This is a genomic window from Nocardia sp. NPDC004568 (genome assembly GCF_040609955.1).
Taxonomy (GTDB): Bacteria; Actinomycetota; Actinomycetes; order Mycobacteriales; family Mycobacteriaceae; genus Nocardia.
The window spans coordinates 1-55,325 of the sequence record NZ_JBEXLL010000034.1 but is presented as its reverse complement, the minus strand read 5'-3'; the positions used below and the strand labels follow the sequence as shown (position 1 = coordinate 55,325).

The 55,325-nt window shown below is 68.2% G+C and carries 58 protein-coding genes and 1 tRNA gene (1 of these 59 running past the window's edge); 22 read left to right on the top strand and 37 right to left on the bottom strand.

What is annotated here, in order from left to right:
- Positions 1-1,079: the 5' portion of an MFS transporter gene (locus ABZV91_RS17225; RefSeq protein WP_355242160.1), read on the bottom strand. The gene continues 376 nt to the left of window position 1, outside the view; the window shows 1,079 of its 1,455 coding nt (coding positions 1-1,079); the start codon lies at positions 1,077-1,079; the stop codon falls past the left edge of the window.
- A gap of 95 nt (positions 1,080-1,174) precedes the next feature.
- Between ABZV91_RS17225 and ABZV91_RS17220 the strand changes: the two genes are divergently transcribed.
- On the top strand, positions 1,175-1,744 hold the full coding sequence (locus ABZV91_RS17220) for a TetR/AcrR family transcriptional regulator (protein ID WP_355242157.1): 570 nt from the start codon (positions 1,175-1,177) through the stop codon (positions 1,742-1,744).
- A 175-nt stretch (positions 1,745-1,919) separates the two neighbouring features.
- On the opposite strand, the gene ABZV91_RS17215 is transcribed toward ABZV91_RS17220, so the two are convergent.
- Positions 1,920-2,747 (bottom strand): RNA methyltransferase, encoded by an 828-nt coding sequence (locus ABZV91_RS17215; protein ID WP_355242155.1) that lies wholly within the window; start codon positions 2,745-2,747, stop codon positions 1,920-1,922.
- A 94-nt stretch (positions 2,748-2,841) separates the two neighbouring features.
- Here ABZV91_RS17215 and ABZV91_RS17210 point away from each other — a divergent pair, with 94 nt between their 5' ends.
- Together ABZV91_RS17210 and ABZV91_RS17205 are read left to right on the top strand one after the other, a co-directional pair.
- On the top strand, positions 2,842-3,231 hold the full coding sequence (locus tag ABZV91_RS17210) for a hypothetical protein (protein WP_355242153.1): 390 nt from the start codon (positions 2,842-2,844) through the stop codon (positions 3,229-3,231).
- Entirely contained in the window at positions 3,228-3,599 is a 372-nt protein-coding gene (locus ABZV91_RS17205) for a helix-turn-helix domain-containing protein (RefSeq protein ID WP_355242150.1), read from the top strand. Before ABZV91_RS17210 ends, ABZV91_RS17205 begins: the two co-directional genes overlap by 4 nt.
- Here the strand turns inward: ABZV91_RS17205 and ABZV91_RS17200 are convergent.
- The 7 genes from ABZV91_RS17200 to infC all read right to left on the bottom strand — a co-directional run bounded on the left by ABZV91_RS17200 (position 3,596) and on the right by infC (position 6,969).
- Positions 3,596-3,793: a hypothetical protein gene (locus ABZV91_RS17200; protein ID WP_355242148.1), complete on the bottom strand. Its 198-nt coding sequence runs from the start codon at positions 3,791-3,793 to the stop codon at positions 3,596-3,598. The two genes, ABZV91_RS17205 and ABZV91_RS17200, sit on opposite strands and share 4 nt — an antisense overlap.
- A gap of 100 nt (positions 3,794-3,893) precedes the next feature.
- The gene (locus ABZV91_RS17195) at positions 3,894-4,520 is read right to left on the bottom strand and encodes a dihydrofolate reductase family protein (protein WP_355242145.1); all 627 of its coding nucleotides are present in this window, start codon (positions 4,518-4,520) and stop codon (positions 3,894-3,896) included.
- A complete protein-coding gene (locus ABZV91_RS17190) occupies positions 4,517-4,990 on the bottom strand; it encodes an SRPBCC domain-containing protein (protein WP_355242143.1) in 474 nt (157 codons plus the stop codon). The genes ABZV91_RS17195 and ABZV91_RS17190 overlap by 4 nt, the downstream gene beginning before the upstream one ends.
- Positions 4,980-5,324 (bottom strand): metalloregulator ArsR/SmtB family transcription factor, encoded by a 345-nt coding sequence (locus ABZV91_RS17185; RefSeq protein WP_355242140.1) that lies wholly within the window; start codon positions 5,322-5,324, stop codon positions 4,980-4,982. The genes ABZV91_RS17190 and ABZV91_RS17185 overlap by 11 nt, the downstream gene beginning before the upstream one ends.
- 171 nt (positions 5,325-5,495) lie before the next feature.
- Positions 5,496-5,876, bottom strand: coding sequence for a 50S ribosomal protein L20 (rplT, locus tag ABZV91_RS17180; RefSeq protein ID WP_355242138.1), 381 nt, complete (start codon positions 5,874-5,876; stop codon positions 5,496-5,498).
- Between the two features lie 113 nt (positions 5,877-5,989).
- The gene (gene rpmI, locus ABZV91_RS17175) at positions 5,990-6,184 is read right to left on the bottom strand and encodes a 50S ribosomal protein L35 (protein WP_030523709.1); all 195 of its coding nucleotides are present in this window, start codon (positions 6,182-6,184) and stop codon (positions 5,990-5,992) included.
- A gap of 143 nt (positions 6,185-6,327) precedes the next feature.
- Positions 6,328-6,969, bottom strand: coding sequence for a translation initiation factor IF-3 (gene infC, locus ABZV91_RS17170; protein ID WP_063061346.1), 642 nt, complete (start codon positions 6,967-6,969; stop codon positions 6,328-6,330).
- A gap of 336 nt (positions 6,970-7,305) precedes the next feature.
- Here infC and ABZV91_RS17165 point away from each other — a divergent pair, with 336 nt between their 5' ends.
- The gene (locus ABZV91_RS17165) at positions 7,306-7,830 is read left to right on the top strand and encodes a DinB family protein (RefSeq protein ID WP_355242135.1); all 525 of its coding nucleotides are present in this window, start codon (positions 7,306-7,308) and stop codon (positions 7,828-7,830) included.
- Between the two features lie 30 nt (positions 7,831-7,860).
- The gene (locus ABZV91_RS17160; RefSeq protein WP_355242132.1) at positions 7,861-8,202 is read left to right on the top strand and encodes a DUF1844 domain-containing protein; all 342 of its coding nucleotides are present in this window, start codon (positions 7,861-7,863) and stop codon (positions 8,200-8,202) included.
- Positions 8,203-8,498: 296 nt separating this feature from the next.
- Here ABZV91_RS17160 and uvrA read toward each other — a convergent pair whose 3' ends face one another.
- Both uvrA and ABZV91_RS17150 read right to left on the bottom strand, forming a co-directional pair.
- Positions 8,499-11,507: an excinuclease ABC subunit UvrA gene (gene uvrA / locus ABZV91_RS17155; RefSeq protein WP_355242129.1), complete on the bottom strand. Its 3,009-nt coding sequence runs from the start codon at positions 11,505-11,507 to the stop codon at positions 8,499-8,501.
- 380 nt (positions 11,508-11,887) lie between these two features.
- Entirely contained in the window at positions 11,888-13,060 is a 1,173-nt protein-coding gene (locus tag ABZV91_RS17150) for a beta-ketoacyl synthase N-terminal-like domain-containing protein (protein WP_355242127.1), read from the bottom strand.
- A 153-nt stretch (positions 13,061-13,213) separates the two neighbouring features.
- Here ABZV91_RS17150 and ABZV91_RS17145 point away from each other — a divergent pair, with 153 nt between their 5' ends.
- Together ABZV91_RS17145 and ABZV91_RS17140 are read left to right on the top strand one after the other, a co-directional pair.
- Entirely contained in the window at positions 13,214-14,545 is a 1,332-nt protein-coding gene (locus ABZV91_RS17145) for a diguanylate cyclase (protein ID WP_355242125.1), read from the top strand.
- A gap of 174 nt (positions 14,546-14,719) precedes the next feature.
- Positions 14,720-17,002, top strand: coding sequence for an ATP-binding domain-containing protein (locus ABZV91_RS17140; protein WP_355242195.1), 2,283 nt, complete (start codon positions 14,720-14,722; stop codon positions 17,000-17,002).
- A gap of 79 nt (positions 17,003-17,081) precedes the next feature.
- On the opposite strand, the gene ABZV91_RS17135 is transcribed toward ABZV91_RS17140, so the two are convergent.
- From ABZV91_RS17135 to ABZV91_RS17125, 3 genes are all read right to left on the bottom strand, one after another.
- A complete protein-coding gene (locus tag ABZV91_RS17135) occupies positions 17,082-17,534 on the bottom strand; it encodes a universal stress protein (protein ID WP_063061281.1) in 453 nt (150 codons plus the stop codon).
- Between the two features lie 324 nt (positions 17,535-17,858).
- Positions 17,859-18,272 carry a DoxX family protein gene (locus ABZV91_RS17130; protein ID WP_355242122.1) on the bottom strand — a complete coding sequence of 138 codons (414 nt, stop codon included), beginning with the start codon at positions 18,270-18,272 and terminating at the stop codon, positions 17,859-17,861.
- A gap of 57 nt (positions 18,273-18,329) precedes the next feature.
- The gene (locus tag ABZV91_RS17125; RefSeq protein WP_355242119.1) at positions 18,330-19,208 is read right to left on the bottom strand and encodes a DUF6597 domain-containing transcriptional factor; all 879 of its coding nucleotides are present in this window, start codon (positions 19,206-19,208) and stop codon (positions 18,330-18,332) included.
- Between the two features lie 407 nt (positions 19,209-19,615).
- Here ABZV91_RS17125 and ABZV91_RS17120 point away from each other — a divergent pair, with 407 nt between their 5' ends.
- Positions 19,616-20,086, top strand: a complete 471-nt coding sequence (locus ABZV91_RS17120; RefSeq protein WP_355242117.1) for a VOC family protein — start codon at positions 19,616-19,618, stop codon at positions 20,084-20,086.
- Between the two features lie 29 nt (positions 20,087-20,115).
- On the opposite strand, the gene uvrB is transcribed toward ABZV91_RS17120, so the two are convergent.
- Positions 20,116-22,308 carry an excinuclease ABC subunit UvrB gene (uvrB, locus tag ABZV91_RS17115; RefSeq protein ID WP_355242114.1) on the bottom strand — a complete coding sequence of 731 codons (2,193 nt, stop codon included), beginning with the start codon at positions 22,306-22,308 and terminating at the stop codon, positions 20,116-20,118.
- 116 nt (positions 22,309-22,424) lie between these two features.
- Here uvrB and ABZV91_RS17110 point away from each other — a divergent pair, with 116 nt between their 5' ends.
- Positions 22,425-22,949, top strand: a complete 525-nt coding sequence (locus ABZV91_RS17110; protein WP_355242111.1) for a DUF402 domain-containing protein — start codon at positions 22,425-22,427, stop codon at positions 22,947-22,949.
- An 82-nt stretch (positions 22,950-23,031) separates the two neighbouring features.
- Here the strand turns inward: ABZV91_RS17110 and coaE are convergent, their stop codons facing one another.
- On the bottom strand, positions 23,032-24,228 hold the full coding sequence (coaE, locus tag ABZV91_RS17105; protein ID WP_355242108.1) for a dephospho-CoA kinase: 1,197 nt from the start codon (positions 24,226-24,228) through the stop codon (positions 23,032-23,034).
- 182 nt (positions 24,229-24,410) lie between these two features.
- Here coaE and ABZV91_RS17100 point away from each other — a divergent pair, with 182 nt between their 5' ends.
- Entirely contained in the window at positions 24,411-24,623 is a 213-nt protein-coding gene (locus ABZV91_RS17100; RefSeq protein WP_355242105.1) for a hypothetical protein, read from the top strand.
- A gap of 58 nt (positions 24,624-24,681) precedes the next feature.
- Here the strand turns inward: ABZV91_RS17100 and ABZV91_RS17095 are convergent, their stop codons facing one another.
- Positions 24,682-25,383 (bottom strand): TetR/AcrR family transcriptional regulator, encoded by a 702-nt coding sequence (locus ABZV91_RS17095; RefSeq protein WP_355242102.1) that lies wholly within the window; start codon positions 25,381-25,383, stop codon positions 24,682-24,684.
- A 103-nt stretch (positions 25,384-25,486) separates the two neighbouring features.
- Here ABZV91_RS17095 and ABZV91_RS17090 point away from each other — a divergent pair, with 103 nt between their 5' ends.
- A complete protein-coding gene (locus tag ABZV91_RS17090) occupies positions 25,487-26,164 on the top strand; it encodes an NAD(P)H-binding protein (RefSeq protein WP_355242100.1) in 678 nt (225 codons plus the stop codon).
- A 69-nt stretch (positions 26,165-26,233) separates the two neighbouring features.
- On the opposite strand, the gene rpsA is transcribed toward ABZV91_RS17090, so the two are convergent.
- Positions 26,234-27,700 (bottom strand): 30S ribosomal protein S1, encoded by a 1,467-nt coding sequence (gene rpsA, locus ABZV91_RS17085; RefSeq protein WP_355242192.1) that lies wholly within the window; start codon positions 27,698-27,700, stop codon positions 26,234-26,236.
- Positions 27,701-27,867: 167 nt separating this feature from the next.
- Between rpsA and ABZV91_RS17080 the strand changes: the two genes are divergently transcribed.
- The 3 genes from ABZV91_RS17080 (at position 27,868) to ABZV91_RS17070 (ending at position 30,163) form a co-directional block, all read left to right on the top strand.
- Positions 27,868-28,734 (top strand): class I SAM-dependent methyltransferase, encoded by an 867-nt coding sequence (locus ABZV91_RS17080; protein WP_355242097.1) that lies wholly within the window; start codon positions 27,868-27,870, stop codon positions 28,732-28,734.
- Positions 28,735-28,853: 119 nt separating this feature from the next.
- A complete protein-coding gene (locus ABZV91_RS17075) occupies positions 28,854-29,201 on the top strand; it encodes a hypothetical protein (RefSeq protein WP_355242094.1) in 348 nt (115 codons plus the stop codon).
- The gene (locus ABZV91_RS17070; RefSeq protein WP_355242091.1) at positions 29,198-30,163 is read left to right on the top strand and encodes a hypothetical protein; all 966 of its coding nucleotides are present in this window, start codon (positions 29,198-29,200) and stop codon (positions 30,161-30,163) included. The genes ABZV91_RS17075 and ABZV91_RS17070 overlap by 4 nt, the downstream gene beginning before the upstream one ends.
- Before the next feature lie 113 nt (positions 30,164-30,276).
- Here ABZV91_RS17070 and ABZV91_RS17065 read toward each other — a convergent pair whose 3' ends face one another.
- Both ABZV91_RS17065 and ABZV91_RS17060 read right to left on the bottom strand, forming a co-directional pair.
- Positions 30,277-30,450, bottom strand: coding sequence for a hypothetical protein (locus ABZV91_RS17065; protein ID WP_355242089.1), 174 nt, complete (start codon positions 30,448-30,450; stop codon positions 30,277-30,279).
- Positions 30,450-31,334 carry an SPFH domain-containing protein gene (locus ABZV91_RS17060; RefSeq protein ID WP_355242086.1) on the bottom strand — a complete coding sequence of 295 codons (885 nt, stop codon included), beginning with the start codon at positions 31,332-31,334 and terminating at the stop codon, positions 30,450-30,452. The genes ABZV91_RS17065 and ABZV91_RS17060 overlap by 1 nt, the downstream gene beginning before the upstream one ends.
- 130 nt (positions 31,335-31,464) lie before the next feature.
- Here ABZV91_RS17060 and ABZV91_RS17055 point away from each other — a divergent pair, with 130 nt between their 5' ends.
- Positions 31,465-32,553 carry an isocitrate/isopropylmalate family dehydrogenase gene (locus ABZV91_RS17055; RefSeq protein WP_355242083.1) on the top strand — a complete coding sequence of 363 codons (1,089 nt, stop codon included), beginning with the start codon at positions 31,465-31,467 and terminating at the stop codon, positions 32,551-32,553.
- Positions 32,554-32,585: 32 nt separating this feature from the next.
- Here ABZV91_RS17055 and ABZV91_RS17050 read toward each other — a convergent pair whose 3' ends face one another.
- From ABZV91_RS17050 to ABZV91_RS17040, 3 genes are read right to left on the bottom strand one after another with little or no spacing between them, the layout of a single operon-like run.
- Positions 32,586-33,356 carry an amino acid ABC transporter ATP-binding protein gene (locus ABZV91_RS17050; RefSeq protein WP_355242080.1) on the bottom strand — a complete coding sequence of 257 codons (771 nt, stop codon included), beginning with the start codon at positions 33,354-33,356 and terminating at the stop codon, positions 32,586-32,588.
- Complete coding sequence (locus ABZV91_RS17045; protein WP_355242077.1) at positions 33,353-34,285, bottom strand: amino acid ABC transporter permease; 933 nt, start codon at positions 34,283-34,285, stop codon at positions 33,353-33,355. The genes ABZV91_RS17050 and ABZV91_RS17045 overlap by 4 nt, the downstream gene beginning before the upstream one ends.
- Positions 34,285-35,163: an ABC transporter substrate-binding protein gene (locus ABZV91_RS17040; RefSeq protein ID WP_355242189.1), complete on the bottom strand. Its 879-nt coding sequence runs from the start codon at positions 35,161-35,163 to the stop codon at positions 34,285-34,287. Before ABZV91_RS17040 ends, ABZV91_RS17045 begins: the two co-directional genes overlap by 1 nt.
- Before the next feature lie 204 nt (positions 35,164-35,367).
- On the opposite strand from ABZV91_RS17040, the gene ABZV91_RS17035 reads away from it, so the two are divergent.
- Positions 35,368-35,901 (top strand): 2'-5' RNA ligase family protein, encoded by a 534-nt coding sequence (locus ABZV91_RS17035; RefSeq protein WP_355242074.1) that lies wholly within the window; start codon positions 35,368-35,370, stop codon positions 35,899-35,901.
- A gap of 124 nt (positions 35,902-36,025) precedes the next feature.
- Complete coding sequence (gene trxA, locus ABZV91_RS17030) at positions 36,026-36,409, top strand: thioredoxin (protein ID WP_063036407.1); 384 nt, start codon at positions 36,026-36,028, stop codon at positions 36,407-36,409.
- An 87-nt stretch (positions 36,410-36,496) separates the two neighbouring features.
- Here the strand turns inward: trxA and ABZV91_RS17025 are convergent, their stop codons facing one another.
- On the bottom strand, positions 36,497-36,937 hold the full coding sequence (locus ABZV91_RS17025) for a 2-keto-3-deoxygluconate kinase (protein ID WP_355242070.1): 441 nt from the start codon (positions 36,935-36,937) through the stop codon (positions 36,497-36,499).
- A 255-nt stretch (positions 36,938-37,192) separates the two neighbouring features.
- Between ABZV91_RS17025 and ABZV91_RS17020 the strand changes: the two genes are divergently transcribed.
- A complete protein-coding gene (locus tag ABZV91_RS17020) occupies positions 37,193-37,315 on the top strand; it encodes a hypothetical protein (protein WP_355242067.1) in 123 nt (40 codons plus the stop codon).
- 437 nt (positions 37,316-37,752) lie between these two features.
- Here the strand turns inward: ABZV91_RS17020 and ABZV91_RS17015 are convergent, their stop codons facing one another.
- Positions 37,753-38,364 (bottom strand): MspA family porin, encoded by a 612-nt coding sequence (locus tag ABZV91_RS17015; protein ID WP_355242064.1) that lies wholly within the window; start codon positions 38,362-38,364, stop codon positions 37,753-37,755.
- Here ABZV91_RS17015 and ABZV91_RS17010 point away from each other — a divergent pair.
- Positions 38,363-38,695, top strand: coding sequence for a hypothetical protein (locus ABZV91_RS17010; protein ID WP_355242061.1), 333 nt, complete (start codon positions 38,363-38,365; stop codon positions 38,693-38,695). The genes ABZV91_RS17015 and ABZV91_RS17010 overlap by 2 nt on opposite strands.
- A gap of 306 nt (positions 38,696-39,001) precedes the next feature.
- Here ABZV91_RS17010 and polA read toward each other — a convergent pair whose 3' ends face one another.
- From polA to ABZV91_RS16975, 7 genes are all read right to left on the bottom strand, one after another.
- Positions 39,002-41,743 carry a DNA polymerase I gene (polA, locus tag ABZV91_RS17005; RefSeq protein WP_355242058.1) on the bottom strand — a complete coding sequence of 914 codons (2,742 nt, stop codon included), beginning with the start codon at positions 41,741-41,743 and terminating at the stop codon, positions 39,002-39,004.
- 168 nt (positions 41,744-41,911) lie between these two features.
- Positions 41,912-42,607 (bottom strand): ABC transporter ATP-binding protein, encoded by a 696-nt coding sequence (locus ABZV91_RS17000; RefSeq protein WP_355242187.1) that lies wholly within the window; start codon positions 42,605-42,607, stop codon positions 41,912-41,914.
- A gap of 62 nt (positions 42,608-42,669) precedes the next feature.
- Positions 42,670-43,716 (bottom strand): ABC transporter ATP-binding protein, encoded by a 1,047-nt coding sequence (locus ABZV91_RS16995; RefSeq protein WP_355242056.1) that lies wholly within the window; start codon positions 43,714-43,716, stop codon positions 42,670-42,672.
- Entirely contained in the window at positions 43,713-45,107 is a 1,395-nt protein-coding gene (locus ABZV91_RS16990; protein ID WP_355242053.1) for a branched-chain amino acid ABC transporter permease, read from the bottom strand. The genes ABZV91_RS16995 and ABZV91_RS16990 overlap by 4 nt, the downstream gene beginning before the upstream one ends.
- On the bottom strand, positions 45,104-46,141 hold the full coding sequence (locus ABZV91_RS16985; protein ID WP_039823921.1) for a branched-chain amino acid ABC transporter permease: 1,038 nt from the start codon (positions 46,139-46,141) through the stop codon (positions 45,104-45,106). Before ABZV91_RS16985 ends, ABZV91_RS16990 begins: the two co-directional genes overlap by 4 nt.
- A gap of 94 nt (positions 46,142-46,235) precedes the next feature.
- A complete protein-coding gene (locus ABZV91_RS16980; RefSeq protein ID WP_355242050.1) occupies positions 46,236-47,426 on the bottom strand; it encodes a branched-chain amino acid ABC transporter substrate-binding protein in 1,191 nt (396 codons plus the stop codon).
- 243 nt (positions 47,427-47,669) lie between these two features.
- Positions 47,670-48,266 (bottom strand): ANTAR domain-containing response regulator, encoded by a 597-nt coding sequence (locus ABZV91_RS16975; RefSeq protein WP_030523743.1) that lies wholly within the window; start codon positions 48,264-48,266, stop codon positions 47,670-47,672.
- Between the two features lie 221 nt (positions 48,267-48,487).
- On the opposite strand from ABZV91_RS16975, the gene ABZV91_RS16970 reads away from it, so the two are divergent.
- Positions 48,488-48,574 (top strand) — tRNA-Leu (locus ABZV91_RS16970).
- 97 nt (positions 48,575-48,671) lie between these two features.
- On the opposite strand, the gene ABZV91_RS16965 is transcribed toward ABZV91_RS16970, so the two are convergent.
- From ABZV91_RS16965 to ABZV91_RS16955, 3 genes are read right to left on the bottom strand one after another with little or no spacing between them, the layout of a single operon-like run.
- Entirely contained in the window at positions 48,672-49,286 is a 615-nt protein-coding gene (locus ABZV91_RS16965) for a hypothetical protein (RefSeq protein WP_355242047.1), read from the bottom strand.
- Positions 49,283-49,591, bottom strand: a complete 309-nt coding sequence (locus ABZV91_RS16960) for a helix-turn-helix transcriptional regulator (RefSeq protein ID WP_355242044.1) — start codon at positions 49,589-49,591, stop codon at positions 49,283-49,285. Before ABZV91_RS16960 ends, ABZV91_RS16965 begins: the two co-directional genes overlap by 4 nt.
- Before the next feature lie 52 nt (positions 49,592-49,643).
- Positions 49,644-51,011, bottom strand: coding sequence for a DUF1214 domain-containing protein (locus ABZV91_RS16955; protein ID WP_355242041.1), 1,368 nt, complete (start codon positions 51,009-51,011; stop codon positions 49,644-49,646).
- A 399-nt stretch (positions 51,012-51,410) separates the two neighbouring features.
- On the opposite strand from ABZV91_RS16955, the gene ABZV91_RS16950 reads away from it, so the two are divergent.
- Together ABZV91_RS16950 and ABZV91_RS16945 are read left to right on the top strand one after the other, a co-directional pair.
- Positions 51,411-52,040, top strand: a complete 630-nt coding sequence (locus tag ABZV91_RS16950) for a low molecular weight phosphatase family protein (protein WP_355242038.1) — start codon at positions 51,411-51,413, stop codon at positions 52,038-52,040.
- A 249-nt stretch (positions 52,041-52,289) separates the two neighbouring features.
- A complete protein-coding gene (locus tag ABZV91_RS16945; protein WP_355242035.1) occupies positions 52,290-52,697 on the top strand; it encodes a hypothetical protein in 408 nt (135 codons plus the stop codon).
- 19 nt (positions 52,698-52,716) lie between these two features.
- On the opposite strand, the gene ABZV91_RS16940 is transcribed toward ABZV91_RS16945, so the two are convergent.
- Together ABZV91_RS16940 and pyk are read right to left on the bottom strand one after the other, a co-directional pair.
- Positions 52,717-53,643, bottom strand: coding sequence for an acyl-CoA thioesterase II (locus tag ABZV91_RS16940; protein ID WP_355242185.1), 927 nt, complete (start codon positions 53,641-53,643; stop codon positions 52,717-52,719).
- Positions 53,636-55,054: a pyruvate kinase gene (gene pyk / locus ABZV91_RS16935; protein ID WP_355242032.1), complete on the bottom strand. Its 1,419-nt coding sequence runs from the start codon at positions 55,052-55,054 to the stop codon at positions 53,636-53,638. Before pyk ends, ABZV91_RS16940 begins: the two co-directional genes overlap by 8 nt.
- Between the last annotated feature and the right edge of the window lie 271 nt (positions 55,055-55,325).

Sequence of the window (55,325 nt, the reverse complement as noted above, 5' to 3'; positions counted from 1 at the left end):
GCCAGCAGCGTCTGCCCGGTGACCAGCAGAACCCGGGCGCCGACACGGTCGATCACCAGGCCCGCGAGCGGGGCCACCACCATCGGCGCCATCGTCCACGGCATGGTGCGGACACCGGATTCGAACGGACTGTAACCCTGCACCACCTGGAAGAACTGGGCGAGCAGGAAGATCGATCCGAAAACGCCGATCGAGAAGGCGAAGGCCACCACATTGGCGACGCCGAAGGCCCGGATCCGGAACAGCCGGGGCGCCAGCATGGGCGCCGCGGCCCGGCGCTCCCAGGCGATGAGCGCGGCCAGCAGCGCCGCGCCGCCGAGCAGCGCGCCGAGCACCCCGGGCGAGGTCCAGCCGTCGTCGGCGCCGTGCACGATGCCCCAGACGACCGACAGCACTCCCGCCGAAGCCAGCACCAGTCCCATCGGATCCAGGCGACCGCCGCCGCCCCGCGATTCACCCAGTGTCCGGACCACCAGCGGCAGCACCAGGACCCCGATGGGCACATTGACCCAGAAGATCCACTGCCAGCTCAATCCGTCGACCACGGCACCACCCAGCAACGGCCCGACGGCCACGCCGAGCCCGGCGATACCACCCCAGATCCCGATGGCCGCGCTGCGCAGGCGCTCCGGCACCGCGTCGGAGAGCAGGGTCAGCGACAGCGGCATCACCGCAGCACCGCCGAATCCCTGGACCACTCGCGCGGCGATCAGCGTCGCCGGATCGGTGGCGAGCGCGCAGGCCGCCGAGGCGGCGATGAACACCGCGATACCCGTCAGGAATACGCGCCGGCGGCCCAGCCGGTCACCGAGGGCGGACGCGGTGAGCAGCAGGGCGGCGAACGACAGGGTGTAGGCGTTGACGAACCACTGGAGGTCGCCGAGCGAGGCGTTCAGCTCGGTGCGGATCACCGGGAGCGCGGTGGTGACCACCAGGTTGTCCAGCGTGACCATGAACATCGGGATACCGACCGCGGCGAGCACCGCGGCGAGCGGCCGCCGGCCGGGATCGGCCGGGGGTGCGAGCACCGCGGCGGCGGGTGGTGGTGTCGTAGCTGGTGAGCTCGAGATCTCGATCATATCCAGTCCTTGTTGTTATTGACTGATAACTAGTCTGCCCATGACGGTATGCATCGACTGATAACATGTCAAGGGCAGACGAGACGAGGAGGACCATGCCGGAATCGACGAGCCGGACCAGGATGACCGCCGGCGAACGAGGGGTTCAGGTACTGACCGCGGCGGTCGAGGCCTTCGCGGAATCCGGTTACGCGGCCACCCGCACGGACGAGATCGCCCGCCGGGCCGGGGTCTCCCAGCCGTACGTCATCCGCCTCTTCGGCTCCAAACGGCGCCTGTTCCTCGCCGCGGTCGCCCAGGTCTGCGATCGCATCGAAGAGGTCTTCACCCAGGCCGCGGGGGGCGCCGGACCGGAACCTTCTCTCGACGCGTTGTCGGAGGCCTACGAGCACTTCCTCGCCGAACGCACCCTGCTGCAGGTACTGCTGCACGCTTTCGCGGCAGCGGGCGATCCCGAGATCGGCCCGGTCGTCCGCGACCGGTACGGCCGCATCTACCGGCTGGTGCGTGAACTCACCGGCGCCTCCACCGCCGACACCCGGCGCTTTCTCTCGACCGGCATGTTGCTCACCGTGATGGCCGCGCTGCGGGTCACCGGCCCGGAGGCCATCGCGGCCGACTGGGCCCAGGAGATCCTCGCCGATCTGTACGAGCACGGAATGTGAATCCGCGCCGGCCCCCGAACCGCCTGCCGTAGCGACGGACGCGGCCACCGAGCGAACACATCGTCGCGCGACACCGGCCGAGCGGATCGCCACGGCGCGGGCGGCTGTGCCGTGAACCGGCGGGTCCCGGCGGCGGCGCCGTCGCGGAAAGCCCGGTCGTGCGGGGTCGCGGTGGTCAGCCGCGTCCGAAGCGGATACGCGAGTTCGCGTAGAGACAGATCGCGGCGGCCGTGGCCAGGTTCAGACTTTCGGCCCGCCCCCGGATCGGGATCCGGATACGGTGCCGGGCCCGGCGCGCGACCTCCGGGTCCAGACCGTGGGCTTCGCTGCCGAACAACCAGGCGACCGGTCGGGTGAACAGTTCGTCGGCGTCTTCGAGATCGACCTCACCGGCGGCGGTGGTCGCCACGGTGGTGATACCCGCGGTCTCGATCTGGTCCAGCACCGCGGCGGTGTCGCGGGCACGAGCGATCGGGACGTGGAAGAGGCTGCCCGCGCAGGAACGTACGCATTTGCCGTTGTGCGGATCCACGCTGTCACCGGCCAGCACCACGGCGTCGACGCCGACCGCGTCGGCCACCCGGATGAGGGTGCCCGCATTGCCCGGGTCGGCGATCGCCACCGGCACCGCCAGTATGCGCGGAACGCTCGCCCCGGAATCCGTGGACACGATCCGGTCCAGCGGCACATCGACCAGATCACAGACGGCCACCAGACCGGGCGGTGTCACCGTCTCCCCCAGGGCCTGTGCGGCCCGGTCGGAGACCAGCGTCGTGCGCACTCCGCCGGCCTCGGCTCCGGCGATCAGGGCGTGTTCCCGGGTGGCGCCCTCGGCGGAGTAGAAGAGTTCGCGGACGCGGCCGGCCTCGAGGGCGGCGCCGATCGAATTCGCGCCCTCGGCCAGGAATCTGCCGGCCCGCTTGCGCGGTGCGCCACGATGGAGTTTGACGGCGGCGACCACGCGGGGATTCCGCACGTCGATGGGTTCATATCGGTCGGGCACCAGGAGATCGTAGAGGGTACCGGCGCCCGCATCGGCGGGCCGTCACCGCCGCGCGCTCGGTGACAAATGACTCGCATGCCTCTATTTTAGAGGCATGCGAACCTCGTCCCCGGTGCTCACGGCATGGCGGACCGGGCACATCGACGGCTTGGCGGCGGCCGTCGCCGACGCCGTGGTGTTCTCCAGCCCGGTGACCGACTATCGCGGCCGGGACGCGGCCCTGCACATACTCGCGACGATCGGCGAGGTCATCGACAACCCCACCCCGATCGAACAGCAGGAGGGCGAGACCACCACATTCAGCCGTTTCGTCGCCTCCCTCGGCGGCGACGAGCTCCACGGCCTGCTGCACGAGGAGCGCGATTCGACCGGTCGGCTCGTCCACATCACGCTGTTCCTCCGGCCGTTCACGGTGCTGCGCACGGCGATCGCCGCGATGCGAACCCGACTCGAGCGCTCCCCGCTGCCCGCGCAGCCCGAATGACAGCCGAATCCGCCGCCGCGACCCCCGGGCCCGGAAGACCGGTCCGCGGATCGTCCACCGGCCGGCCGGTCATGGCACTACTGGATCTGATCGGCCGGCGCTGGGCGCTGCGCGTCCTGTGGGAACTGCACTCCGCCACCCACCCGGTAACCTTCCGCGACCTGCGGGCACGGTGCGACAACATGTCCTCCAGCCTGTTGACCCGCCGGTTGCGCGAACTCACCGAAACCCGCCTCGTCGAGCGCGCCGACGCGGGCTACACGCTCACCGAGTCCGGGAATCGGCTCCTCGGCCATCTCCGGCCGATCTCGGCCTGGGCCGACAGCTGGTCCGCGGAACTCGGCGTCGAGCGTCCCCGCGGAGACTAGGAGAAGGTCTCCAGGAATTCGCGCACGAAGCACAGCGGGCAGATGGGATCGAACGGTGCCGTCGTCGGTTCGATCCGCTCGGTGGGCGGGGCAGGCCGCACCGCGATCCCCTCCGCGGCCGCCGCGGCCGGTGGCAGGCCGATCGCGAGCGAAAACGCGCCCACGGCAACAATGCTCAGCACCCTACGGTTCATGATCGCTCCTCGGCCTCGACGTGACGAGCAGCCACAGTACCAATCCGCGGCCGCACCCGCGCCCCGAATCCGGGACCGGGCGGCGACGCGTGGATCGGTGTCAGGCGAACTGGGCGACACCGTCGAACTCGGCGAGCGGCGCGGGGCCGGTGACCTCGTATTCGAGCAGGAGCAGGCCGCTCGGCGTGGCCTCGTGGCCGGTCAGCCGCAGACCCGTGGCCGGCCCGGCGCCGGCGAGCAGTCGCCGGCCCGTCCGCAACACGGTGGGCGCGACGGCCAGCCGGACGGTATCGACCAGCCCGGCGGCGAGCAGTGCGTCACCCAGCCGGGAGCTGCCGTGGATCTGCAGTTCGCGTCCCGGCCGGCGCAACAGCTCCCCGACCGTGACGACCGGATCACCCGGCAGCACGGTGGTCGGGTTCCACTCTCCCTCGGTCAGGATGCTGGACACCACGTATTTCGGCAGGGTGTTCATCCGCTTCGCGAATGGGTCGCCGGGGTCGGTGATCGCGGGCCAGTCGCGGGCGAAGGCTTCATAGGTACGGCGCCCGAACAGCAATCCGTCGGCGGCGTCGAGCCATTCGGAGGTCCGCCGCACGAAGGCCTCGTCCAGGTACGGGACCAGCCAGCCGCCGCGGTCGAAACCGTCGCTGGTGTCCTCGGTGGCCGAGCCCGGTCCCTGCGCGACTCCGTCGAGGGTGAGGAATTCGGTGAGCACGAGTTTCATGCCCGCACCTCACTCTCGACGAGCGCGGCGAGCTGATCGGTCACCGTGCCCCACCCGTGCGCGAAACCGAGATCCTCGTGCCGAGCCCGCGCGGCCGGATCACCGTGCCGGACCAGGACGTGGTAGTCGGTGCCGTCCGGGTGGTCACGCAGAGTGATCTCCGCGGTCATCAGGATCTCCCCGGCGGCCGGCCGCCAGCCGCTGTCGAGCGCGGTGGTGAAGACCAGCCGTTCCTGTTCGTCCGTCACGAGGAAACAGGCATCCAGATGCGGGACGAAATCGCCACCGTCCGCGCTCATCCTGGTCACGAAGGCGCCGCCCGGGCGGACCTCCAGCCGCTCGACACGACAGCGGGCCGGGGCGGGCAGCCACCAGCGGGCGAGGCTGCCCGCGTCGGTCCAGGCGTTCCATACGCTGCCGCGCGGCGCGCGGATCACCCGGTGCAGGGTCAGGTCGAGATCAGGATTCATCGGTGGGCTCCTCGGTTTCCAGCAGAAATCGTTCGAGTCGGTCCGTGCGGTCTTCCCAGACGCGCCGCTGTTCGGCCAGCCAGCCGTCGATCAGTGCGAACCGTTCGCGGTCGAGTTCGCACCGACGTACCCGCCCGGTCTTGACCGTCCGGATCAGCCCGCTGTCCTCCAGCACCCGCAGGTGCTTCATGAACGACGGCAAGGTGATCGGCAGATCCCGGGCCAGTTCGCCGACGCTGGCGGGACCGGATCCGAGCCGCTGGACCACTGTCCGCCGGGAAGGATCCGACAGCGCGGCGAACACACCGTCCAGCGACTCCGAATACTTTGCCATATGGCTAAGTATTAGTCGACGCGCCCACCCTCCGCAAGTACCCCGCACGGCCCGGTGGGCCCCGCGCCCGCCGAGGCGGGACTCCCATGAAAACGAAGAAGGCCCCCTCCCGGAGGAGGGGGCCTTCTTGCGCATCGGGCCGGACCGTCGGTCCGCGCCCGGAATCACAACTCAGGCAGCCGGGGCGTTGACATCCGCGGGCAGCGCGGACTTGGCGACGGCGACCAGGCCGGCGAACGCCTCGGCATCGGAGACGGCCAGCTCGGCGAGGATCTTGCGGTCGACCTCCACACCGGCGGCCTTCAGGCCCTGCACGAAACGGTTGTAGGTGATGTCGTTGGCGCGGGCCGCGGCGTTGATCCGGGCGATCCACAGCTTGCGGAAATCACCCTTGCGGGCCCGGCGGTCCCGGTAGGCGTAGGTGAGCGAGTGCAGCTGCTGTTCCTTGGCCTTGCGGTACAGGCGCGAGCGCTGCCCGCGGTAGCCCTTGGAGGCCTCGAGAATGGAACGGCGCTTCTTCTGAGCGTTGACGGCCCTCTTGACGCGTGCCACTGGTCAGTCCTAATCGATCTTGGGGGTGCCCGGTCGAGCGCACCCGAGTGGGTCGGTTCTTCGGCGTCCGGTCGCGGATGCGGTACCGGACGGTATCGATCCCGGGAAGGGAATCAGATACCCAGCAGCTTCTTCACACGGCGGACGTCGGACGCGGCGACCGACTCCGTGCCGTCCAGACGACGAGTCCGGCGGGTGGGCTTGTGCTCGAGGAGGTGCCGGCGGTTGGCCTGCTGACGGCGCAGCTTGCCCTTACCGGTCACCTTGAAACGCTTCGAAGCGCCGCTGTGGCTCTTCATCTTCGGCATGGCAACCTCAATCTGTGTCGTGCCCGCGCAGGGGCGGACCAGGTGTACTGATCAGCGTTATTGCGGGCTCGACGCAATACCGCTGCGGCATTCGCCGCGATATGTGCGGCACAGCGCCGCAGTGTTCACGGCGGAAGCCGTTGTTATTGCGCGACCGGCCGACCGGCATTCGGCGCCGCGCCGGGCTGCGACCGGACCGAATCCTCGGCGGCCTTGGCCCGCGTCTTCGCACCCTTGTGCGGGGCGAGGACCATCGTCATGTTGCGGCCGTCCTGCTTGGCCGAGGTCTCGACGAAACCCAATTCCGCCACGTCGGAGGCCAGCCGCTGCAGCAGCCGGAACCCGAGTTCGGGCCGGGACTGTTCGCGCCCGCGGAACATGATGGTGACCTTGACCTTCGACCCCGCCTCCAGGAAGCGCACCACATTGCGCTTCTTGGTCTCGTAGTCGTGATCGTCGATCTTGGGCCGCAGCTTCTGTTCCTTGATCACGGTCTGGACCTGGTTCTTCCGGGACTCGCGCGCCTTCTGCGCGGTCTCGTACTTGAACTTGCCGTAGTCCATGATCTTGCAGACCGGCGGACGTGCGTCCGGCGCGACCTCCACGAGGTCGAGGTCTGCTTCCAGGGCGACGCGTAGTGCATCTTCAACACGCACGATCCCAACCTGTTCACCGCCGGGTCCGATGAGCCGGACCTCGGGAACACGGATGCGATCGTTGATGCGGGTCTCAGTGCTGATGGGGCCTCCTAGGTCTAGCGGTGTCGTCCGACGACCGCTCGAAATGAACCCCTTGTTCAACACGAAGGCCCCGCCGCGGTATTTCGCCGCCACGAGGCCCGATGTCGACCGGCCCACACAGGTCGTACACGCCTGCGCCGCGAGCACGCCGGAGGCGGGATCGCGGACCCACCTGCGAGAGGCGGGTGACCGGACCGTTCGACCAGGCGATCACTCGCCGGCAACGGTGGGAGTCGGGCTCCACTTGTCTGCCCCGGACAGGACCGGGGCGGTCGTCGCCGAAAAGTCTAACAGCCGGAGTAGGGATCCGGCGAATCGCGCCCCCGGCCCCGGCCGTAAACCGCTTGCCCGGCCGTAGCCACCGTGCCAGGCTCGACGCCCGTGAGCAGCCGACGTGACCTGCTGCGCTGGCAATTCGACCTGGTCTGGTCGCTGTCCCAGCTGCATTTCGAGGCCCTGACCGATGACGATACGCACTGGACGCCCGCCGCGGTGAGCTGGACGGTGCACCGCGGCGCCGACGGCCGCTGGCGCCCTGATTTCGCGGAGACCGAACCCGATCCGGTCCCGGTGCCGACCATCGGCTGGCTCACCTGGCATATCGACTGGTGGTGGAGTTCTGCCGTCGCGCACGCCGAAGGCAGGCCGCTACCCGAGCGCACCGAGGTGTACTGGGCGGGCGATATCGCCGCCGCCCTCGCCCGGCTGCACACCCTGCGGGAGCAATGGCTCGCGGTGCTCGACCGCGCCGACGCGGAGCTGGACACCGCCACCTCCTACCCGTGGCCGGCGGAGGCCGGCCTGACCGTCGCGCACCTGGCCGCGTGGGTCGGCGCCGAACTGATGAAGAACGTGTCCGAGATCGGTCAGTTGCGCATGCTGCGCGCCGCCGGACCGGTGCGCTGACCCCGACCGGCGGTTCTCTAGCCTGGGGTCATGACCGAACAGCCCGAAGGCGATGTGCGCGAACTGGCCGAAATTCCCGCCGTGGAGGTGATCAGCCGTGCCGCCGTGATGCTGATGAGCTCGGCGGCGGAGAAACTCGGGCTCGGTGACGAGGATCCGGACAACAGCCCGCGCCGCGATATGGACGAAGCGCGGCGGGTGATCACCGCACTGGCCGGACTCGTGACCGCCTCGGTGGAATACCTCGGTCCGCACGCGGGACCGTTGCGGGAGGGGCTGCAGTCGCTCCAGAAGGCGTTCCGGGAGAGTTCGGCCGTACCCGACGCGCCCGGCGCCGGCCCGGGCGAGAAGTACACCGGCCCCGTCTACTGAGTCCCGGACAGAACAGTTTCGCGGGCAGATACGAGGCTCTGACCTATCGGCAGACCGAGTGCGTGCAGCGGGGTGCCGCCACAGCTGCGCGACCGCCCGGCCGATGAACCCCTGCGGACTGCGTCGCGCAAGCCCTGTCTGCGATCTTCGCCGCCGATATGGATGGACGGTAAAGCGCTGCCCACACCCGGCCGACGTGGCGCGGGCCACCGACGGCACCGACCCGGTGGGTGTGCGGACTCGCTCTGGCCCGCCGGTTCGGACCCGCCCGGCGACAGCCGGACGGGTCGCGAGCGTCAGCGCAGGGCGGCAGCCTTACGGGCCAGGCGTTTGGCCTTTGCCGCGTCCGGAACTTCCGCGGCGGCCTGCTGCTGCGCCGGCGCCGTCTTGTTCGCGGCCTTCCGCGCCGGCGCGGCCTTCTTCCGCGCCGGTTCCGCGGCGGGGGCCGCGGGCTCGGCCAAGATCTCCTTCAGGAACTGGCCGGTGTAGCTGTCCGGATTCGCGGCGATGTCCTCGGGTGTCCCGTCCCCGACCACCGTGCCGCCGCCGGAACCGCCCTCGGGACCCATATCGATCACCCAGTCCGCGGTCTTGATCACGTCCAGGTTGTGCTCGATGACGATCACCGTATTGCCCTTGTCCACCAGGCCGTTGATCACCGCGAGCAATTTGCGGATGTCCTCGAAGTGCAAGCCGGTGGTCGGTTCGTCGAGAATGTAGACCGTCCGCCCGTTGGAGCGTTTCTGCAGTTCGGCGGCCAGTTTCACGCGCTGCGCCTCACCACCGGACAGGGTCGTCGCGCTCTGGCCGAGCCGCACGTACCCCAGCCCCACATCGACCAGGGTCGACAGGTAGCGGTGGATGGAGGTCACCGGCTCGAAGAACTCGGCGGCCTCCTCGATGGGCATATCGAGGACCTCGGCGATGGTCTTGCCCTTGTAGTGCACCTCGAGGGTTTCCCGGTTGTAGCGGGCGCCGTGGCAGACCTCGCACGGCACGTACACATCCGGCAGGAAGTTCATCTCGATCTTGAGCGTGCCGTCGCCGGAGCAGGCTTCGCAGCGGCCGCCCTTCACGTTGAAGGAGAACCGGCCCGGCTGGTACCCGCGCACCTTGGCCTCGGTGGTGGAGGCGAACAGGCTGCGGATCTTGTCGAACACTCCCGTGTAGGTGGCCGGATTGGACCGCGGCGTACGCCCGATGGGCGATTGGTCCACCCGCACCAGCTTGTCCAGCTGATCGAGGCCGTTCACCCGGGTGTGCCGGCCCGGGACCTGGCGGGCACCGTTCAGCTTGTTGGCCATGACGGTCGCCAGGATGTCGTTGACCAGCGTGGACTTCCCGGACCCGGACACCCCGGTGACCGCGGTGAGCACACCCAGCGGGAAGGCCACATCGATACCCCGAAGATTGTTCTCGGTCGCCCCGACCACGGTGACCCGCCGCTTCTTGTTCACCGGACGCCGCACCAGCGGGATCTCGATCCGCTCCCGGCCCGACAGATAGGCGCCGGTCAGCGAGTGCTCGTCGGTGAGCAGATCGGCGTAGGTGCCGCTGTGCACCACCCGGCCGCCGTGTTCACCGGCGAGCGGGCCGATATCGACCACCCAGTCGGAGGCCCGGATGGTGTCCTCGTCGTGCTCGACCACGATCAGGGTGTTGCCCAGGTTCTTCAACCGGGTCAGCGTTTCGATGAGGCGCCGGTTGTCGCGCTGGTGCAGGCCGATGGACGGTTCGTCCAGCACGTAGAGCACCCCCACCAGGCCCGACCCGATCTGGGTCGCCAGCCGGATACGCTGCGCCTCGCCGCCGGAGAGGGTGGCCGCGGCCCGGGACAGGGTGAGGTAGTCCAGACCGACGTCGAGCAGGAAACCGAGCCGCGCCTGCACCTCCTTGAGCACCTGCCCGGCGATGGCCGCCTGCCGTTCGCCCAGGGTCAGCGCGTTCAGGAATTGCGAGCAGTCGCGGATGGACAGTTCGCTGACCTCGGCGATCGACTTCCGCTCCGAATCCGCGGTGAGGGTGACCGCCAGGATCTCCGGCCGCAGGCGTGCCCCGTTGCAGACCGGGCACGGCACATCGCGCATATAGCCCTCGTAGTGCTCCTTCATCTGCTCCGACTCGGTGGAGTCCAGCCGCCGCTGCAGGAACGGCATGACCCCCTCGAAATCGGCGTAGTAGGAGCGTTTCCGGCCGTAGCGGTTGGTGTAGACGATGTGCACCTGGTCGGAACTGCCCTCGAGGACCGCTTTACGCGCCCGTGGCGGCAGCTCCCGCCACGGGGTGTCCAGATCGAAACCCTGTGCCGCCGCCAGCCCGGACAGCAGTCGCAGGAAGTATTCGGCACTCTGCCCGCGCGACCACGGCGCGATGGCCCCGTCGGCCAGGCTCAGCTCCGGATCGGGCACCACCAGTTCCGGGTCGACCTCTTTGCGGATACCCAGCCCGGTGCAGTCGGGGCAGGCGCCGTAGGGCGAGTTGAAGGAGAACGAGCGCGGTTCGAGATCCTCGATATCGAGGGGATGACCATTGGGACAGGCCAGCTTCTCGGAGAAGCGGCGCTCCCGGTCGTGCGCGTGCTCGTCGCGATCCACGAAATCGAGCACCACGATGCCGTCGGCGAGACGCAGCGCCGTTTCGATGGAATCGGTGAGCCGCTGCTTTGCGGTCGGTTTCACGGCGAGGCGGTCCACCACCACCTCGACATCGTGCTTCTCCTGCTTCTTCAGCTTCGGCGGATCGGTGAGCGGATACACCACCCCGTCCACCCGGACCCGGGCGTAGCCCTGCGCGTGCAGCTGGTCGAAGAGGTCGACGAACTCACCCTTGCGGGTACGCACCACCGGCGCCAGCACCTGGAACCGGACACCCGGTTCCATGGCCAGGACCTGGTCGACGATCTGCTGCGGGGTCTGTTTGGCGATCAGCTCGGAGCACACCGGGCAGTGCGGGACCCCCGCGCGGGCGTACAGCAGCCGCAGATAGTCGTGGACCTCGGTGATGGTGCCGACCGTGGACCGCGGATTGCGGTTGGTGGATTTCTGGTCGATCGAGACGGCGGGTGAGAGCCCCTCGATGAAGTCCACATCGGGTTTGTCCATCTGGCCGAGGAACTGCCGGGCGTAGGCCGACAACGATTCCACGTAGCGGCGCTGCCCCTCCGCGAAGATCGTGTCGAACGCCAGGCTGGACTTGCCCGACCCGGACAAACCGGTGAAGACGATGAGACTGTCGCGGGGCAGATCGAGGTCGACCCCCTTGAGGTTGTGCTCCCGAGCTCCGCGCACAGTCAGGCGTTCCGCCACCAGGTCGGTCCCTTCTCGTCATCGTTCGTCGTTGCCGGTGCCGCCGCGCCCGCGCACCGTGTGGGGTCACACCGTGTCCGCGGCAGGGCGGTGAGCGGCCCGATCAGCCCGCGCGGTCGCCGCCGCAGCGGGCCGCAGGGCGGGCCCGCGGTGATGGTAGGACCGCCCACCGACAAGTTTCGCCGGACGGCCGGACCCGAGCAGCTCACGGGATATGACCCGACTGCCGCGCCTACCCGGGCTCAGGGCGCCCCGGCAGGATCGCGGGGCGGGCGCCGGCAACCGGCGGCGCGCACCGGCCGGACGGGCTCACCAATCCAGAGTAGGCCAACCCGCAGCGTCCAGGGGGCGCGGCACCGGCCACTCCCGGCCCACCGCTGTCAGACAGCCGGACCCAGGATCACCGTGGAATTGTTCCCGCCCATCCCGAGCGACAGCTTCGCGGTCAACCCCGGACCCGCCGGGGCCGGCCCGTTCAGCAATCGCGGATGCGCCGGCGCCACCGCGGGCGGCGCCGGGACGATCCCACGCTCGTACCCCAGCGCCGCGGCCGCGAGCTCCACCGCGCCCGACGCGGACTGGCAGTGCCCGGCCAGTGGTTTCATCGAGTACACCGCGGGCCGGTCGTCGAAGACGCGGGCGAGCACATCGCGTTCGGCCCGGTCGCACTGGGCGGTCCCCGTACCGTGCGCGTTGAGGTAACCGATATCGGCCGCGGCGACACCGGCGTCGAACAGTGCGGCCCGCACGCAGTCCACGATCCGGTCGTGGCTCGGTTCCACCGAGACCACATGGTGGGCTTCGCTGTTCATCGCGCCACCGAGCACATGGGCGTAGGCCCGGCCCGATCCGCGACTCAGGACGAACCCCACCGCCGCCTCCCCCACGCTGAATCCCCGGCTGCCCTCCTGGAAGGGCCGGCAGCCCCGCAGCGATTCGACGTCGACCACCGCGGCGCCGAGCTTCGCGAACTGCCGCACCAGTTCCGGGGTGGCCGACAGATCCGAGGCCGCACACACCACATCGTCCACCAGGCCGGCGGCCAGCCACAGCCGCGCCTGCAGTATCGCGACATTGGCCGAACTGCACGCCGCCGAGACTCCCATCACCGGGCCGGTGAAACCGAACGCCTGGGTTACCACGGAGGCCGGAGTGGACGGCAGCAGGCGCAAAAAGTCCCGGCCGCGGAATCCGGCACCGGCCGGACCGGAGAAGTCCGCCTGGTGCCGGACATCACCCAGCACCGCCGCGTGCAGGAACCCGACCCGGGGGCCGGGTTCCCAGCCGCGGGCGCGGGCATCGGCGACCGCCTCGTCGACCGCCGCGAACACCGCACGCCCGTACCGGGTGCCGTATGCGGGATCGCCCCCCTCGGGCACCAGCGCGGCCCACCCCCCGGTCGCGGGGTCGATTCCGTAGCCGGGTTCGAACCGGGCCGCGGAGCGCCCGCTCAGGATTCCCTCCCAGAATGTTTCCCGCCCCCATCCGTATCCGGTGACCGCACCGATCCCGGTGATCGACATAAGATCGATGCTGAATCCGGTCCCCGCCATGACAATCTCCTCGCCGGTTCCCGCCCTCGGCACCGCCGGGAACACGTCTTGGCGTGATCAATCGAGATCACGTCCACTATCCGATTTTATGCGCGTGGATACCGGAGTAGAGCCGTGTTTCAATGTCCGGGTCCGCCGACGATGGGGGTTGGTATGGGAGAGCGCAGGGCGTCCGCCGCCGAGCAACTCGCGCATCGGTACCGCTCCCTGGTCGAGCACTCCCCCGACGGCATCTGTGTCCACGAACGCGGCATCGTCGTCTACGCCAATCCGGCGTGCCTGCGGATCATGGGCGCCAAGAACCTGGTCGAGGTCCTCGGGCAGCACATCGCGCGTTTCGTGCACCCCGATTTCCGCCAGCCCATGTACGAACGCATCGCCGGCCTGACGGCGACGGGAAACGCGTCCGAACCCACCGAGATGGTGTTGCTGGCCCTGGACGGGCGCGAGGTTCCGGTGGAGACCGTCTCGGTGCTCACCGCCTGGCACGATCGTCTCGCCTACCAGGTGGTGATCCACGATCTGACGGCCCAGAAGGCGGCCGAACGCGCCCAGCGGCGGGCCGAGCAGCACTTCACCACGGTGGTCTCCCAGCTCGAGGAAGGCGTGGCGGTCATCTACCGGGACGGCACCATCGCCTCGGCCAACCCCGCCACCCGCCGGATCTTCGGCATCGACGACCGCATTCCGCTGGTGGGCTCCAACATCACCACGCTGCCCCTGGAATTGCTGGACTCGAACGGCCGGTCGATGCCCAAGGAGCGGCATCCGGTGGCGCGCACCCTCACCACCGGCGAAACCATCACCGCCTACGTGTTCGCGGTCGTCCGACCCGACGGCCAGCGCCGGTGGCTGGCGGTGTCGAGCCGGCTGCTCAATCCCGACGAGAAGGGCACGGCCGCGGTGTGCTCGTTCGCCGATATCACCGAATACCTGGCCAGCCGCCGGCAGCTCGAATACCAGGCCACCCATGATCCGCTGACCGGGCTGGCCAACCGGTCGCTGATCCTGTCCCAGCTGTCGGGAGCACTCGCGGCCAGCGGCACGCACCAGGTGTCCACGGTGATGTTCATCGACCTCGACGGCTTCAAGTCGATCAACGACACCATGGGCCACGCCATCGGCGACACGGTCCTGCGGATCGTGGCGCATCGGCTACAGCGCGCGCTGCGCAGTGAGGATCTGGTGGGCCGGCTCGGCGGTGACGAATTCCTGGTCCTGCTGGCCGGCCGTCCCGGCGACGACGAGCTGGAGCCGCTGGTCCGGCGATTGCGGGCGGCCATGGCCGAACCGATCGTCGCGCGGGGGCACCGGATCGCGGTGAACGCGTCCATCGGGGTGACCACTCTGGAACCGGGCGATCCGCGGACGCCGGAAGCGGTCCTGCACGATGCCGATGTGGCCATGTACGAGGCCAAATCGCCGACTCGGCGCGATGGCACGCGCGGCCGCGGAATGCGCGGCGACAATTCGCACGTCTCGTGATCGCGCCGGTGTGACCTGCGCGAACAACATCCGATACGAACCCGCAGTAGACTCGACAACTCTGTGCACGCCATCCCGCCGTGTCCCGCCGAGACCGTCCCGCCGTGGGTGAGAAGGAGTCAGAACTTGCCCGACAACCGCACCGAGGAACGCCCCACCGAACCGGCGCCCGACGTGGCGCCTCCGGATACGGCGACGCGGGACCTCGACCACGAACAGGCGTACCTGTCGGTGCTGTACGAGCGGCTCGACGAGATGCGCGCCTACGCCGACAATCGGCTGCGCACCGTCCTGCTGGAGACGGGCGGGACCCCGCAGGCCCGGACCGAACGGGAATCGTTCACCCAGCTCTACACCGAGGATCTGGCCAAATACGATGCCGCCGAGCACGGCCTGTGTTTCGGCCGCATCGATCTGACCGCCGCGGACGATGATCCGGAGCAGCGCTATATCGGCCGGCTGGGCATTCTCGACGAGGACAACGACTACGAACCCCTGCTGCTCGATTGGCGGGCCCCGCTGGCCCGGCCGTTCTACCTGGCCACCACCGCCGCGCCGGACGGCGTGCTGCGGCGCCGCCACATCCGCTCCCGCAACCGCCGCGTGACCGCGGTCAACGACGAATACCTCGATCTCGCGGCCGCGCACCGGGCCGGGGTCACGACCTCCGACGGTGGCGTCGGTAGCGAGAGCGCCCTGCTGGCCGCGCTGAACGCCGCGCGTACCGGCCAGATGGCCGACATCGTGGAGACTATCCAGAGCGAACAGGACGCGATCATCCGCGCCGAGCACAAGAGTGTGCTCGTCGTGCAGGGTGGTCCGGGCACCGGTAAGACCGCGGTCGCCCTGCACCGTGCCGCCTATCTCCTGTACACCTATCGCCAGCAATTGGCCAAGAGCGGCGTCCTCATCATCGGCCCCAACGCCACCTTCCTGGACTACATCGGTCAGGTGCTGCCCTCGCTCGGTGAGACCGGCGTGCTGCTGTCCACCATCGGCGATCTGTACCCGGGGGTGAAGGCCACACTCACCGATTCGCTGCGCGCTGGGGAGCTGAAGGGCTCGACGAGTGTGCTGGACATCCTGAAGAACGCGGTCCGCGATCGCCAGCAGGTGCCGGGTGAACCGATCACCCTGAGCTTCGACGGATATCCGGTGACCCTGGACCGCAAGATCGTCACCCGCGCCCGCGGCCGGGCCCGCTCGTCGCGGCGCCCGCACAACCTGGCCCGGCCCATTTTCGCGTCGATGGTGATCGAGGCACTCACCGATCAACTCGCGCAGACCATGGGCGCCGACCCGGCCGGTAACGGCCGCAGCCTGCTCAGCGCGGCGGATCTGTCCGAGATCAGCGACGAGTTGCGTGCCGATCCGAAGGTCCAGCGCGTGCTGGCCGAGTTGTGGCCGATGCTCACTCCACAGCAGGTACTGGGCGAACTGTTCGCCGACCCGGACCGTTTGGAGCGCGCCGCCGGCAAGGTGCTCGATCCCGCCGACCGTGCCGAACTGCTGCGCACCGGTACCGGCGAATTCAGTGCCGCCGACGCCCCGCTACTGGACGAACTCGCCGAACTCCTGGGCACCGACGACGCCGAGGAACGCGAACGCGCTCGGCGGCGCTGGCGGGCGCAGCTCGCCGAGGCGCAGGACGCCCTGGATATCCTGACCGGTTCGGCTCCGCAGGACCTCGAGGACGAACTCGATCCGGAGATCCTGATGGCCTACGACCTCATCGACGCGAGCCAGCTCGCCGAACGCCAGCAGGTGCGCAACCGACAGACCACCGCCGAACGCGCCGCGGGCGACCGCACCTGGACCTACGGGCACGTGATCGTGGACGAGGCGCAGGAACTGTCGGAGATGGCCTGGCGCATGGTGATGCGCCGGATCCCGAATCGCTGGATCACCGTGGTCGGCGATATCGCCCAGACCGGTGATCCGGCGGGCGCGAGCTCCTGGGCGGACATGCTGGAACCGTATGTGGCCACACGGTGGAAACGCACCGAGCTCACCGTCAACTACCGGACCCCGGCGGAGATCATGGCGGTGGCGGCGGATGTCCTGGCCGCGATCGATCCCACCGCCGAGGTGCCGCGCTCGGTCCGCGATTCGGGAGTACCGCCGCGGGCGCACCGGGTCCCGGCGACGCACCTGTCGGCGAACCTCTCCGGCCTGCTGGCCGAGGAGCAGGGACCGGGCACCGCCGCGGTGCTGACACCCGCCGCCCTGGTCGACGAATTATCCGGGCTGGCAAGCGAATACGTGCGCGTACTGACCGTGACCGAGGCGAAGGGCCTGGAGTTCGACGCGGTGTACCTGGTGGAACCAGGCGCGGTGATCGCCGAATCACCGCGCGGCCGTAACGATCTGTACGTGGCGATCACCCGCGCCACCCAGCGGCTCACCGTGGTGCACAGCGCGGATCTTCCCCCGGAGCTGCACCGACTGGCCGAGTGACGCCGATCGGCCGCCGGAACGCGACCGCCCCGCCCGGAAGCCGAGTTCCGGGCGGGGCGTGTAATTCGTGCTCGCGGTATCAGCGCACGGTGTGCACGATCAGCACATCGGACTTCGATTTACGCGCCACATCGGAGGGCACCGAGCCCAGCAGCCGACCGGCCAGGGTGTTCAGGCCGCGGTTACCGACCACAAGCAGATCGGCCTGGGTCTCTTTGACCAGGTCGAGCAGGGATTCGACCGGTTCGCCGACAATGGCCTTCTCGACGATCTCCTTGGCCCCGGCGGCACTGGCCTTGTCGCGCGCGGTGCGCAGGATCTCGTTGGTGGGCGCCGAACCACGAACCTGGTACGCCTCGTCCTTGAGCATATCGCTCGCGGCGGCGACGTCACGGTCGTCGGTCGGGTAGTAGGCGCAGGCCACGATCAACGTCGAGCCCGCGGCTCCGGCCAGTGACGCGGCCTTTTCCACGGCGACGTACGACGAGTCCGAGCCGTCGGTACCGACGACAATGGTCCGGTAGGCGGTCATTCTCTCCTCCAACTGTGCGGGGTATAAACGCGGCTGCACCGGTTGCTCGTGGAATGTCGGGCGACGGCGCAGCGACTGCGTAGACCATAGCCGGAATACCGGCCCGAATATCCGGATTCGTCGTACATCACATACGCGTTCGACTGCGGTGACGTTTCACATTTCGCCTCGGGGGAACGATGAACGCCGCGTCTACCTGGCACTTTCCCCACCGGCGCCAGTAAACCTGTGAGAGGTCACAAGCAATGCGAACGTCGTTGCCGCCGTGGGACTTTCCTCACAGCGCCGGTGCTCGCCGGCCCGGCGGCGCCATTTCGGGCGCGGTCAGAGGGAGAACAGCGGACCGGTAATCGTCAGGCCCAATTCCTGGGTATGCGCGAAAAACGCGAACAACATCAGGCAGGCACCGGCGAGGGCGAGGTCCTTGTTGAACTGGATCGTCTCCGCCTGGGTTGCCTCGGCCTCGGTCTCCTTCCAGAAAGCGTGCATCATGATCATGGTCGGGACCAGCATGATCAACAGCAGCAGGGCGCCCAGATCGGCCCAGATCCCGAACAGGATGCTGATGCTGCCCAGCAGCATCAGCAGCCCCGACCCCTGCACCGCCAGCTCCGGCACCGGCACTCCCTTGGCCCGCGCATAACCCGCCATGGCCTTCGTCTGGGTGAAATGCCCGAGCGCCGAACTCAGGAACAGAATGACGAACATCACGCGGCCGATCAACACCACGACATCCATGTAGAGCTCCTCATCAGTCGCCGACGGTACCGCTTCGCCCGAGATTCGCTCCGGCGATTATGAGGCCGGGAGGACCTTGGAGGTCACCTCATCGCGCGAGCGTAACGAATTCTTGGCATATTCCAGTGGAGCCATTCCGACTTCGGCCGTGAACTCACGGGTGAAATGCGCCTGATCGAAATAACCGAGTTCGGCCGCCAGCGCCGCCAGATCCGCGATACGACCGCGGGCCAGTAGATCGGCGCCGTCCTGTAATCGATATCGCCGCAGCACCCATTTCGGTCCCGCACCGATATAGCGGCGGAACAGCCGCTGGAGTGTGCGCACCGGTACGCCGAATCGCTCGGTGACCTGGTCGACCCGGGTGAGTTCGGGGTCGCCGGCCATCGCGGCGGCGATCGTGAGCACCAGGCGGTAGTGGGGGTCGTCCCGGCGCGCGCGGGTGCCGAGATAGTGCTCGACCAGGCGCCGACGGCCGGGATCGCCGGGTTCGGCCAGCACTCGGTCGACGAGGTCACCGGTATCGGGCAGTACCTCCTCCAGCGGTACCGCGCGATCCCGGAATGCGCCGACATCGAGGCCGGTGAACGCCCCGAACCCGCCGGGCCGGAACCGGACACCGAAGGTCTCCCCACGGCCGATCAGTTCGCGGACGTACTTCTTCGTGCAGACGCCGTTGACGAAACCACCGCGGCGGTCGCCGTCACGTTCGAAGGTGATGTGGACACACGGGTACGGCAGCACCTCCGCGTAGTAGGGCGGCCGGTCGCGCATATCCCAGCGCACCGACCAATACCAGTCCACATGGTCCGATACCGCGGCACCCGCCGGCAGGCGGTTCAGCGTGCGGTAACGCTCCTGCTCGTGCGGGTGCAGGATCGCCTTGCGGTCGCCGGGAGAAGGTACTTCGGTCGCCGGTATCCGGGCGTCGGTCACGGGCTCGGCCTTCCACACCCGGGCCTGGATGTATCGGCACCGGCTTCCGGCGGCCGGAAGGCGACCGCCGGCCGGACGCGACCTCGCACCACGAGGCCGGCCGGCCCGGCGGCGCCCCCGGTCGACGGGAACGGGCGGCTACCCGTACCCGCAGTGGCCGAATCGGGCGGGACCGAGCCAGGAGTGCGTCGGCACCGGCTCGCCACCGCGTACGGGGCGGCCGGGCGTGGGATCTCGTGCCCGGCTCCGTTCCGCGGGCGCGACCCGGCGCGAGCAGCCGGGAACGGAGGGCGATCGCTGCCCACCGGATGGCACTGCCCGGGTTTACCGGTGGGCCCGGGCAGTTCCATCGTGAGCTGTCGCTTTCTTACAAGAATCCACGGCCCCGGCGCGGCAGAGTCATGGGCATGAGCGAAACAGTCGATCCCATCCCCGCGGGCTACCACTCCATCACTGTGTTCATCGCGGTCTCCGACGGCAACGCCGCCATCGATTTCTACACCGCGGTGTTCGGCGCCGAGGTGATCTCGCGCAACGATATGCCCGACGGTCAGCCCGCCCACGCCGAACTGAAGATCGGCGATTCCACCATCCAGCTGGGACTGCCGGTGCCGGATCAGAATGTGCTGGCGCCCAGCGGCGACTGGGTGCACACCTCGCTGGTCCACTACTGCCCCGATGTCGACGCGGTGATCGCCCGCGCCCGCGAGCACGGCGCCCAGGTGGCCGAGGACCCGGCCACCTTCGTCACCGGCGACCGGTACGGCGCCCTGAAGGATCCCTTCGGCCATCGCTGGGTCGTGATGACCCGGGTGGAGGACGTCTCCCGCGAGGAGGCCGAGCGCCGCGTGAACGAATGGATGGCCACGCAGGCCTGAGCCCGGTGGCCGGCGCGGTCCGGATCCGGTCACTGCAATCCGGCCGCGTCCATACCGCGCAGTTCCTTCTTCAGGTCGGCGATTTCGTCGCGCAGCCGGCCCGCGAGCTCGAACTGCAGCTCGCGGGCCGCGTTCATCATCTGATCGGTGAGTTCGGCGACCAGATCGGCCAGTTCGGCGCGCGGCATGGATTTGATTTCCCGCCCCTCCACGATGCCCGCACTCACCGCCCGGCCGGGTTCGCCCTGTGCCCGGCGGCCGCGACTGGCGTTGCGGCCGGAACCGCCGACCTCCACCTCGTCACCGGCCTCGGAATAGACCTGATCGAGAATATCGGCGATCTTCTTACGCAGCGGCTGCGGATCGATACCCATTTCCGCGTTGTAGGCGAGCTGTTTGGCGCGCCGGCGCTCGGTCTCGTCGATGGCGTCGCGCATCGAATCGGTGATCTTGTCCGCGTACATGTGCACTTCACCGGACACATTCCGCGCGGCCCGGCCGATGGTCTGGATCAAGCTCTTCGTACTGCGCAGGAAGCCTTCCTTGTCGGCGTCCAGAATCGCGACCAGCGAGACCTCGGGCAGGTCCAGGCCCTCGCGGAGCAGGTTGATGCCGACCAGCACGTCGTATTCGCCCAGCCGTAGCTGGCGTAGCAGCTCCACCCGGCGCAAGGTGTCGATCTCGGAGTGCAGATAGCGCACCCGCACGCCGAGACCGAGCAGATAGTCGGTGAGATCCTCGGCCATCTTCTTGGTGAGCGTCGTGACCAGTACCCGCTCGTCGCGCTCGGTCCGCAGCCGGATCTCGTGCACCAGATCGTCGATCTGCCCTTTGGTGGGCTTCACCTCGACCTTCGGATCGACCAGGCCGGTGGGACGAATGACCTGCTCCACCACCTCGCCGCCGGTGCGGCCGAGCTCGTAATCGCCCGGGGTGGCCGACAGATACACCGCCTGTCCGATTCGTTCGGCGAACTCCTCCCAGGTGAGCGGGCGATTGTCCACCGCCGAGGGCAACCGGAAACCGTATTCCACCAGGTTGCGCTTCCGCGACATATCCCCCTCGTACATCCCGCCGATCTGCGGCACGGTCACATGGGATTCGTCGATCACCAGCAGGAAATCGTCCGGGAAATAGTCCAGCAGGGTGGCCGGCGCCGAACCGGCGGGCCGGCCGTCGATATGACGCGAATAGTTCTCGATACCGGAGCAGAATCCGACCTGCCGGATCATTTCCAGGTCGTACTGGGTACGCATCCGCAAGCGCTGCGCTTCGAGCAGTTTGCCCTTGCGCTCGAGCTCGGCGAGGCGTTCCTCGAGTTCGGCCTCGATAGCGACGACGGCTCGTTCCATCCGCTCCGGTCCCGCCACATAGTGCGTGGCCGGGAAGATACGCACCGTATCCACCTTGCGCACGACATCCCCGGTGAGCGGGTGCAGGTAATAGAGTTCCTCGATCTCGTCGCCGAAGAATTCGATCCGGACAGCCAGCTCCTCGTAGGAGGGAATGATCTCGACGGTATCGCCGCGCACCCGGAACGAACCCCGGGTGAAGGACATATCGTTGCGGGTGTACTGGACGTCCACCAGCATTCGCAGGAAAGCGTCGCGGTCGACCTCCGAGCCCACCTCAAGCAGGACGGAGCGGTCCAGATAGGACTGCGGTGTGCCCAGACCGTAGATACAGGACACCGACGCGACCACCACCACATCCCGGCGCGACAGCAGCGCGGAGGTCGCCGAATGGCGCAGCCGCTCGACGTCGTCGTTGATCGAGCTGTCCTTCTCGATATACGTATCGGTCTGGGCGATATACGCCTCGGGTTGGTAGTAGTCGTAATAGGAGACGAAATACTCCACCGCGTTGTGCGGGAACATTTCGCGCAGTTCGTTGGCCAGCTGCGCCGCCAGCGTCTTGTTCGGCGCCATCACCAGGGTCGGCCGCTGCAGTCGTTCGATGAGCCACGCCGTGGTCGCCGATTTACCGGTACCGGTGGCGCCCAGCAGCACCACATCGGGCTCGCCCGCGGTGATCCGGCGCTCCAGCTCCTCGATCGCGGCCGGCTGATCACCGGCCGGCTGATGCGGGCTGACCACCTCGAACCGCCCACCGGTGCGTTCGATCTCACCGACCGGGCGGAACTCCGAGCGGGCCAGCGGAGTCTCCCCGTCGGCCTCGGTCCCGCTGACGCCGGCCGCACGGAGTTCGGTTGCGAATGCCATGCCCCAAGACTAGGCGCGGACACCGACAGAATCCCGCCCTCGACCTGTGCCGGAGCCCACGCCCCGCGGCCGGGCCGGGAGGACGGGCGGCGGCCCAGTGGGTAGATTCAACGGCTGTGACCGAGGCACCGACCGTGGACGTCCACCGGCCGAAGGTGGAGTACTTCGATATCGCGGAACTGACGAACACCGATCCGAAGGGTTTCGTCCGCGAGGTGGAGCGCTATCACCTCGAACCCTGGGGGCTGTACATGGCGCGGACGGCCGATCACCCGCAGTTCCATTACATCGAGTCGTGGCTGCTCCCGGAGTTGAACCTGCGCGCGACCGTGTTCCATTTCCACCCGGCCCATCGGCGCGACCAGGACTACTACCTCGATATCGGCGAATTCGGCGAGGTCGGGCCGAAGAAATGGCGCTCGGTGGATCACTACCTCGACCTGGTGGTCCGCACGGGCCGGGAAACCGAACTCCTCGACGTCGACGAACTGCTCGCCGCCCACACCGTGGGTCTGCTCGACGCCTGCGCCGCGGAGCGGGCGATCGCCACGGCCACCCGGGCGATCGACGGTATCGCCGCCCACGACCACGATTTCCTGGCCTGGACGGCCTCCCTGGATATGCCGCTCACCTGGCTGTGACGCCCCGGACCGCACATCGGCTCCGGACGCGGCCCGGCGCTCGCCCCCGCAGCGGGCGCACCCGCCCCGATACCGCCCGCCGCTACTCCGGATGGGCGGCCCGCCAGGCGAGCACCCGCTCGTACACCGCGTCGAACCAGAGTTCCTCGACCGCCAGGTAGGCGGCGACCGCTTCGTCTCCATTGAGCCCACCGGCCGCGGCCGCCGCCTTCTGCTTCACCTCGGCGTATTCCGCCCGCGCCGGCGGTTCGGCGCGCAGCCAGTCGCGGAAGGCGAGCGCGAACACCTGCCCGGGCCCGCCGGCGACCCGTAGATGGACATACGCCGGCCGTCCGGGATCGGCGCTGCCGTGCACGCGTTTTTCCCAGCGTCCCGGATCCGTCTCGGTCCCGGGCTTCGGACTGTCGTGGGTGTGCTGCGGCATCGCCGGGAATCCGGCGGCGGCCAGCGCGTCGCGGATCCCGTCGGCCGCGGCGAGATCCGGCACGGTGATCTGCAAGTCGAGGACATCTTTCGCGGGCAGGCCGGGCACCGCGGTGGAACCGATATGGTCGATCCGCACCGCGGCGGCACCGGCGGCCACCCGCAGCCGCGCGATCAGCCGCTGCGCCTGCGCGGCCCATTCGGGGTCCGGGTCCACCAGCCGGGGCGCCGGCCGCACCGCGCTACCGGAACGCATATTCGCCTCGAACGGGACCAATCGCTCGTCCCACAGCCGCGCCACAGCACCTTCGACCGCTCCGGCCGGGCCGTTGTTGTCCAGCAGCACATCGGCGGCGGCCCGGCGCTGCTCGTCGGTCGTCTGGGCCGCGATCCGTGCCCGCGCATCGTCCTCGGGTACGCCGCGGAATTCGACCAGGCGGCGGATCCGGGTCTCGGCGGCGACGTCCACCACCAGCACCAGATTCATGAAGGGTGCCATATGGTTCTCCACCAGCAGTGGAACGTCCTGGACCACGATGGCGTCCGGTGCGGCGACGGCGAAGAGCTCGGCCGTGCGCTGCCCGACCAGCGGATGGGTGATGGAGTTCAGGGTGGTGCGGGATTCGTCGTCGCGAAACGCCCTGGCCGCCAGCGCCGGACGATCCAGGCTGCCGTCCGCGGCCAGAATATCCGGGCCGAACGCCTCGACCAGGGCGGCGAGCCCCGGTGTTCCGACCGCGACCACCTCGCGCGCGATGACATCGGAGTCGATGAGCACCGCACCCCGCGCCACGAGCGCTCGCGCGACCGTCGATTTGCCCGCTCCCATACCGCCGGTGAGGCCGATTCGTAACATTCGCTCAGTCTCGCATCCGCTCGCGCCGGTGGGGCGACGAGGTTTCGCGCATTACCCGCTCGACACGCCCAGGCGTGGCGGAACGGCGTAAATGTCCTGATTAGGCCAGCAACTGCGTTAGTGTTCGGCCTGAGTGCACGCCCCGATTCACCGCTTCTGTTACGGATAGCAAAGGAACGAGCATGCGCATCAGGCACTACCGCAGAGGCCGGCACCGGCTGGGGGCGCCGGGGCGGGTGCACTGTCTCACCATTCCGGCCGTGGCGGCGTATCTGTCGAAGAACCGCCGCCCCTGGCTCAGCCTCTTCACCATCGCCCCTCGCCACAGTCTCGCCGCTCATCGCCCGCGTCCGTCGATCGTCTGGCCGCGCTGGGTCCCGGTCCCGGCAGGTTAGTTCCCGACGGACAACGGTGGCCCGGTCCTCGGACCGGGCCACTGTTGTGTCCCGGGCCCTAGCGCCCCAATTCGTCGACCAGCTCCTCCATCTCGGCTCGGAAGAGTTTGGCCGGATCGGTTGTCTGCGGCCGCAGATGGCCGTACACCTCTAGCGCGATGAGGCCGTGCATCCGGCCCCACATGCGCAGCGCGAAGGCCAGTCCGGCGGGCGGCAGCGCCGGAAATTCCGCTCGGACGTGCGCCGTGAGCTGCGTTCCGAAATCGGCCCATTCGACGTCGGCATCCGCTGCCCGGCCGCGACGGTGCGGCCAGACGGCCGCAGCCAGGCCGACCAATCCGGTGCAGGCCCGCCGCTCCGCTGCCGCGGCCGGGCCGCCCGGAGGTGGTCGATAACCAGGAACCGGGTCCCCGTAGACGAGCCGGAATTCCGCGGGCTGCTCCACTGCCCAGCCACGTACCGCTTCGCCCCACGCCACAATCCTGCCGCCGTGGTCTTCCTCGGGAATCGCGTCCCGGGCTGCTTCGAGGCGATCGACCAGAGCCGTGTAGACGTCGGCGATCAAGGTGGAGATCAGGTCGTCACGGGTCGCGTAGTAACCGTAGACAGCGCCCGCCGTCATCCCCATTTCCCGGGCGATCGCCCGTAAGGCGATCGCGTCGGGGCCACCCTCGGCGAGCAGCCGTAGCGCGATCGCCTTGATCTCGCGGGTGGTCTCCGCACGTAACCGCTCCCGGCGGCTCATCACAACCTCGGCCACGCTTGACACTCTACATAGTGCAGCTAGTGTTCCCTGTGCAGTTACTGAACGCCGTGTAGTAAATGCACGGCATGAACAACAGCACTACGAAGCAGGAGTGGGCATGCATATCGGAGTTTTCGGCGCGACCGGCGTGATCGGCTCACGCGCTGTCGCCGAAGGCGTACGCCGTGGTCATCGGATACGGGCTTTCACCACCGAGGAATCCCGCTTCCCGGAAGAGCGCGGCGGCGTCGACTGGCAGGTGGCCGACTGGCGCGACACGGACAGCATCGCCGGCGTGATCGCCGGGCTGGATGTGGTGATCAGTGCGGTCAACGCCGGGCACGGAATCGAGGAAACGATCACGCGCGCCGGCGACTTCGTGACGGGCGCGCGGGCCATGGTGGCGGCCCTGGCGCGGCATCCGCACACGCGGGTAATCGTGGTCGGTGGCGCGGGCAGTCTCGAGGTCGCCCCCGGCCGGCAACTCGTGGACGAACCGGGCTTCGCGGACAACCTTCCCACCGCTCTCGGCGTGCCCCGCGAGTACCACCGAGTCGTCGCCGCGTTGCGAGACGCGCTGGACATCTATCGCACGTCGAATCGTCTCTGGACCTACCTCAGCCCGTCCTCGGGCCGCATCGACCCCGGGGAACGGACCGGCCGCTTCCGGATCGGGGGCGATCAATTGCTCGATACCGGCGGCCGCGACATCTCCGCCGAGGACGTCGCGGTGGCGTTACTGGACGAAGCGCAGCTTCCGCGGTACATCCAGCGCAGGTTCACTCTCGGGTACTGACGCAGAAGACCCCGGTCCACCAGGGACCGGGGTCTTCTGTTCGGCTATCGGCTACCGATATTCGCCTTCTCAGGCGTTACCGGACAGCTTCTCCCGCAGAGCCGCGAGCTGGGCGTCGCTGGCGAGCGAACCGCCCGCCGACTCCTGCTGGCTGGCGCTGGACTGCGCGCCGCTCTCGGAGGAGTAGTTCGACGCGCCACCGCCGCCCGCGGCCTCGGCCGCGGCGTCGGCCGCCATCTTCTCCATCTGCGCGGTGTGCATCTTGTGCCGGCGCTCCGCCTCGGCGTAGCGGCCTTCCCACTCTTCACGCTGCTTGTCGAAGCCGTCGAGCCATTCGTTGGTCTCGGGATCGAAGCCCTCGGGGAAGATGTAGTTGCCCTGCTCGTCGTAGCTGTCGGCCATGCCGTACTTCGACGGATCGAACTCGGAGCTGTAGTCCTCGTTGGCCTGCTTGAGGCTCAGCGAGATCCGGCGACGCTCCAGGTCGATGTCGATGACCTTGACCATCGCGTCGTCGCCGACGACCACGACCTGGTCCGGGACCTCCACGTGGCGCTCGGCCAGCTCGGAGATGTGCACCAGGCCCTCGATGCCCTCCTCGACGCGCACGAACGCGCCGAACGGCACCAGCTTGGTGACCTTGCCCGGCACGATCTGGCCGATGGCGTGGGTACGGGCGAACTGCCGCCACGGATCTTCCTGGGTGGCCTTCAGCGACAGCGAGACGCGCTCGCGGTCCAGGTCGACGTCGAGGACCTCGACGGTGACCTCGTTGCCCACCTCGACCACCTCGGACGGGTGATCGATGTGCTTCCAGGACAGCTCGGAGACGTGCACCAGACCGTCGACACCGCCGAGATCGACGAAGGCGCCGAAGTTGACGATGGAGGAGACCACACCCTTGCGGACCTGGCCCTTCTGCAGCTGGTGCAGGAACTCGCTGCGCACCTCGGACTGGGTCTGCTCCAGCCAGGCACGGCGGGACAGGACCACGTTGTTGCGGTTCTTGTCCAGCTCGATGATCTTGGCCTCGATCTCCTTGCCGACATACGGCTGCAGATCACGGACCCGGCGCATCTCGACCAGCGAGGCGGGCAGGAAGCCGCGCAGACCGATGTCGAGGATCAGACCGCCCTTGACGACCTCGATCACGGTGCCGCGAACGGCCTCGTCCTTCTCCTTGAGCTCCTCGATCGTGCCCCAGGCGCGCTCGTACTGAGCCCGCTTCTTGGACAGGATCAGGCGACCCTCTTTGTCCTCCTTGGTGAGGACAAGAGCCTCCACCTCATCGCCCACGGAAACGACCTCGTTCGGGTCGACATCGTGTTTGATGGAGAGCTCGCGAGACGGAATGACGCCTTCGGTCTTGTAACCGATGTCGAGCAGGACCTCGTCGCGGTCGACTTTGACGATGGTTCCTTCGACGATATCGCCGTCGTTGAAGTACTTGATCGTGGCGTCGATGGCGGCGAGGAAATCCTCGGCGGAGCCGATGTCGTTAACGGCTACCTGCGGCGAGGTGACGGTGGTGGGCATGTGGCGGTTTGCTCCGGACGGATTGTGATCGGTTGCGGACATTGAGACTTTCGGTACGCTGCGATACACCCAGCGGCTCCAGGTGTGATCACTTGCGCGTTCAGCGTACGCGACCCGGAACCGGGCGGGCAAACGACCCCCCGCAGCGGATCTATAGGCTTCGAATCGTGTCCGACGACCTCGTTCAAGATCGCCATGCTCAGGCCACCGAACTGCTGGGCACCGCGGGTGCGGCACGCCTCCGGATCGGCTCGGCCGAGAGCGAACGCGCCAACCGGCGTTGGTGGGACGCCGACGCCGGCCAGTACCACGATACGCATGGGGATTTCCTGGGCGCCGACAGTATCGGCGGCGAATTCGTCTGGTGCCCCGAGGGCCTGCACGAAGGCGATATGCGGTTCCTCGGCGAGGTCACCGGCAAACGAATCCTGGAGGTCGGCTGCGGGTCGGCACCGTGCGCCCGCTGGCTGGCCGGCCAGGGCGCCCGGCCGGTCGGACTCGATATCTCCCGGGGAATGCTGTCACGGGGGCTGGCCGCCATGGCCCGGGGCGGACCGCGGGTGCCGCTGGTGCAGGCGGGCGCCGAAGCCCTGCCGTTCGCGGACGAATCCTTCGATCTGGCCTGTTCGGCCTTCGGGGCGGTCCCCTTCGTCGCCGATTCCGCCCTGGTGATGCGGGAGGTCGCCCGGGTGCTGCGGCCGGGCGGGCGCTGGGTCTTCGCGGTGAACCATCCGATGCGGTGGATCTTCCGCGACGATCCCGGCCCGGACGGCCTCGAAGCCGTGATTCCCTACTTCGACCGCACGCCCTACACCGAGATCGACAGCGAGGGCCGGTGCACCTATGTGGAACACCATCGCACCATCGGTGACCGGGTCCGGGAAATAGTCGGAGCCGGATTGGTACTCGACGATATCGTCGAACCGGACTGGCCGGAATGGCTGGACCGGGAATGGGGCCAGTGGAGCCCCCTGCGTGGGCAGCTGTTCCCGGGCACGGCCATCTTCGTGACCCATAAACCCGACCGGCAGTAAGACCCCGGCGACAAGGGTACCGCCCGTCGAAGCGGAAGCTGATCTTTCCTCCGATACACCTCCGGCCTATATTCCGAGGACAGCGCGGGATGTGGGCCGGGCACGGCAGCAGAGGTGACATGGCCGAACAGGACCCGACCGTGGTCGCGGTATACGAACTGGTGGCCGCCGACTACCAGCGGGTGGCGGAGTTTCGGGTGGCACCGAACGGCACTGTCGAATTGACACTGGCCGAGCCCGGCGGATGTCCGCTGGCTCGCCAGTGGTTTCGTGACGGGATCACCACCGCCGACCGGCAGCGAACGTGCACACCGGCCGATGGCGCCGAATTCCTGCGCGCTGTGCTGCGGTCACGCCCGATCAATTTCACCCGGGTCGTCGACGAGAGCCGGGCCGGAGAGCCGCGACGGACAACGAGTTCTTCCGTCGCCGGCACGCCCCCATTGCCGACGCCCCGCCAACTATGAGCGCGCTCGGGCCGTGGACCGGCGTCGTCGACGACGTTCTTCTCCGAATGACCAATGCGACCGGACAGATCGCACGGCGTCACGCCGATTACCAGCGCGGCGTCAGCGCCGTTCTGGGCCGAGCAGCAGGCCTCGAGCGCGACGACGCCAACCTCGCGACCGAGATTCTGCAGGAATCCCGGCCCCAGCCCGGAGCACGTGGCGTGGTACTGCCCAGCGGCCGATTTCCGGCATACACACCGAGCGCAGCCGAAGCGCATGTGGCTTCGCGGCGCCTGGTCGTCGACCATGAACTCACCAACGCTTTGCGGAGCGGCGTGAACGGCACCTTCGTCACTCGTGACACGGATGGCGTGCTCTATATCTACAAACCATTCATCGACGAGAACTATCTCGACTTCAACTGGCTGCCCCATGTACCGGGTCAGCTGGGCATCAGAGAGGTGGCCGGTTACCGCGTCTTCGAGTTGATGGGGTCTCATCGCATGCCCCCCACTGCCCTCGTGAACGGACCGTACGGCAGGGGCGCGGCTCAGCTGTACGTCCCGATGAAAGCGAGCAAGGACTGGTTCCGGTATCCGAAAAAACAGCAGGCGGAGGCCGCCATGGGTCACTTCCTGGCGTCGAACGCGGACGGCCATCCCGGAAACTATCGTCCCCGCTACAACGGCACTACCAGCCAGCATCCCGCCGATGATTTGATCGTGTACGACCTGGGATTCACATTCCCGGAGTCTCCGGACCACCTCCGTGGAAGCCGCCCCGCCGATTTCAAATCGGATTTCGTTCGCAACTGGGCCGGTCAGGAATTCCCCTCGACCGTACTGGAACCCACCCAGGCCATCACCCGCGAGCAGTTCGGCAGCGCACTGGAGGATCTCCAGCTCAGCGATAACGCCATCGACCATGCCCTGAGACGGCTCGACTATGTGAAGGCCAACGACACCATCTACAAAGCTTGAACCACACCTCGCATCTCCGGCTCTCGATGGCGAGACCCTGTCGAGCACGGAAGCGACAGGAGAAAGCTCCGGGTCCGTGGAGCCGATGCCCACGGAACCGGAGCCCGGTCCGATCAGGATTCGTCGCGGCGCGACCGCCGCGGCGAACGCCCGGCCTGCTCCAGCGCGCGCCGGAGGGCGAATTCGATCTGCGCGTTGACGCTGCGCAGATCGTCGGCCGCCCATTTGGCGATCGCGTCGTGGACCGCGGGGTCGAGCCGGAGCAGGACCTTCTTGCGTTCGGACATCAGTTGTACAGCGATCCCGCATTGACCACCGGCTGCGTCGGCCGGTCACCGCACAGCACCACCAGCAGATTCGAGACCATGGTGGCCTTGCGTTCCTCGTCCAGTTCGACCATGCCCTCGGCGGTGAGCCGGTTCAGCGCCAGTCCGACCATGCCCACCGCTCCTTCGACGATCTGCGTCCGGGCGGCCACCACCTGCGCCGCCTGCTGGCGGACCAGCATCGCCTGCGCGATCTCCGGCGCGTACGCGAGGTGGGTGATCCGCGCCTCGATCACCTCGATCCCGGCGGTTTCGGTGCGGTCGCGCAGTTCCACCGTGAGCTCCTCGGCGACCTCGGCGCCGTCGCGCAGACTGGTGCGGCCGGCGTCGTGCGCGTCGTAGGGGTGGGTGGTGGCCAGATGCCGGACGGCGGCCTCGGACTGGGTTTCCACGTACTCCTCGTAGTCGTCGACGGCGAAGGCGGCCTTGAAACTGTCGACCACCTTGTAGACGACCACCGCCGCGATCTCCACGGGATTACCGTCGGCGTCGTTCACCTTGAGTTTCTGGGTTTCGAAGTTCCGGACCCGCAGCGAGATACTGCGGCGATCGGTCAGCGGCAGGACCGAGAAGAATCCGGGTTCGCTCACCGAGCCGATATAGCGGCCGAAGAACTGAACGACCTTGGCCTCGTTGGGGTTCACCACCGTCAGGCCGGTGATGCCGAGCAGGAGGATCACCCCCAGCACGCACGCCACGATCGCTCCCGCCAGTGCCGCGGCGTTCCGATGCTGCGCGAATGCCGCGAATCCCGCTATCGCCACCGCGGCCAGCGCGATGGTGAGCACCAGCCAGATCAGTAGCACGACGAACCCGTTGACCCGCGCGGCGTTCCGGAATGTCATGACATCCTCCATCTATCAAAGTGATATCACTAAGATAGCATGCGACCGTAGGGGCGGTGGGGCACGAGACGGATGCCGGACCGCCCGGCCCCGCGGCCGGCCTCCGCCGGTCGCCTGCGACCATGTGCGGATGGACCGGACGGCACAGGGCGAACGGCGACTACGCCTCGGCGTGATCGAGGGCGACGGGATCGGGCCCGAGGTGGTGGGCTCGGCGCGCCGAGTGGTGGACGAGGCACTTTCCGCCGCGGGCGCGGCCGAGATCGACTGGGTTCCGTTGCCGATGGGTCGCTCGGCCATCGACGAATTCGGCACCGCTCTCCCGGACTCCACCCTGACCGGTCTGCGCGACACCGACGGCTGGATCCTCGGGCCGCACGACAACGCCGCCTACCCGCCGGAGCACCGCATCGCGCCCGGCGGTGCGATCCGGCGCCATTTCGGCCTGCACGCCAATATCCGTCCGGTGAAGGCGTTTCCCGGTGTCGCGGCGGTCGCACCGGATATCGACCTGGTGGTGGTCCGGGAGAACAGCGAGGGTTTCTACGCCGACCGCAATATGGCGGTCGGCTCCGGAGAGTTCTGCCCCACCCCGGATATCGCGCTGTCGGTCGGCCTGGTGACCCGGGCGGCATCCGAACGGATCGCGCACGAGGCCTTCCGGCTGGCGGCCACCCGGCGCGGCCGGGTGGCCATCGTGCACAAAGCGAATGTGCTGCCGCTCACCATGGGATTGTTCCGCGACGCCTGCTATGCCGTGGCACGCGGATACCCCGGTGTGACGGTGACGGACGAGCACGTCGACGCGGCCGCCGCGCATCTGGTCCGGTCGCCCGGCGATTTCGATGTCCTGGTCACCGAGAACCTTTTCGGCGATATCCTGTCCGACCTGGCGGCGCAGCTCGGCGGGTCACTGGGTACGGCCGCCTCCTTGAACTGTTCGGCCGACCGGGCGATGGCGCAGGCCGTCCACGGCGCGGCCCCCGATCTGGCCGGCCGCAATCGCGCCGATCCGGTGGCCCTGCACCTGTCCGCCGCCATGCTGCTGCGCTGGCTGGCCGATCGGCACGGCCGGCCGGTACTCGCCCGGGCCGCGGAGCGGATCGAACACGCGGTCGCGGCGACCTTCGCCGCCGGTATCGCCACGGCCGATCTGGGCGGCCTGGCCTCGACCAGCGAATTCACCGAGCAGGTCACCGCCCGGGTCCACTTCCGATAGGCGCGGACGCCGGACCCGGCCCAGCGGACCGGCTACAGCAACCGGGACAGGAACGCCTTGGTGCGGTCGTGCGCCGGGTTCGTCAGCAGATCGCCGGGCGGCCCCGCCTCCACCACGACTCCCCCGTCCATGAACACCAGTTGATCGGCCACCTCACGCGCGAAACCCATCTCATGGGTCACCACGATCATCGTCATACCCGACGCCGCGAGTTCGCGCATGACCGTGAGAACTTCACCGACCAACTCCGGGTCCAGTGCGGAGGTCGGCTCGTCGAACAGCATGAGCTTCGGCTCCATCGCCAGCGCGCGGGCGATCGCCACGCGCTGCTGCTGGCCACCGGACAGTTGCGCCGGGTAGGCGCCTGCCTTGTCGGCCAGCCCGACCCGGTCCAGGAGGTCCTTCGCCCGCGCCACCGCGTCGGCCCGGCGTGCCTTTTTGACCTGGATGGGCGCCTCGATGACGTTGGCGAGCACGGTGCGATGCGGGAACAGGTTGAAATGCTGGAAGACCATACCGATCTCGCGCCGCTGACGAGCCGCGTTGCGGGGGTGCAGCTCGTAGAGCTTGCCGCCTTTCTCCCGGTAGCCGACCAGTTCCCCGTCCACGTACAAGCGACCCGCGTCGACCTGTTCCAGATGGTTGATACACCGCAGGAAGGTGGATTTTCCCGATCCCGAAGGACCGATCAGGCACAGCACCTCACCGTGCCGCACCTCGAGCGAGATGCCCTCGAGCACCCGCAGCGCCCCGAAGCTCTTGCAGACCCGGTCGGCGCGAACCATCGGTTCCGGCGCACTCATTTCGCCGCTACCTCTCCGCGCGCGTCGGCCAGCTCCTGGAGTTGTTTCGCGGTCAGTTGCCGGGAGATGCCCCGCGAATAGTGTTTCTCCAGGTAGTACTGGCCGACCATCAGCACGCTGGTGATCGCCAGGTACCAGGTGGCGGTGACGAGCAGCAGCGGAATGGGCAGGAAGTTCACCCCGTAGATATCGCGGGCCCGGCCGAACAGATCGGTACTGAGCGGTATGGCGGTGACCAGCGCCGTGGTCTTCAGCATGCTGATGAGTTCGTTGCCGGTCGGCGGGATGATCACCCGCATGGCCTGCGGCAGCACCGTCCGCCGCATGGTCTGCGACCAGGACATTCCGAGTGCGATGGACGCTTCGCGCTGGCCTTCCCCGACCGAGTTGATACCGGCCCGGACGATCTCGGCCATGTACGCGGCCTCGTTGAGCCCCAGTCCGATCACCGCGAACGCGAACCCGGCCTGCAAACTCTGCACATCGACCTCGAACAGGCGCGGGCCGAAGGGCACGCCGAACGCGACGTTCCGGTACAGCGACGGGACCAATCCCCAGAAGACCAGTTGCACGTACACCGGGGTGCCGCGGAACACCCACAGGTAGACCCAGGCGCTCGCCCGCAGCACCGGGTTCGGCGACAGCCGCATCACCGCCAGCGTGGTACCGAGGACGACCGCGATGACCATCGCCAGCACGGTGAGCTCCAGAGTGACCACCGCCCCCGCCGCGATCCGGGTATCGCGGAGGTACTGCCAGTACACGTCCCAGCGGTATGCGGGATTGGTGGCCGCGCCGTAGACGAACAATCCGGCGAGCGCCAGGATCACCACGGCGGCCACCCAGCGGCCGGGCCGCCGCAACGGGACGGCGGCGATGGGTTCGGGCTCGGCGGCCGCGCCGGCGGCCCCACTCGAATCGGCGGTCATCACGTCGGCTCCCTCGCGCCGTTGATCACGGAGGTGCGCAGCGCGCCCTCCTGGACACCCCAGTTCTCGGTGATCTGCCGGTACTGCCCGGTGTCCATCAGGTGCTGCACCGCGTCGCGCAGCACGGGCGCGAGCGGCGATCCCTTGGCGACGGCCCACCCGTAGGGCGCCGAATCGAAGACCGGACCGGCCGGTTCGATCTTGCCGCCGGTCTGTTTGATCGCGTACGCGGTGACCGGGGAATCCGCGGACATGGCGTCGACCTGCCCGAGTACCAGCGCATTGGTGACCGCGCTCTGTTCGTCGAACGCGTCGATGATGATCGGGTCCCGGCCCGCGGCGACACACGCTTCGCTCTTGGCCGGGACCTCCTCGATGTGCTCCACCGTTGTCGCCTGGACCGCGACGCGCCGACCGCAGGCGTTCGCCGGATCGACGTGCCGTCCGGTGCGCTGGGCCCATTGCACTCCCGCGCTGAAATAGGTCACGAAATCGACCTGCTCCTCCCGCTCCACCGAATCGGTGATCGAGGACATACCGATATCGTAGGTACCGGCCTGTACAGCGGGAATGATCTTCTCGAACGCCGATTCGGTATAGCGGGCCCGCAGACCGAGCACCGCGGTGACCGCGTCCATCAGATCCACATCGAAACCGACGATCGCACCGTGGCGGTCGCGGTACTCGTTCGGCTGATACGGCACATTGACCCCGACCACCACCTCACCGGCGGCGGCGATATCGGCCGGCACCCGCGCGGCCAGCGCGTCCACCGGCTGCACCGCGATCTTGGGCGGGACCGGCCCGGTGTCCTCGACATTGGTCACGCACCCGGCCAGCAGCGCGATTCCGGCCAGCCCACACACCACGCGCCGCATCCGGGCACCGGATCGAACCACCACCGCCACCACCTGCCGCTCGCGAAGAATCGTCGGCCTCCGGCCGCTCGTCGACCTTGTCAGGCACAGTAGGCGACCGCGGCCCGCGGCACACCCCGAGTAACCCAAGATTGATCTTCGGGCGCGGCGGCCGCGGAGCTACCGCCCGTACTCCGGCGCGCGACCCGCTACCGTCTGCAGATCATGGTGCAGTCGGTGGAATTACTGCTCGACGAGGCGGCCGAGCAACGTATCCGGCGGCAGTGGGAACTGCTCGCCGAAGCCGGACTACCCGGGTTGGGGCAGGGCAGACGCGACGGCGACACCGAAAGCCACCGACCGCACATCACCGTGGCGGTGGCCCGGCAGATCTGGCCGCGGATCGAACAGGACCTCGACCGGTTGCCGTTCCGGCCCTTCCCGGTGCGTCTCGGCGGAGTGCTGGTGTTCGGGGCGCGGCGGCCGATCCTGGTGCGGGCGGTGGTCCCGTCCGAACAACTGCTGGCCTGGCATCGCCGCATCCACCAGGTGGTCGAGCCATGTCCTGACATCCCGGCGAACCTGCGCCCGAACCAGTGGACACCGCATGTCACGCTGGCGCGGCGGATCCTGCCGATGCGGATCGGTGACGCGGTGGCCACCGTCGCGGCCGACCGGGACACCACCGCGACCGTGGTGGGCATCCGGCGCTGGGACGGCGACCAGCGGCGCGCGTGGTCGGTCGCCGAACACGGCTGAACGGAGCCCAGCGCGCTCCGGGACCCCGGCACGTAGGGTGGGGGCCGGTGGCGTACGACACCGCCGTGGAACACCGCGGCCGGGGCCGGCGTTACAGCCTGAATACCGACCACGAGAGGACGTCATGGCCACCCAGACACTGACGCAGCAGAATTTCGATGACGTAGTCACCAGTAACGACGTCGTACTCGTCGATTTCTGGGCTTCCTGGTGCGGACCGTGCCGCAGCTTTGCCCCGACCTACGATGCGTCGTCGGAGAAGCATCCCGATGTCGTGCACGGCAAGGTCGACACCGAGGCCGAACAGGGCCTGGCCGCGGCCGCCAATATCCAGTCCATCCCGACCATCATGGCCTTCCGTGAGGGTGTGCTCGTTTTCGCGCAGCCCGGGGCGCTGCCGCCCGCGGCGCTCGAGGATCTGGTCTCCCAGGTGAAGGCTCTCGATATGGACGAGGTCCGTAAGCAACTCGCCGAGCAGCAGGCGGCCAACGGCGAAGCCGCCGAATAGAATCGACGAACGACGGCGGGCTCCACACTTTCCGGGGATGGTGTGGAGCCCGCCGTCGCGTGGTCGTGCCGGGCGGCCGGTAGACCGCTAGCGCAGCGCCCCCAACCGGTTCACGCTGGCGATCATCGCCCGCACCGAGGATTCCGCGCCGTCGGCGGCGAGGGCGGCGCCCCAGCCGCGGCGGCCGTCGCATTCACATTGCACGAAGGTCGCGGTCCCCGCCGCGGTGCGGCGCTGATGGAACCGCAGGATCTCGACCGGATAGCCGGCGTCGTAGAGGGCCGAGGTCATGGCGGCGACGGGGCTGCCCGCCGCCACGACCGAACGGGACCAGCCCGCGAATTCGAGGGTCGCGGTGAAGGCGCCACCGCGCGCACCGGTGGACGACCAGGCCGCGAGCCGGATCGGACCGGCGCATTCGCCGTAACGGTCGTGGAATTGGTCGGCCGTCAGTTCCGCGCATTCGGTACGCAGGCTGCGCGGGGCGGCCGTGGTCAGGGCGTCGTTTTCCAGAGTCAGTGTGGTCATGAGCACGTAGGTCTTCCCAGAGATGGTCGGCAGGTTTGGGGGACCAGCAAAAGCAGAGAAGGGGGGCCCGCAGCGAGGGGGCCGGTCCGAATCAGACCCCGCTACGGCGGGTTACTACTACGGCAAGTAGCCGACGAGCCGACTCCGCGGTACGCGAGAGGAGCACCGCACCGTCGCGATCTGCGAACATCGGCGCGGCACACAGGCCGGCGGCAGGAATTTGCACGGGGTCGAGAATAAAGACTCCGCGGGAAGATGGCAACCATATTCGCCCGCCGTTTCGCCTACCGCCGAGTACCGTTCTCCCTGGTCACCAGCGGGCAACCCGGAAAGCGGCGCCGCGCGCCGGTGACCGGACAGCCGCCGCGCCGCCGGTGACACAGCCCGTCGAGCCACATCGATCACCGACCGCGCGGCGCCGGGACACGAGGTACCAGCCGCTCCTCCACCGCCGAAGCGGTGCTTCCCGGCGCGGATTCGGAGGTTTCGAGGTCCGGGGCGCTCTTCCGTCCGGCCCCCCACATCCGGCCCTACCTCGGCGAGGAGGACAGCAGGCCCGCGCGGCGACTTTCGGCGCCGGGCAGCGGCCGGTCGGCGGGAGTGGTCCAGCGCCGACAAGGGCGGGTGACCTTCACCACAGCCGCTGTACCGGAGAACCGGCATCGAGTCCCCGGCGGCGCGGCGACGGCAGCGAACCGGAGTCGGCCCGCGCGATCCTCGTACGGCCACTGTGTCCCGTACCGGGCGCGCTTCCCGAGCGCCGGTGGCACCCGGAGCCCCGGCAGCGCACGCGACGGCCGCTGCCCGGGATCCGGTCAGAACGTGAACGAGGTGCCGTAACCCGTCGTCTGCACGGTGCCGCCGGGGGTATCGGCGCGGACGGTGACGAACGGCATGGCCGAGGCCGGGGACAGACAGCCGTTGACCTGCAACGGGGTATTGCTGTGCGCGAAGGTGTACGGGAAGGTCGACTCCTCGTCGAGCTCCGCCGCGCCCACGACGGCCGTCGTCACCCTGCCCGGCGCCAAATTGACGGCGAGCTCCCCGGCGAGGCCGTTCTCTACACCGAAGGCCTGTGCCAGGGCGGCACCCACACCGGCACTGACGCCGACCTCGGGCGGTGTCAACACGTCGAGGCCGGGATCGACCATTGGTGGTGCGCCCGGCTCGGGGCCCGGCTCGACCGTGGGCGGTTCCACCGCCCCGAGGCCGAGATCGACTCCGAGATCGACCCCCACCTCGGGCGCGACCTCGGTGGCGACGGCGACACTCGGCGAGATGGCGACCGAGATACCGTTCGCGATGTCGACGGCGCAGCCGAGCAGATAGCCGGCGACGACTTCACCGCCGCGCAGCGGTGCGCCGCCGTCGGCGGCCACCGAGAAATCCCCGGATACCTTGACCGTGTGCGCGAAGGGCACCCCCATGGCCGTGTCACCGGACGGCTCGGAAGTACTGGAATTCGCGGACGCCACCACACGCAGCCCACCGGAAGTGATTTCTCCCGGCGCTGCCCACGCCGCGGTATCGCCAGTGGAGGCAGCGCCGGTGACGGCCGATATCACCGCGGCGAGCGTGGCCACAATGGATGAATACTTGCGGTTCATCGTGCTCCAGTCATCATGTTCGGATCGAAAAATTCACACGAACTCGGACACCGCCGACTGTCACGAAATCCGGATCGCGCACGCGAACCCGATTTCCAGGGCGATTACCGCCGAAGCCACTAGCCGTACCGCACCCGAGATTCGCCGATGAGTCGGTGAGCAGTACTCGCGGAGCATCATAAACAGCTGTGCCCGGTACCGGGCACAGGCCACGCGCCGCATACGCCACTGATCGGGGCACGATCTCTGTCCAGCCCGCTTCCGTGGCGCGGATCGGCGCGGGTGGACGGAACCTCGCGGTAGGGATCGGTCACGACTTCTGTCCACCTCGGACTCCGGCACGGCCCGGGTCCGCCCACGCCCATCCACCCGGGCCGGGCAAGCCTGGTCCTGGCGGAACGGGTCGGCGGCGCGGGTGAGGAGGAATGCCGGAGGCCACGGACCGCCGCCGCGCGACTCAGTGCGCCGCCGCGTCCCAGCTGCGTCCGACGCCGACCGAAACACTCAGCGGCACCGAGAGTTCGATGGCCGAGGCCATCTGCTCCCGGGCCAGCTCCTGCAACTGTTCGCGCTCGCCGGGCGCGACCTCGAAGACGAGTTCGTCGTGGATCTGCAACAACATCCGGGAACGCAGCCCGGACTCCGCGAGCGCGTTGTGCACATTGATCATCGCGACCTTGATGATATCGGCGGCGGTGCCCTGGATCGGGGCATTGAGCGCCATCCGCTCGGCGGCCTCGCGGCGCTGCCGGTTGCTGTGGTCGAGGTCGGGCAGGTAGCGACGGCGGCCGAAGAGGGTCTGCGTGTAACCCACCTTGCGCGCCTGCTCTACCACGGCGTGCAGATAGTCGCGGATACCGCCGAACCGGGCGAAGTAGATGTCCATCTGCTCCTTCGCCTCCTGGGTGCTGATCTTCAGCTGGGCGGACAGACCGTAGGAGCTGAGGCCGTACGCGAGGCCGTAGGACATGGCCTTGATGCGGCGGCGCACCTCCGGGGACACCTCGGAGATCGGAATGTCGAACGCCTTGGAGGCCACGAAACTGTGCAGATCCTCGCCGGAGTTGAACGCTTCGATCAGGCCCTCGTCACCGGACAGATGCGCCATGATCCGCATCTCGATCTGGCTGTAGTCGGCCGTCATCAGCGATTCGTAGCCCGACCCCACCACGAAGGTGTCACGGATCATCCGGCCGGTATCGGTACGGATGGGAATGTTCTGCAGGTTGGGTTCGGTGGACGACAGCCGCCCGGTGGCCGCGATGGTCTGGTTGAAGGTGGTGTGGATCCGGCCGTCGTCGGCCACGGATTTCAGCAGGCCGTCCACGGTGACCTTGAGGCGGGTGGCGTCGCGGTGGGCGAGCAGATGCTGCAGAAAGGGATGCTCGGTCTTCTCGTACAGCGATTCCAGCGCGTCCGCGTCGGTGGTGTAGCCGGTTTTGGTGCGCTTGGTCTTGGGCATATCGAGCTCGTCGAACAGCACCACCTGCAGCTGCTTCGGGGACCCGAGATTGATCTGCTTGCCGATGACGTCGTAGGCGGCGTTCGCGGCTTCGGCGACCTTGTCCGCGAACTGCCGCTGCAATTCGCCGAGCTGATCGGTGTCGACGGCGATACCGGCGTCCTCGAGTTCGGCGAGCACCCCGAGCAGCGGCAGTTCCATCTCGTCGAGCAGCGGCGTGGATTCGATCTTCGCGAGCTCTTCGTCCAGGGCATCGGCCAGATCGGCGACCGCCCGCGCCCGCAGCATCTCGTTCTGCGCGAGCTCGGCGTCGACCGCGTCCTCGGCGTCCAGCAGGGACAGCTGCGGTGCCGCTTCGGTTTCGGTGCGCAGTTCGCGGTGCAGGTACCGCAGCGACAGATCGTCGAGGTTGAAGCTGCGCTGCCCCGGCCGGACCAGGTAGGCGGCCAGCGCGGTATCGCTGCTCAGACCGCCCAGTGTCCAGCCGCGACCGCGCAGCGCGTGCAGCGCGCCCTTGGCCTCGTGCAGGGCCTTGCGATGCGACGTATCGGTGAGCCAGGCGCCGAGCGCGGATTCGTCCTCGGCGGTGAGGGCGGTGATATCGATATAGCCGGACTCTCCGTCGGCGGCGGCGATGGCGAGCGCACGCACGTCACCGGCCGCCGGTGTGCTGGTGCCGGACAACGAAATACCGTGTCGGGAACCGGATTTCGCGTGCTCGGCAAGCCAGTCCGCGACACTTCCGGGCTCCAGCGTGCGCCCGCTGATCTCGAAACCCGATTCGGCCTCCACGGTGGGCGGGGCGAGGGTTTCGAAGAGCCGGTCGCGCAGTACCCGGAATTCCAGATCGTCGAACAGCTGGTGGATCCGCTCCCGGTTCCAGGCCCCCTGGGCCAGCTGATCGGGGGTGTAGGGCAGCGGAACGTCGCGGACCATCTCGGTGAGCTGCCGGTTGAGCACCACACTGCTCAGATTGGCGCGCAGCGAGTCGCCGACCTTGCCGCGGACCTCGTCCACCTTGTCGACGAGGGTGTTCAGATCGCCGTACTCACGGATCCATTTGGCGGCCGTCTTCTCCCCCACGCCGGGGATACCGGGGAGGTTGTCGCTCGGGTCTCCGCGCAGCGCGGCGTAATCCGGGTACTGCGCCGGGGTGAGACCGTATTTCTTCTCGACCTCCTCCGGGGTGAAGCGGGTGAGATCGGAGACCCCCTTGCGGGGGTACAGCACGGTGACGTCGTCACAGACCAGCTGGATGGAGTCCCGATCGCCGGTGACCACCAGGACCCGGTATCCCTGGGGCACGGCCTGAGTGGTGAGCGTGGCGATGATGTCGTCGGCCTCGTAGCCCTCGATGGCCATCACCGGGATACCGAGTGCGCCCAGCACCTCTTTGGTCAGTTCGACCTGCCCGCGGAATTCGTCGGGGGTCGAGGACCGGTTGGCCTTGTATTCCGGGTAGGCCTCCACCCGGAAGGTCTGCCGGGAGACGTCGAACGCGGCCGCCACATGGGTCGGTTTCTCGTCGCGCAGCAGATTGATGAGCATGGCGGTGAACCCGTACACCGCGTTGGTGGTCTGCCCGGTGACCGTCTGGAAATTCTCCGCGGGAAGCGCATAGAAGGCCCGGTAGGCCAGCGAATGCCCGTCCAGTAGCAGCAGCGTGGGCCGATCTCCCGAGGAACCCGGGGTGGCGGAGGCGGCGGTCGTCGGCTGCGCGGAGGTCGGTGAGGTCACACTCGGAGAGTCTAGGGACCCCCACCGACACCCGCCCACCCCCGTACCGGCTCGCCCAGGGCCGGCGCCGCCCGGTATCGGACGGGAGCCGCCCGGGCCGACACCCCCGGACCCGCGCGCCTCCGGCACCGGTGACCAGGTGGTACGCCGGTAAGTCGGGAGCCGAGCTCAGCCGACCCCCAGATAGGCGGCCTGCACCGCCGGATCGTCGAGCAGTTCGCGGCCGCGCCCGGTCTTGGTGACCTTTCCGGTTTCCACGATGTAGGCGCGGTCGCTGCGGGCCAGCGCCTGCCGGGCGTTCTGCTCCACCAGCAGTACGGTGGTGCCGGTGGCGTTGATCTCGGCGATGATCCGGAAGATCTGCTGGATCACCATCGGCGCCAGACCCATGGACGGCTCGTCCAGGAGCAGCAGCCGCGGCCGGGCCATCAGCGCCCGCCCGATGGCGAGCATCTGCTGCTCGCCCCCCGAGAGCGTGCCACCGGACTGTCTGCGCCGCTCCAGCAGCCGCGGGAACAGTTCGAAGACCCGGTCCAGGGCGGCCGCGTACTCGGCCTTCTTGGCGAAAGGCCGCGCGTAGCACCCCATATCGAGGTTCTCCTGCACGGTCATCCCCGGGAACACACCTCGCCCCTCGGGCGCCTGCACCAGTCCGGCGATCACCCGCTCGTGCGCCTTCAACCGGCTGATATCGCGGCCCTCGAACCGGATCTGCCCGCGGGTCAACGGCAGCAGACCCGACAGGGCGCGCATGGTCGTGGTCTTCCCGGCGCCGTTCGCGCCCAGCAGGGTGACCAGTTCCCCCGGTGCGACCCGCAGCGAAATACCGTGCAGGGCCTCGATTCTGCCGTAGGCGACGACCATATCGGTGACCTCGAGCAGCGGCGCGGCGCCGGTGTCCTTCGAGAACTGGTCCGATGTCGTGGTCAACCCCGCTCCTCCGATCCGCGCCCGGCGTCGCCGGCCGCGTCCTGCTCCGCGCGCAGTGCCGCCGTGGACGCCGAGATATCCGCCGAGGTCAGGTCCTCGTCCGGTACGCCCAGGTAGGCGGCGATGACCGCCGGGTCGGTACGGATCTGCTCGGGCAGGCCGTCGGCGATCTTGCGGCCGAACTCCAGCACCACGATCCGATCGGTGACCCCCATCACCAGCCGCATATCGTGCTCGATCAGCAGCACGGTGAACCCGTCGTCGCGGATCTTGCGGATCAGGTCCATGAGCGCGGATTTCTCGCTCGGATTGAACCCGGCGGCCGGTTCGTCCAGGCACAGCAGTTTGGGTTCGGTCGCCAGCGCCCGCGCGATCTCGAGGCGCCGCTGGTCGCCGTAGGAGAGATTGCGGGCCTTCTCCACCGCGCGCGGCGCGATCCCCACGAACTCCAGCAGCGCCATTCCGCGTTCGATCGCATCCCGTTCCTCGCGGCGATGCCGCCGGGTCCGCAGGATCGCCCCGGGCACCGAGGTCCGGTGCCGGGCGTCGGTGCCCACGACCACATTCTCCAAGGCGGTCATCTCCCCGAACAATCGCACGTTCTGGAAGGTCCGGGCGATTCCGAGCCGGGTGATCGCGTTGCGTGTGGTCTTGGTGAGCGGTTTCCCGTCGAAGTACACCGCGCCCACCGCGGGCCGGTACACCCCGGTGATCGCGTTGAAACAGGTGGTCTTCCCGGCGCCGTTGGGCCCGATGAGGCCCAGGATCTCGCCGCGCCGGATCTCGAAAGTCACCGCTTCGAGGGCGGTGAGCCCGCCGAACGTCACGGTGAGGTTCTCGGTACGCAACAGCGGCGCCCCGACCTCGGTCCGGATCTCGCGGTGCGCGGCCACCACCTCGGCCACCGTCGCCGCGTCGGCGAGCGCCGGATCGACGGCGGTCACATCGACCTCCCCGGCCGATTCGACCGGCTGCTCGGCGGTGTATCCGGCGGCCAGGTCCTCGTTGTCGAACAGCGCGTCGCCCGCGTTCGGCCCGGTCACGACGTCGCCTCCCCGGCGGGCCGGCGGACGGCCCGCACGATCTGCCGGCCGTAGGCGAGCAGTTTCTGCCGGACCGGGAACAGGCCCTGGGGTCGCAGGATCATCATCACCACCAGTGCGATTCCGAAGTACAGATATTTGAGGTCACCGAGGCTCTGCGCACCGCCGGAAAAGAACATGAGCACACTGCTCAGGAGCAGCACGGCGTACACCGCGGCGAGCACGGTCACCGCGAGATACCCCCAGCGCCACGGGCCGGTCAGCTCCCGGGCCCGCAGCCGCCAGCCCACCGCCAGCGCCGCAACCACCACGATCGCGACCGTGAGCTGGATGTATCCGGTGGTCTCGTCATCGGTGATCTCCACCGACATCAACCGGTTCGGCAGGTACACCACCAGGAAGGCCCCGACGATCACGCCGAGTTTGTTGCCCTGGCCGCCGATCACCACCGCGCACAGGAACAGCATCGAGTTGATGATGTTGAAGCCGGTCGGGTTGATGAACTGCACCTGGCCCGCGAACAGGGCGCCGGACAGGCCGCCGATCCCGGCGCCGATCATGAACGCCCACAGTTTGAACTTGAAGGTGGGCACCCCCATGATCTCCGCGGCGTCCTCGTCCTCGCGAATGGCCACCCACGCCCGGCCGACCCGGCTGCGTTCCAGGTTTCCGACCAGCAGCAGCACCGCTACCACGGCGAGCATGCCGACCCAGTACCACCAGGTGCCGGAGTTGGCGCGGTCGATCAGGTCGGAACTGTTCGGATCGCCGACATTGCCGGTCGAGAAGACACCGTTGGGCCGGGATTCCGATTCGCCGATATGCGGATAGGCGATCCCGGCCAGGCCCAGGCTGCCGTTGGTGAGTTCACCCAGGTTGTCGGCGAGCAGCCGGACGATCTCACCGAAACCGAGGGTCACGATGGCCAGATAGTCCCCGCGCAACCGCAGCGTCGGCGAACCGAGGATCAGTCCGGAGACCGCGGTCACCAGAATGGCCAGCGGAACACACGCCAGCCACGCCCAATCGGAGTGCAGCCAGCCGCCGTCGGTCTGATTCCACGGACTGTTCGGACTGGTGAGCAGGCCGACGGTATACGCGCCTACCGCATAGAAGCCGACATAGCCGAGATCCAGCAGCCCGGCCTGGCCGACCACCACGTTCAGGCCGATGGCGATCAGGGCGTACATGGCGAACTGTGCCATGACCCCACCGAAACTGGTCCCGGGGGTGTCCAGCAGCGGCGGCGGGAACAGCGGCAGCAGCGCCAGGACCGCGAGGGCGGGAATACCCACCGCCCACTGCGCCGGGCGGCTCAGCCCGGCCCACCAGCTGCGGATCTCGTCGCCCAACCCGTGCCCGGCGGTTTTCTCGATCTGCACCGTGCTCATGTGCGGGCCCTCCCGAGACTTTCACCGAGAATGCCGGTGGGCCGGAAGAACAACACCAGTACCAGTACCACGAACGCCACCACGTCACGCCATTCGGTGCCGAACAGCATCTGGCCGTAGTTCTCGACCAGGCCGAGCAGCAGACCGCCGAGCAGGGCGCCGCGCAGATTGCCGATACCGCCCAGCACCGCGGCACTGAACGCCTTGATACCGAGCACGAACCCGCCCGAGAAGATGATGGCGTTGGGGATCTTCATCACGTACAGCATCGCGGCGGCGCCGGCCAGCAGACCGCCGATGAGGAACGTCAGCATGATGACCCGCTCCCGCGAAACCCCCATCAACGTGGCGGTATCGGGATCCTGGGCCACCGCGCGGATACCGCGCCCGAACCGGGTGCGGTTGATGAGCACCTCGGCCAGGACCGCCAGTGTCACCGCCGACACCACGATCACCAGCGTCACATTGGTGACGTCGGCGCCGCCGATGGTGAACTGCACCGTCGGTTCGACCAGCATGATCGGCTGCTGCGCATTGGTACCACCCAGGTCCGGCCACAGCTTCGGCAGTACGAAGTGCACGAATTCCTGGAGTACGAACGACATGCCGATCGCGGTGATCAGGAAGGTCAGCGGTTTGGCGCCGCGGCGGCGCAGCGGCCGATAGGCGGCGCGCTCCAATCCGACCGCGGCCGCACCCGACACGGCCATACCGAAGATCATCGCCAGGCCCATATAGGTCACCGTGAGGATCACGCCCTGGCTGTAGACATTGCCGCTGGGCGCGAACCCCAGCAGCATCAGGCCCACGTACTGCCCGAACATCCCGAGCATGAACACTTCGGAATGCGCGAAATTGATCAGCCGGAGTACCCCGTAGACCAGGGTGTACCCCACCGCCACCAGCGCGTATATCGCGCCGTAGGACAAACCGTCGACCGTGAGCCGCCAGAACTGATCGATCACGCCCTGGTAGTTGAAGTCGATCGATCCCTGCGCGAGTACGGCCGCGGCGGCCGGCAAGGATGCTGTCATTCGAAATCCGCCCTCATCATCATCGGACCCTCACCCGAGCAGCGCGCGCTACGCGCCCCCGGCGAATGCCGGGGCGCGTACCGCCCGCCGGCCGTTATCCGACCTTGTAGACCCAGATCAGCGCGGAGGACAGTTCCCCGTCGGCATTCCACTGGTAGTGCCGGGCCAGACCGTCGCCGCTGTAGCCGCGGACGAACTCCAGCAGGTCGGGACGGGTGAGTTTGCCGGCATCGATACCGGCCGCGAGGATGGTGGTCAGGTCGTAGCCCTCGACCGAGTACACGCCGGGGGCCTGACCGTTCAGTTCCTCGTAGGCCCGGGTGAACTCCTCCGGTCCCGGACCGCACGGGCAGGACAGCAGCGCGCCTTCCGACGAGCCGCCCGCCTGGGAGACGAACTGCGGATCGTTGGTGCCGTCGGCGGAGACGAAGGTCGCGTCCACCCCGCCGGACCGCAGCTGCTGTACCAGCGGCGCCGCCTCGGCGTAGTACCCGGAGTAGAAGACCGCGTCCGGCTGTGCGCCGGAGATCTTGGTGACGGTGGCGGAGAAGTCCTTGTCACCCTTCTTGATACTGGCCGCGCAGGCCGGATCGGCGGCCGCGCCCAGCCCGGCGGTGATGCTCTGGGCCAGGCCCACGCCGTAATCGGTGTTGTCCTGGACCACGCACACCTTCTTGTAGCCGGCCGTACCGACCAGGTACTTCGCCACCGACGGACCCTGCACGTCGTCATTGGCCAAGCCGCGGAAGAAGGTCTTCCAGCCGTTCTTCGTCAGCGTGGCGTTGGTGGCCGAGGAGGAGACCGCGACCAGCCCGGCGTCGCTGAGGATCTGCCCGGTGGCCTTGGTCTCGCCGGAGAACGCGGGGCCGACCACGCCGATCACCGACGGATCGTTCACGATCTGCGGGATGACCTGGCTGGCCTTCTGCGGATCGCCCTCGGTGTCGTATTCCTTCAGCTTGATCTGGCAGCCCGGATTCGCCTTGTTGTGCTGATCCAGGGCCAGTTTCACGCCGTTGACGATATTGATGCCCAGCGCCGCGTCCGGGCCGGTCAGCGCGCCGGCCATGGCGATGGTGGTGGTCGGCGGGCAGGTGGCCGCCCCGTTGCCGGCCGGATCGGCCGCGGCGGCGGTATCGGCGGCCGGAACTTCCTTACCCGCCGAGTCGATCTGCATCAGCGGTTGGATGGACAGTCCCCCCGCATTCGACGTTTCCGCATTCTCGGTGGTCTTGTCACCGCATCCGGTCAGGACCAGCACGGCGGCCGCCCCGATACTCACCATTCCGCGTACCGTGCGTCCGCGCCGGGGGGCACCCGACAGCCATATCGAACCGAGCACGATCTACCCCTATGTTCCTCATCAACCTCGGCCGGCCGAGGGAGCCGAAGACTCCGACTCGTGAGAAACATAGCTCCGGCATGTTGATCCCGTGTCACATTCGGATCATCGGGATGATGTCGTCGCAAATTATTTTCCGGCTTGTGTTTCCGGGGTGTTAAGGCTGGTCCGCACCCCTCGCGGGGCTTACTGCGGGGTGAGGTTCTCCAGGACCACCTCGGCCACCGCCTTCATCGTGGTGCGGCGGTCCATGGCGGTGCGCTGGATCCATTTGAAGGCCTGCGGTTCACTGAGCCCCTGCGTCTGCATGAGTACACCCTTGGCCCGTTCGACGAGTTTACGGGTCTCCAACCGCTCGGAGAGGCCCGCGACCTCGCTCTCCAGCGCGGTGATCTCGTGGAACCGGCTGGCCGCCAGTTCGATCGCCGGAACCAGATCGGATTTGGTAAAGGGTTTCACGAGGTAGGCCATGGCACCGGCGTCACGCGCCCGCTCCACCAGGTCACGCTGACTGAACGCGGTCAGGATGACCACGGGCGCAACACGTTTCGAGGCGATCTCGGCCGCGGCATCGATTCCGTCGCGGCGCGGCATCTTCACATCCATGATCACCAGATCGGGCCGGTGCTCCACCGCGAGGTCCACCGCCTGCTGGCCGTCCCCGGCCTCCCCCACCACCTGGTATCCCTCTTCGGTCAGCATCTCGACCAGATCCATCCGGATCAACGCCTCGTCTTCGGCGACGACCACGCGTTTCGCCGCGGCGTCCGCACTCGTGCTCATAAACGACCCCTCTGGTTCCGATGCCTCGTCCCGAGAGCACGGACGACGGATCCCGGCCGGAGCACGGCCGTCGATCCGCCGTCACGCGATCGGGTGGTGTAGAGACTACCTTTCACCGTGATCGGCGGTGCATATACCCTGCGTAACACGGTTCCGGCGCTATCGCGGCCCCCGCGATTCGGTGTTCCGGGCGCGCAGCCGCTACTATGAGCACCCGGTGCGCCGAGTTGGCGGAACTGGCAGACGCGACGGTCTCAAAAACCGTTGTCCGAAAGGACGTGTGGGTTCGAGTCCCACACTCGGCACCAAGGTCGGACGGTATTTCCGGATCGGGCCGTCCCCTCTCCCCTCACACAGTCCGCAGTGGGTCCGCGGTGGCTCGCGCCCCGGGGTCCGCGCGCTGCGTCACCGCGTCCGAACCCCCGGCAACCGGCGGCCGTGCGTCGGCTCCCCCGCCACCTCTCCGAGCAACGACACCGCCGGGCCGACCCGCGCGGTCATCCGCGACCGCAGCTCCCGGATGTATCGGCGCCGCCGCGGCGATACCGTCGCCCGGCGCACGACACCCCGCAACCGTTCCGCCGGCGATCGTCGCGTCCGCCGCCGCACATCACCCACGCGCTGCGCGATCAGGGTGGTCGCGCCCAGTTCGACGAACACCATCTCGTCGTCGTGGGCACCGGCCTCGGCGATCGCGCGCCGGGCCTGGTGATCCAACGCGGCGAGCCCGTCGGCGGCGAGGTGCTTCGCCAGCACCCGGGCCCGCCGGGCGCGATACCGGAGCCCGGTGCCCTCGTACAGCACGGTTTCGAACTGTTCGGCGACCCAGAACGGGCGCAGCAGCCGCGGCACCGCGTACAACTCGGCGGTCAGTTCGCGCCGCCGGGCATCACCGGCGGGATAGAGGCGCACCAGCAGCCGCAGCAGGAAGCCGGGGAAGAATCCGAAGATCGCCACCGCGACGAGGAAGGCGGCGAGGCCGTGCCATGAGGCCACGGTCTCCAGCAGTGTCGTCATCATGTCCACCCCAGGTCCATTGCGGAGAACCGGCGGTCGGCGCGCGCCGCGCGCACCGTGGCGGCCAGTTCCAGTTTTCCGTGTTCGGTCAGTTCGTAATAGCGCCGCGGCGGGCGCCGCTCGGTCAGCGTCGCCGGATCTTCCCAGCCGTCGGTCAGCCAGCCCTCCCGCAGCATTCGGGCGAGCATCGGATAGAGCACCCCGGACCGGACGCCGGACCGCCGGGCGAGGTCGTAACCCCAGTGCCGGGCATCCGGCTCGGCCAGCAGGGCCACGGCAACCCCGATCAGCGCGTGGGTCTTTCGCACCCCCGTAGTCTACATAGGTAGCGAAAGACCTGTAGGAGACGGATCCCCGCTGTCACACCCGTGGCGTGACAGCGGGCGGCGACCAGCTGCCGTCGAGAACGCCGGATTCGGGCCAGTAGGCGCGCAGGTAGAGCGAGAATGCGTCATCGGGCGCGGGCAACCAGTTGGCGAGCTGTCCCGGATCGCTGGGGCCGGCGCCGCCGACCGTGAGAGTGAGCGATCCGTCGTCGCCGTAGGTGAGATCCTGATTCCTGGTCCCCAGCGAATATCGATCCAGTTCGTTGGAATGGAAGAAGTGCTGCCTGTTGTAGACCGTCAGCGACCAGAAAGCCCGGACCGGCGGCAACTGCCCGGCGGGAAAGTGCACGGTGTAGGTGCGGGCGCCGTGCAGGCGGTGACCGGTGTCGTCGAGGTCCTGATAGAAGCAGGCGGTTTCGTCCGGAGTGTTGGCGAAGATGTTCGACTTCGCCATCGCGGTCCGGGACAGATAGTCGGTCCCGAACGTGGCGCCGTGGTGCCGGGTGGTCCAGTACCGGGCCACCGGCATCCCGATATTGCGGAACTCGAACAACTCCGCCACCACCGCGTCGGTATCGGCCGCCGTCTGCCGCAGCACCTCGGCGATCTCGCGATCGTGCGCGGCCGCGGCCAGCACCGCGCGGAACCGCGCGTACAGGGCCTGCTCGCCGGGTCGCGCCGGTACCTCGTCGAGCACCTCATCCAGTACACAGAAGAACTGATTCGGATCCACCCATTGCCTCTCGTGCCGCCCGCGGCGGACGGAACCCGCGCCGAAGGCGGGCATCGAGGACCGGTCGGCGATCCGCACACTCCCGTCGAACTCCGACAGCGGAAACATGGTGATCCGGTCCACCAGTGGCGCGATCGCCGCGCGATCGCGCGCGGTGTCGTCGAGGAAGACCCGGGGGATCACCACCCCGCAGCGGGTGTCGTAGCGGAGGACGCCGGTGATCCCGGTCGGTACCGTGCCGGTCCAGGATTCGTGGGCGAGCAGATAGAACCCGGGCGCGGTCCCGTACACGGCGCCGAGCCGGGCGAACGAATCGGTGCGCTGATCCAGCGCCTGATACACCCAGAACCGGTCACCGAATTCGGGCACCTGCACGACCGAGGGCTCCAGCCGTGCGTCCAGGACACCGAACCCGTGCAAGAGGTCCTGGTCCGGACAGGCGACGAGCCGTTCCTCCGGGCGGATGTAATCGCCCAGCATGCTCAGCGTCCCGGGCGGACCGGCGGGCGCGACCCCGGCCAGTAGTCCGGGCTCGGGGAGCTGTGCCATCGCGACGCGGCGATTGTGCATATTCACCAAGGGCCAGCCCCACAGGTACGCCGTCCGCGCCACCGCCCGCGCGTAGTCCGGTGTCACCTTCGAACCCACGACGCCGACAGAACCGGCCATGAGCAGCCACCTTCCCTCGCCAGACGGTTCTTCCGGGCATACTCCGGCGACCGTACGCCGCGGCCCGCGACGGCCGGTTCACCCGGACCGGGTGAACCGGCCGTCGCCGCGGTGCGGGTGGATCGTTTCGTCGGCGGCGAGACATATCGGCGTCCGCCATCCCAGGACCGGTCGGGAGTCCCGCCGGGATCGCCTCGGAATGCGAGTTGCCGCCACCACCGACACCCGAGGCCCGGCACGACCGGCTCGGTATTCACGGGAACATTTTTCGTACCGGCGGGAAAATTCGGGCCGTATTCGTGTACGGCACGCTACACGCAGATGAATTGACACTCGTAAGGCTGTGATATTGCACAGAGACCGGCGCTGCGCACAGGCAGCGCGAATTACCGTTGCGCTATGCACATCCTGTTCGTCTGCAATGGAAACGTGTGCCGCTCGGTGATCGCCGAACGGCTCACCTGTTCCATCGCGGTCGAATACCGGCTCCCCGGCATCACCGCCGAAAGTGCCGGCACTCGCGCCCTGGTGGGGTTCCCGGTGGAACCACGGGCGGCCGAGGCCATCACCGGGCTCGGTGGGGATCCCAGTGGATTCCGTGCTCGCAAACTCAGACCCGAGCATATCGACCGCGCGGATCTCGTACTCACCATGACCGAGAACATTCGCGACGAGGTGGGCGAAACGGCCGCCGGTTCCCACTCCCGGACCTTCACGCTGCTGGAGGCCTATCGGATCGCCCGCGTCACCGGCGCCCGCACCGTGGCCGACCTGCATCGTCACCGGCACAACCTGTCCCGGGTCGGACGGGAGAACATCGCCGACCCGGTGGGCCTGTCGGCCAAGGCGTACTGCGAGGTCGGTGACCGGATCGCCGAGGCCCTGGTGCCGCTGCTGGTCGCCTTGGCCCCCGCCGCCACGCCCGAGGATCAGCACTGGGGCCGGCCGCCGCTGGTGGTCCGGCCGAATGCCGCCACCACTCGGCTCTCACCGCTGGTCGCGGCCCAGCACACCGCCTGGTACGCATGAGGACTCGAGCCCGAACACCGGTCCGACCGGCGCGGGGGCCGGCGCCGGCTACGCGGCGCGGGCCGCTGCCGGACCGCGGCGTGCCGGGCACCGCGAACCCGCGGCCGGACCGCCCGCACCCGCCCGGCCGGCCGCGAATACCGACGCGCGACCTGACTTTCCACGTTCAGGGCACTACACTCGCCATCCGGACCATCGATCCGAAGAATCCGATCCCGTTGCAGGTTCGACACACGACAGGAATCAGGCATGCCGAAACGCATTTCGGATGTTTCGCTTCATGTTTATGTGACACCGGAAATCCTGGACGACCTCGTCGACACCGTGCGAGCGGAACTGGACGAGCATCTGGGCGACGGTGATATCTGCGCGTGGCGCTTCACCCTGCCGGTCGCCGAGGACGATTCCCGGCACCGCGAGTTCGACAATCGCTGGCGTACGGCCAATCCGGGGGCACAGCCGCAGGGGCACGCCACCTTCGAGATCGCACTGAGCCTGGCCGGCGACCCGGCCGAACTCACCGACGGCTATCTCGCCGCCCTCGAACACCGGCTGCTCCGGGGTCTGGACGCGCACGGCCCGGGCGCGCCGTTCACCTTCAGCACCGAACAACGCACCGATCCCGAGTGGGAGCCGCTGCTGCCGGAGCGCCTCTGATCCGTCAGTTCCCGAGTGCTCAGCGGCGGGCCGGGAAGTGCCGGATCACGCCCTCCTGCACCGTGGTGGCCAGCAGGTCACCCGCGCGCGAGTAGAAGCGGCCGGTGGCCAGGCCCCGCGATCCCGCGGCGACCGGGGACTCGGTGGAGTACAGCGCCCAGTCGTCGAAGCGGAACGGCCGGTGGAACCAGATGGAATGGTTCACCGTGGCGGCCACGATCCGGTCCAGACCCCACGACAGACCATGCGTGGTGAGGATCGAATCGAGCACGGTGGTGTCGGAGGAATAGCTCAGCGCCGCGACATGGATCAGCGGATCGTCGGGCAGGGTGCCGTCGGCACGCATCCACACCCGGTTGTGGTTGAGCTTCTCCCCGGTCCCCTTGAGGATCCAGGCCGGATCGTTCGTGTACCGCATATCGATCGGATGCGGGGCGTTCACGAACATCTCGAGTTTGTCCTCGAACCCGGCGAAGCTCTCCTGGATTCGCGGCAGCGTCTCCGGATCCGGCACCTCGGGCCGCTCGTGCGCGTGCTCGAGGCCCTTGCCCCACTCCTGGAACGACGCCAGCATGACGAACAGTTCCTGGCCGTCCTGGGTGGCGGTGACCGTACGGTTGGCGAACGCCCGGCCGTCGCGGTGCCGCTCCACGTGGTACTCGATCGGCTTCTTCACATCGCCGCCGCGCACGAAATGCGCGTTCAGCGCGTGGATCGGGCGGTGTCCGGCGGTCCGGCCCGCCGCGATCACCGCCTGGGAGACGAGCTGGCCCCCGAAGGTCCGGCTGGACACCTTCGCCGGATGGTGTCCGAGGAAGACGTCCTCGGACACCTCGTCGAGATCCAGCAGTTCCAGCAGGGTGTCCAGATCGGTGTGGTTGTCCGTCTCCGGGTCGCCGACCGGCGCGCTCACCGGGCGGCTCCGCGATCCTCGGTCATCAGTGATCCTCCTCGCCGATGCGGTGCACATGGATCAGGTTGGTGGAACCGACGGTACCGGGAGGAGAGCCCGCGACGATGACCACGAGGTCGCCCTTGCGATACCGGTTCATGCTCAGCAGCGCCTGATCGACCTGTTTGATCATGGCATCGGTGCTGTCCACGGTGGGCACGATGAAGGTTTCGGTGCCCCAGGTCAGCGCCAGCTGACTGCGCACTTCCGGAAGGGGGGTGAACGCCAGCAGCGGCAGCGGCGTGTGCAGCCGGGCCAGCCGGCGCACCGTGTCACCGGACTGGGTGAAGGCCACCAGCGCCTTCGCGTTGAGACGTTCCCCGATATCGCGGGCGGCGTAGGAGATCACACCGCGCTTGGTGCGCGGGGTATGGGTGAGCGGGGGGACATTGGTGGATTCGGTCTCCACCGCGTGCACGATGCGGGCCATGGTGCGCACCGTCTCGATCGGATACTTGCCGACCGAGGTCTCCCCGGACAGCATGACCGCGTCCGCGCCGTCGAGCACCGCGTTCGCCACATCCGAGGCCTCCGCGCGGGTGGGCCGGGAGTTCTCGATCATCGATTCGAGCATCTGGGTGGCGACAATGACCGGCTTGGCGTTCTCGCGCGCCATCTGGATCGCCCGCTTCTGCACGATCGGCACCTGCTCGAGCGGCAGTTCCACACCGAGGTCGCCGCGGGCCACCATGACCGCGTCGAACGCCAGCACCACGGCCTCGAGGTTGTCGATGGCCTCGGGCTTCTCCAATTTGCCGATCACCGGTACCCGGCGGCCGACCCGGTCCATCACCTCGTGGACGAGTTCGATATCGGAGGGAGAGCGCACGAAGGACAGCGCGATGAAGTCCACGCCCAGGTTGAGGGCGAATTCCAGATCCTCGATGTCTTTGTCGGAGAGCGCGGGCACCGACACATCCATACCCGGCAGCGAAACACCCTTGTTGTTGCTGACCGGGCCGCCCTCGGTCACCTCGCACACCACGTCGTTGCCCTCGACGCGGATCACCTCGAGCCCGACCTTGCCGTCGTCGACCAGCAGCCGGTCGCCGGATTTGGCGTCGGCGGCGAGCTGTTTGTAGGTGGTGGAGACACGGTCGTGGCTGCCGACGATGTCGTCGACGGTGATCCGCACGGTCTCACCGGTTGCCCAGACCGTCCGGTCCTCGGCGAAGCGACCCAACCGGATCTTGGGGCCTTGCAGATCGGCGAGTATGCCGACGGCGCGGCCGAGATCGTCGCAGGCCTGCCGCACCTTCTTGTAGTTTTCGGCGTGGTCGGAGTGTTCGCCGTGGCTGAAATTGAGCCGGGCGACATCCATACCACTCTCGACGAGCTCTCGAATACGTTCCTCGGTGGCAGTGGCCGGCCCGAGGGTGCACACAATCTTCGTCCGTCGCATCACGTGTCGAGCCTAATCCTGCCGAGTTGTTCCGTTCCGCCCGCCCCCGGGCGATGCGCCGGACCGAACATGCGGCGAATCAGCGGGCAGACCTGCGAAGCTAACTCTGCCATACGAAATTCACCGAACAGCTACACATTGATGAACTCCGCGCTACGGCATACGCGATCGGGCACCGGCCGGACCGTCCGGCCTCAGACGCGCCCCGGGTCGCCGCGACTCGCGAACCCCCCGGGAAACGGCGCAGACCCCCGGCGGCGCCGGGGGTCTGCGG

Coding starts and splice junctions, on each gene's coding strand:
- rpmI (WP_030523709.1), bottom strand. CDS start 6,184: ATGCCGAAGATGAAGAGCCACAGCGGCGCTTCGAAGCGTTTCAAGGTG.
- ABZV91_RS17040 (WP_355242189.1), bottom strand. CDS start 35,163: ATGCGGCGCGTGGTGTGTGGGCTGGCCGGAATCGCGCTGCTGGCCGGG.
- ABZV91_RS17190 (WP_355242143.1), bottom strand. CDS start 4,990: ATGAATCCTGATCTCGACCTGACCCTGCACCGGGTGATCCGCGCGCCG.
- ABZV91_RS17090 (WP_355242100.1), top strand. CDS start 25,487: ATGCATATCGGAGTTTTCGGCGCGACCGGCGTGATCGGCTCACGCGCT.
- ABZV91_RS17220 (WP_355242157.1), top strand. CDS start 1,175: ATGCCGGAATCGACGAGCCGGACCAGGATGACCGCCGGCGAACGAGGG.
- ABZV91_RS17020 (WP_355242067.1), top strand. CDS start 37,193: ATGGCAACCATATTCGCCCGCCGTTTCGCCTACCGCCGAGTACCGTTC.
- ABZV91_RS17055 (WP_355242083.1), top strand. CDS start 31,465: ATGGACCGGACGGCACAGGGCGAACGGCGACTACGCCTCGGCGTGATC.
- ABZV91_RS16985 (WP_039823921.1), bottom strand. CDS start 46,141: ATGACAGCATCCTTGCCGGCCGCCGCGGCCGTACTCGCGCAGGGATCG.
- ABZV91_RS16965 (WP_355242047.1), bottom strand. CDS start 49,286: ATGATGACGACACTGCTGGAGACCGTGGCCTCATGGCACGGCCTCGCC.
- ABZV91_RS17130 (WP_355242122.1), bottom strand. CDS start 18,272: ATGGATGTCGTGGTGTTGATCGGCCGCGTGATGTTCGTCATTCTGTTC.
- coaE (WP_355242108.1), bottom strand. CDS start 24,228: ATGTTACGAATCGGCCTCACCGGCGGTATGGGAGCGGGCAAATCGACG.
- ABZV91_RS17120 (WP_355242117.1), top strand. CDS start 19,616: ATGAGCGAAACAGTCGATCCCATCCCCGCGGGCTACCACTCCATCACT.
- ABZV91_RS16975 (WP_030523743.1), bottom strand. CDS start 48,266: ATGAGCACGAGTGCGGACGCCGCGGCGAAACGCGTGGTCGTCGCCGAA.
- ABZV91_RS17060 (WP_355242086.1), bottom strand. CDS start 31,334: ATGACATTCCGGAACGCCGCGCGGGTCAACGGGTTCGTCGTGCTACTG.
- ABZV91_RS17100 (WP_355242105.1), top strand. CDS start 24,411: ATGCGCATCAGGCACTACCGCAGAGGCCGGCACCGGCTGGGGGCGCCG.
- ABZV91_RS17000 (WP_355242187.1), bottom strand. CDS start 42,607: ATGGTCGTCGCCTACGGCAGAATCGAGGCCCTGCACGGTATTTCGCTG.
- ABZV91_RS17070 (WP_355242091.1), top strand. CDS start 29,198: ATGAGCGCGCTCGGGCCGTGGACCGGCGTCGTCGACGACGTTCTTCTC.
- ABZV91_RS17145 (WP_355242125.1), top strand. CDS start 13,214: ATGGGAGAGCGCAGGGCGTCCGCCGCCGAGCAACTCGCGCATCGGTAC.
- ABZV91_RS16950 (WP_355242038.1), top strand. CDS start 51,411: ATGCACATCCTGTTCGTCTGCAATGGAAACGTGTGCCGCTCGGTGATC.
- ABZV91_RS17205 (WP_355242150.1), top strand. CDS start 3,228: ATGACAGCCGAATCCGCCGCCGCGACCCCCGGGCCCGGAAGACCGGTC.
- ABZV91_RS17065 (WP_355242089.1), bottom strand. CDS start 30,450: ATGTCCGAACGCAAGAAGGTCCTGCTCCGGCTCGACCCCGCGGTCCAC.
- ABZV91_RS17025 (WP_355242070.1), bottom strand. CDS start 36,937: ATGACCACACTGACTCTGGAAAACGACGCCCTGACCACGGCCGCCCCG.
- ABZV91_RS17045 (WP_355242077.1), bottom strand. CDS start 34,285: ATGACCGCCGATTCGAGTGGGGCCGCCGGCGCGGCCGCCGAGCCCGAA.
- rpsA (WP_355242192.1), bottom strand. CDS start 27,700: ATGCCCACCACCGTCACCTCGCCGCAGGTAGCCGTTAACGACATCGGC.
- ABZV91_RS16990 (WP_355242053.1), bottom strand. CDS start 45,107: ATGAGCACGGTGCAGATCGAGAAAACCGCCGGGCACGGGTTGGGCGAC.
- ABZV91_RS17035 (WP_355242074.1), top strand. CDS start 35,368: ATGGTGCAGTCGGTGGAATTACTGCTCGACGAGGCGGCCGAGCAACGT.
- ABZV91_RS16945 (WP_355242035.1), top strand. CDS start 52,290: ATGCCGAAACGCATTTCGGATGTTTCGCTTCATGTTTATGTGACACCG.
- ABZV91_RS17160 (WP_355242132.1), top strand. CDS start 7,861: ATGACCGAACAGCCCGAAGGCGATGTGCGCGAACTGGCCGAAATTCCC.
- ABZV91_RS17200 (WP_355242148.1), bottom strand. CDS start 3,793: ATGAACCGTAGGGTGCTGAGCATTGTTGCCGTGGGCGCGTTTTCGCTC.
- ABZV91_RS17195 (WP_355242145.1), bottom strand. CDS start 4,520: ATGAAACTCGTGCTCACCGAATTCCTCACCCTCGACGGAGTCGCGCAG.
- uvrB (WP_355242114.1), bottom strand. CDS start 22,308: ATGGCATTCGCAACCGAACTCCGTGCGGCCGGCGTCAGCGGGACCGAG.
- ABZV91_RS16980 (WP_355242050.1), bottom strand. CDS start 47,426: ATGGTGAGTATCGGGGCGGCCGCCGTGCTGGTCCTGACCGGATGCGGT.
- ABZV91_RS17210 (WP_355242153.1), top strand. CDS start 2,842: ATGCGAACCTCGTCCCCGGTGCTCACGGCATGGCGGACCGGGCACATC.
- ABZV91_RS17010 (WP_355242061.1), top strand. CDS start 38,363: ATGGCCGTGTCACCGGACGGCTCGGAAGTACTGGAATTCGCGGACGCC.
- ABZV91_RS17050 (WP_355242080.1), bottom strand. CDS start 33,356: ATGAGTGCGCCGGAACCGATGGTTCGCGCCGACCGGGTCTGCAAGAGC.
- ABZV91_RS17135 (WP_063061281.1), bottom strand. CDS start 17,534: ATGACCGCCTACCGGACCATTGTCGTCGGTACCGACGGCTCGGACTCG.
- ABZV91_RS17150 (WP_355242127.1), bottom strand. CDS start 13,060: ATGGCGGGGACCGGATTCAGCATCGATCTTATGTCGATCACCGGGATC.
- ABZV91_RS17015 (WP_355242064.1), bottom strand. CDS start 38,364: ATGGGGGTGCCCTTCGCGCACACGGTCAAGGTATCCGGGGATTTCTCG.
- ABZV91_RS17075 (WP_355242094.1), top strand. CDS start 28,854: ATGGCCGAACAGGACCCGACCGTGGTCGCGGTATACGAACTGGTGGCC.
- trxA (WP_063036407.1), top strand. CDS start 36,026: ATGGCCACCCAGACACTGACGCAGCAGAATTTCGATGACGTAGTCACC.
- ABZV91_RS16955 (WP_355242041.1), bottom strand. CDS start 51,011: ATGGCCGGTTCTGTCGGCGTCGTGGGTTCGAAGGTGACACCGGACTAC.
- ABZV91_RS17185 (WP_355242140.1), bottom strand. CDS start 5,324: ATGGCAAAGTATTCGGAGTCGCTGGACGGTGTGTTCGCCGCGCTGTCG.